The following is a 57,671-nucleotide window of genomic DNA, read 5'->3' as shown; positions in this document are numbered from 1 at the left end:
GACAGTGCGATCGACCACCGGCTGGCTGGCGTCATTGGCCAGCGTCTGGCCCAGCGCCTCGATCATCAGCACGCGGCCGTTCAGCCAGTTGGCGATGCTGGTCGCCGTGGTCGAGCCGACCGACTTCAGCTGGCCGGTGAGGGCCGACGTCGTGCGCGTTTCCTGGTCGTTGTAGATGTAAGCCGTGAAGGCCACGAAGCTCGCGATCACCAGCGCCGAAGTCGCCAGCAGGATCTTGTGGATGAACTTCAGGCTGAAGCCCGGGCGGGTCATGGGTGGAGTCTCCGTCGAATGTCGTGATCCGGCGGCGCCCCGCGCGACCGGTTATGAGCATTCAATCGGCCCAGCCGGGTTTATTTTTTCCTAATGAAAAGTGACTGGAATCCCGCTCGTGCGCCGATTCCGAGGCCAAAACAGCGGCTTTGCGCTTGAAATTGCAAAGAAATCCACAGTCGATGACAATCTTCACACAGATGCCTGCGGCGACGCGTCGCAAGCCTGTCCAGATCACTGCATCACCGCTGATTTCTGGGTGAAGGCTTGCTGGAACTTCGCAAGCTCGTCGCCGTCGGCATCGCTGACCGCGGTGAAGGCAAAGCCGCTCCGTCGCCAGCTAAGCACCGAGAATCCGTCGAGCTTCGCCAGGCGCGGCGCGCTCTCGCCATCGGCCGGGCGCATGTAGAGGCTGATCAGATGCGGGCCGGCGCCATAGACGATCGCCGGCATGGCGCGGTCGAGGGGCACATCGAGACGGCCACCGACCAGCGGGAATCCGACATCGCTCAAGTCCGCGACCAGGGGTGCGATCGTGGTCTTGCCGCTGAACCAGGGCTTCACCGTGTGCCGGCTGGACGAGGCGACGTCGATGCTGTGCCCGGCCAGGAGGGCACGTTCGTGCGCATTCACGATGCCGTGCAGCCACAGGCTCTCCTCGCTCGGCTGCTCGAGATAGAAAGTGGTGCCGCTGGAGACCATCGCCACCATCGCCGCGGCCACGGCCAGCTTCTGCCAGCTCCAGCCGCGGCGGCGGACCGGCGCCTCCTCCTCCGCGACGGTGTCGAGGCTGGACTGGATCTTCTGCTGCAGCCCGTCCCCCGCGGGCATGCGGGTGAGCTCGGCATGCAGATGGCGGCGAATGTCGCGGAACTCGGCAAGCTCGGCGCGGCATTGCGCGCAGGTCTCCAGATGCTTCTCGAAGGCGATCGCCGCGACGGTGTCGAGCTCGCCATCGAAATAGAGATGCAGCGATTCGCAGTCCATGATGTAGCCGAGAGGATCGAACACGCTCATCCGACCGCTTCCTTCAGTTGGATCTGCAGCAGCTTGCGACCGCGGGCGATCCGCGACATGACGGTGCCGATCGGAACTTCGAGCACGGCGGCGATCTCCTTATAGGAGAGCTCCTGGATCTCCCGCAGCAGGATGGCCTCGCGGAAGTCCGGCGGCAAGGCGGCGACCGCGCGATCGATCTCGCTCTTCAATTCGCGCCGCTCCGATTGCTGCTCGGGCGAGGGCACCGCTGCTTCCACATGATCGGACTCCGCTTCCGCGGGATCGCCGACCAGGGTCAGGTGGCGCGGCCGGTTCTTCAACATCCAGCTCGCGGTGGTGTTGCGCACGATCTGGAGCAGCCAGGGCCGCGCCTTCTCGCCGGAGAAACGGTCGAAATACTTGAAGGCCCGCAACACCGCCTCCTGCACGATGTCCTCGGCATCGGTGCGGTTGCCGGCCAGCCACCAGGCGAGGTTCACCGCATCGTCGAGATGCGGCAGCACCATCGCGTGGAACCTGGATTGCCGCTGCCGCGCCTGTTCTGTGTGCCGTTCGCCCAACCCAACACCTGGCGGAAATGACGCCGAGAGAAACTGATACCCCGGCGCGCGCGATTTTATTCCCGGGTGCGAATCTTCGGAATAGCCGGCAGCATCATGCGGTCTTCTGGGCGTTGCTCACCCCAGGAGGATTCCTTCCCATGTCGAACAGTGCCAAATCGGACAGGTCCGTCAGCTTGCTGGCAAGCCGGCGCGATCTGCTGCGCATCGCCGCTTTCGGCGGCATCGCTTTTGCCTCGGGCCTGCCGGGCTTTAGGGCGCGTGCCGCCGATCCGGATTTCTATTTCGTCCAGCTGAGCGATCTCCATTGGGGCTTCGCCGACCCCAAGGTCAATCCGGACAGCCGCGCCAGCCTGGAACATGCGATCTCCGCCATCAACGCGGCGCGCCCGCAGCCGGATTTCATCGTCTTCACCGGGGACCTCACGCATATGACCAAGGATCCCACCGAGCGGCGCAAGCGCATGACCGAGGTGAGGTCCATGCTCGGCAATCTCACCACGAAGCGCCATGTCTATCTTGCCGGCGAGCATGATGCCGGCGCCGATCATGGCGCGGCCTTCCAGGAAATCTTCGGCGCGCTCAACCAGAGCTTCGACCACAAAGGCTTTCATTTCGTCGCGCTCGACAATGCTTCCGACCTCAAGGGCGCGCTCGGCAAGGCGCAACTCGATTGGCTGGCGGCGGATCTGAAGGTGCAGGACGCGGAGACTCCGGTGGTCGTGCTGGCACATCGCCCGCTGTTCGACTTGAAGCGCGACTGGGACTGGTTCACGCCGGACGGCGCCGAGGCCGTCGCGCTGCTGCGGCCGTTTCGCAACGTCACCGTCTTCTATGGCCATGTGCACCAGGAAATCACCCATCCCGATGGCAACGTCCTGCATGTCTCGGCGCGCTCGGCGATGTATCCGCTGCCCGCACCCGGCGCGCAGCCGAAGAAGGCGCCGTTGCCCTGGGACCCCGCCGCCAAGGACCACGGCATCGGCTGGCGCCAGGTCGAGAGCGCCAAGCCGATCCGCTTCGACGACCATCCCACCGCCTGATTTCACGAAAGGACCTCATCATGCGCGATAGTCTTCGCCTCATTCTGATCGCCGGCGTGCTGCTGCTCGGCGTCGAGCTGCCGGTCGTCTCCTTGGCCTTCGCCGAGGATGACAGCCCGACGCCGGATAATGCCGCCGACCCGGACTACATGGCGGTGAAGGCCGAGGTCGATACCGGTGACTATCAGACGGCACTGACGCGGCTGATGGCGCTCGACCAGGAGACGCCCAACGATCCCGATATCCTCAACCTGATCGGCTTCTCGCTGCGCAAGACCGGGCACCCCGATCAGGCGCTCGGCTATTACGGCCGGGCGCTGGCGCAGCAGCCGGACCATCTCGGCGCCAATGAATATCTGGGCGAGCTCTATCTGGAACTGAAGCAGCCGGAGAAGGCGGAAGAGCGGCTCGCAGTCCTGCAGCAGGCCTGCGGCGACTGCGAGGAATACCGGGAGCTGAAGGAGAAGATTGCGCAGCAGGCGACCAACTGAATTTGCATCCGTCGCTAAATAGAAACTCGCGGATGGTCGGCCCTCGCCGACCATGACGATCATGCGAACCCGCCCCCTAAGACGGGGGCGGGTTACATAGTTTGATCGTCAGTTGGACATCACGGTAACGTCGCGGAGGTAATAGGCGCCGCCGGAGTTGATGAACAGCAGGCCGGCCATGTCGCCCTTGATCGAGGTGTCGGTCGCGGTCGCGACTTCCTTGTCGTCAAGCTTCACTGCCATCTTGCCGGCGGCGTCGCGGGTGAACAGCAGGGTATGCGGCTTGCCGTCCTCCAGATTGACGACGCTGTTCAAGCCGCCGAGCGTGGTCGCACCTTGCGCGGTCACCTTCTGGATCGCGATGCCGGGTGCGGCACCCGGCTGGTAGACCATGCGGTAAAGCGTCGAGCCCGAGGCCCCCTGATAGGCGCCGAGGTTGAGCCCGCCCTGCTTGTCCTTCGAGGTCAAGGTCACTTTGAGGCTGAAGGCATTCGGGATCTTGACCGGCGTGTAGATCGAGGCGAACTGGTTCTGCGCGGTGCCTTGCTGGTTCGAGAGCAGCGCGCCGAGCACGTTGTTGAGATTGACCTTCTGCGGCCGCACCTTGCTGACCAGCCCCTTGTTGGTGCCGCCCTGGTCGATCGCCCAGGTGCCGGCGCTGACTTTCCAGGTCGGGTTGCTGGTGAAGTCGCCGTCGCTGAAATCGTCGAAGAAGATCTTGGTGGCCGGCGCCGCGGCGCCGCCGGAGTTCTGCATCGCCTCGTATTTCGAGACCGTGGCCTTCAAATCTTCGAGAAAGTCGGGCGATGCCGCCTGCGACTGCTCGGCCGCGGCGATCTTGGTCTTCAATTCCGCGATCATGCTCTTCATCTGCTGGCCGGCGGCGCCGGCCCAGGGCTTATAGGTTTGGGTGGTGGTCGGCGCGGCGTCCTCGGCGAGGACGGCGGGCGCCGTGAACGCCATCAGGCTGGCGACGCTCGCGGCGAGCAGCAGCCGGACCTTGTGATTCTGCGAAGTTTTCATGACATCCTCCCCTCGACCAATGGAATTCCGCTAACTTGGTTGCCGCTCGAATCGCCCGGGCGTGCTTCCCTGCATACAGCGGACATTATGTGGGTTCTCATGCGTTTGCCGAAGCTGATTCTATCCTCGATCGGTGCCCAGGGCGGCCGCAAGGCCGAGGGCCCGGCCCCGGTTGCCGGGACCGATGTTCTGGTCAACGGCGCCGCCATCGAATCGCTCGGCCGCATGCTGGACTCGATCCCGGCGCCGCTCTTCGCCCTGGACCATAACCGCCAGGTGGTGGCCGCCAATGCCGCCGCCGGCAAGCTGTTCGGCGGTACCATCACCGGACGCAACCTCTTGGCCTTCCTGCGCCACCCGCCGCTGGTGGACGCGGTCGAGGCCTGCGAGGCCGGCCGGCCGGTCGAGCCGGTCGATCTGCCCGAGAACCAGGGCCGCAGCGGCCAGCGCCGGCTGGTGGCGCGGCTGCAGGCGATCCGCCCGGCGCTGGCCGGGGCTTCGGTGATGGTGCTGCTGGAGGACACCACCGCGGCCGAACGGGCGCTCACCTTGCGGCGCGACTTCGTCGCCAATGTCAGCCATGAGCTGAAGACCCCGATCGCGGCACTGCTCGGCTTCATCGAGACGCTGATGGGGCCGGCGCGGGACGACCCGCTGGCGCGGCAGCGCTTCCTCGGCATCATGCGCGGCGAGGCCGAGCGCATGAACCGGCTGGTCTCCGAGCTGCTGTCGCTCTCACGCATCGAGATGAACGAGCACCAGCCGCCTTCGGGCCGGGCCGATCTCGGCAACATCCTGAAAACGGTGCGGGACAGCCTCTCCCTCAAGGCCGAGCAGCGCCAGATCAAGATCGCCTTTCCCGGCCTGGCCGAGATGCCGACCATCCCCGGCGATTCCGACGAGCTCACCCAGGCGATCCAGAACCTGGTCGATAACGCGATCAAATACAGCCCGGAGGGCGGCGAGGTCCGGGTGCGCTTCGAGCGGATCGAGGATCCGGTCGCCTGCCGGGAAAAGCTGCAGGGCATCCGCTCGCCCAAGGCGATGATCTCGCTGAGCGTCACCGACCAGGGCGAAGGCATCGCCAAGGAGCATATCCCGCGCCTGACCGAGCGCTTCTACCGGGTCGATGCCGCCCGCTCCCGGGAGCTCGGCGGCACCGGGCTCGGCCTCGCCATCGTGAAGCATATCGTCAACCGGCACCGGGGCAGCCTGGATATCGAGTCGGAGCCCGGAAAAGGCAGCTGTTTCATGCTGTTCCTGCCCGCCGACGGCTGAGGCGCGCGCCCCGGACCGGCCCTTTGGGCTTCGTCACGGAAGCGTCATACAAGGGCAACATTCGCGTCATTGGAGGGACTTAAATTGCCGGGCGCGGACAGCTGCGTCCGAGTCCATGGTGCTTGCCTTGGGCATTCATAAAACTGTCACAAAACGGTAGTATCTATGCCGAACAAAGCTTTGGACGCCGCGACCGAGAATCCGAACATGGCCCATGACCACACGGTGAAGAGCTTCGACGTCGAGCTGCGACGCCTGGTGCAGGAGATCGCCCAGATGGGCGGCCTGGCCGAGGAGCAGCTCGCCCAGGCGATCGACGCCCTGGCGCGGCGCGATTCCGAGGCGGCGAGCAAGGTGATCGAGAGCGACCGCCGCATCGACACGATGGAGCATGAAGCAGGCAATCTCGCGGTCCGCATCCTGGCCTTGCGCCAGCCGATGGCGACCGATCTGCGCGAGGTGGTGGCCGCGATCAAGATTTCCTCGGACATCGAGCGCATCGGCGATTATGCGAAGAACATCGCCAAGCGCGCGCTGCAATTGAACCAGCTCGGCCCGTTGCGTCCGGTCTCCTCGATTCCGCGGATGGGGCGCCTGGCGCAGCAGATCGTGAAAGACGTGCTCGACGCCTATGTCGAGAAGGACGCGGCGCTGGCCGTCGCCGCCTGGCGGCGCGACGAGGAGATCGACGATCTCTACACCTCGCTGTTCCGCGAATTGCTGACCTACATGATGGAAGACCCGCGGAACATCGGGCCTTCGACCCATCTGCTCTTCATTGCCAAGAACATCGAACGCATCGGGGACCACGCCACCAACATCGCCGAGACCGTCCACTTCCTGGCGCTCGGCCGCACGATCGATGAAACCAGACCCAAGGGCGATACCACGAATGTTGCACTCGATGGCTGACCGCACCCGTCCCGCGCATAACGGACGGGAGACTGATCGCGACCCTGCCAACCGGCCGACCGTGCTGGTGGTCGAGGACGAGCCGGCGCTGCTGGCGCTGCTGCGCTACAACCTCGAAAGCGAAGGCTACCGGGTCCTCGAGGCCAAGAACGGCGAAGAGGGCCTGACCCTGATCCGCGAGACCAAGCCGGACCTGGTTTTGCTGGATTGGATGCTGCCCTTCCTGTCCGGCATCGAGGTCTGCCGGCAGATGCGGCGCCTGCCGGATTTGAAATCGATCGCGGTGATCATGCTCACCGCCAAGAGCGAGGAGGCCGACAAGCTTCGGGGCCTGGAGGTCGGCGCCGACGATTATGTGACCAAGCCGTTCAGCCCGAGCGAGCTGATGGCGCGGGTGAAAGCGGTGCTGCGCCGGGCCCGGCCGCAGCTCTCGACCGAGACCTTGGCCTACAAGGATCTCTCGATGGATCTCGCGACCCATCGGGTGAAACGGATGGAAAAGGATGTGCATCTCGGCCCGACCGAGTTCCGCCTGCTGCGCTTCCTGATGGAGAACCAGGGCCGCGTGTTCTCGCGCGAGCAGCTCCTGGACCATGTCTGGGGCCGCGACATCTATGTCGAGCCGAGGACCGTGGACGTGCATATCCGGCGCCTTCGGAAGGCGATCAACATCGAAGGCGCCGCCGACGTGATCCGCACCGTGCGCGCCGCCGGCTATTCGCTCGACGTCGAGGGCTGAGCGGCACCGGCAAGGCAATTTTCCCTATTTCACGGCGAAATTAAGGGAATTTAAAGCGAATCATCGGAACTTCTTCCTCTCAAGAACGAGAGGGGCGAAATCCCGGTGCACCCGGCGCTTTCTTCGCGACGCAATATCCTGCTGGGCGCGGCCGCTTTGGTCGCGGCGGGCGGCGTCTTCGCCTGGCGCACGCTTGCACCCAAGCCGGTGCATAGCCGGATAGTCGTCGCCGATTCCGCGGCCGTCGCCTCGGCGTTGTTCTACGTGGCCCGCGACCAGGGTTACTTCGCCGCCGAGGGCATCGCGCTCGAGACCATCAAGACCAACAGCGGCAAGGAAGCGCTGGAGCTGGTCGCCAAGGGCCAGGCCGATCTCGGCATGGTCGCCGAGGCGCCGTTCGTGCGGGCGATCGCCGCCGGCGTTCCGGCGCGGATCGTCGCCACCGTCGAGACCTCCGAGCGCAACACCGGCATCATCGTGCCGGATCAAAGCCCGATCCGGGCGCCGGCCGATCTCAAGGGCAGGCGCGTCGGCTTCTGCCCGGGCACCGCGAGCGAGTATTTTCTCAACGTCTTCCTGGCGGCGAACCTGCTGGCCGAGAGCGACCTCCAGGCGGTGCCCGTCACCCCGAAGGATGCCCATCAGGCGCTCGCCGCCGGCACGGTCGATGCGCTTTCCGGCTGGCAGGAGATCCGGGCCCATGCCGACAAGGCGCTCGGGCAGCGCACCCGCATCTTCTATGCCCAGGGAACCTATCTCGAGACCTGGAACCTGGTCGCTCTCGCCGGCTTTCTCGACGCCAATCCGCAGGCGGTCGAGGGATTCATCCGTGCGCTTCTGAAGGCGCAGAGCTTCGTCGCCGCGAATCAAGAAGCCGCGATCACCATCGCCGCGCAGGCGATCGGCATCGACCGCGCGACCATCGCCGAGATGTGGCCGGACTATGCCTTCGACCTCAGCCTCGACCAGGCGCTGATCGCCAATCTCGAAGGCCATTGGCGGATGCTGACCGAGCAGGACGCCTCGACCCCGATGCCCGACTTCATGGCGGAGCTCGCCCCCAATGCCCTGCAGGCGGCAGATGCCAGCCGCGTCACCTATCTTCGCTAGACGATCGGCCGCGCAACCATGATCTCGGGCATGATCTCCGCCATCGGCGTCAGAACCAAGCTTCGCCTGAGCATCGGCCTGCTCGGCGCGATCGTCGTGGTCAGCGCCGTCATGATCAGCTATGCGCTGCAGACGGTGAACGCGGCCCTGCGCACCTCGAAAGCGGCGGATCTCGCGATCCAGCGCGTGCTCGAGCTGAACCAGCTGACCACCGAGATCGAGTTCAACTGGGAGAAGCGGCCGATCGCCCGGTGGCTGGAGGTGCAGCGCGCGCTCAACCAGTCGATCGACGATCTCGCCGGCCTGCCGCACCAGCCCGACGAGGCGGCGCTGCAGGATCGCCTGCGCCACAACAGCGTCGACATCGCCTTGTTGTTCCAGCGCTGGACCAATTCCGGCCGGGCGGTCTCCGGTCCGGCGCAGCAGCCCGAAGTTTCGCGGTTGATCGCCAGCAGCATCATCATTCGCCTCCGCGCCATGGAAGCGATCACGCATCGGCTGGTCGATCGCAGCAACGAAGCCGTCGCCGCCCAGGTCACCCAGCTTGCGGTCCTGCTGGCGCTGTGCCTCTGCGCCATGACCGGCGCGATTGCGGCGCTGTTCCTGGTGAAGCGCCGCATCGTCTCCTCGATCGACAGCTTCGGCCGGGCGATGACCGCGGTCGGCGAGGGTCAGGAAGCCGTCCCGCTGCCGAGCCTCGGCCGGGACGAGTTCGGCCGGCTGGCGCAGACTTTTAACGCGATGCACGAGAGGCTCCGCAAGTCGCGCAGCGCATTGAGCGACGCCAACGACAAGCTGATCCGCGAAGCCGGCGAGCGACAGGCGGCCGAGGCACGCTTCCGCGCCGCGGTCGACGTCATGGAAAGCGGCTTTGCCCTGTTCGACGCCGACGACCGCCTAGTCGCCTGCAATGCCGGCTTCACCGATCCGGGAACCAGGGCGCGGTTCGGCAATCCCGAGGGCCGCAGTTTCGAGGAGATCTTCAGCGCCTTCGCCGCGGCGGAACTGACCGCCACCGAGGCGCTGGAGGATCGCGACGCCTGGCTCCAGAAGCGCTTGGCGCTGCATCGCAACCCGCCGGCGCGCCCGTTCGAGGTGCAATGGACCAATGGCCAGTGGATGCGTGTCAACGAGCGAAAGACCGCCGACGGCGGCACGGTCGGGATCTGGACCGACATCACCGACCTGAAGCGACGCGAGCATCAGCTGGGCGAGATCAACGCCAAGCTGGCGCTGGCGCATCTCGAGCTGAAGCAAGGCTCGACCATGCTGCAGGCGATCGCCGATGCGGTGCCGGTCACGGTCGCGGTGATCGACCGCGATCTCGTCTACCGGTTCTGCAACAAGCACTACCGCGCGCTCGGGCTCGACCCGGCGGCGGTGATCGGGCAGAAGGTGCAGGCAGTGGTGGATCCGGTGATCTTCGAAATGGGGCTGCCGCATGCCGAGCGCGCGCTGGCCGGCGAGAGCACGATCTTCACCTGGTCGCGCACCGGCGCCGACGGCCGCGCGCGGGTCTTCGAACAGCATTTCATCCCCGACGTGGGCATCGACGGGAAGATCAAGGGCTACTATTCGGTCGGCGTCGACGTCACCCAGCGGCACGCCCGCGAGGTGGACCTGAGCCACGCCGCGGTGACGGATCCGCTGACGGGCCTGATGAACCGGCGCGGTTTCGTCGAAGCGCTGGAGGCCGACTACCAGGGCTGGCTGGCGGAACAGTCCAGCGGCGCGATCCTCTATCTCGACATCGATCACTTCAAGCAGATCAACGACAGCCAGGGTCACGACGTCGGCGACGCGCTGCTGAAGATCTTTGCCGGCCGGCTGCGCGCCGCGGTGCGCGCATCGGACCGGCTGGCGCGCCTCGGCGGCGACGAGTTCGTCATCGTCCTGACATCCCCGGATGCGGCCGAGGTCGCGCAACGCATCGCCGCAAAGCTGCTCCAGACCCTCGAACAGCCGGTGAAACTCGGCAGCGGGACGATGAAGATCGGCACCAGCATCGGCATTGCGACCTTCGCCATGGCGGCGCCTGATGCCACAAGCATGCCGAGCCCGGACGATCTCCTGAAGGAAGCCGACCTCGCGCTCTATGCCGCCAAGCAGGCTGGGCGCAACCGCTTCGCGGTGCGAACGGTGCATGTCGGCGCCGAGGCCGCGCCGCCGCGGCGCGCGCGGTCAACCGCCCGGAGCTGACGGATCCGGCCTCTTGTCGGAATGCCCGAGCGGCTTTTCGGGCGCCACTTCATCCCGCACCCGCTGCTTCAACTCCTTGATATCCGGGAAACGCCCCGCTTCCTTGCGCGACCAGAGTAGCTTGGCCCCGTTTTCGCCCGGGCTGCGCACCTCGAAGATACCGCCGGTGCCGGGGACCAGGGTCACGCCGCCGATCTCGGTCTCGAAAGTGGTCAGGAGCTCCTGCGCCATCCAGGCCGCGCGCAGCAGCCAGCGGCATTGGGTGCAATACTCGATCTCGATGCGCGGAAGATCGGTCATTCCGCCGGCGCCTGGTCCGGCACCAGCTTCTTCTCGTTGGGATAGAGACGCGTGATCCAGACCAGGAAGACCAGGCCCGGGATCGCCATCAGCGCCGTCGCCGCCCAGAACTCGACCCAGGGCATGTGATCGGCGAGCCAGCCGCTGCCGCTCGACATCAGGGTGCGGCCATAGGCCATGAAAGAGGTGAGCAAGGCGTATTGCGTCGCCGTGAAGGCACGGTTGCAAAGATCGGAGAGATAGGCAACGAAAGCCGCCGCAGCGAGGCCGCCGGCCAGATTGTCGGCGCTGATGGCAATGCCCAGCCAGATCAGGTCATGCCCCTGCATCGCCAGCATGCTGAACAGCAGGTTGGTGACGGCCTGTAGAACGCCGCCGATCATCAGCGTCTTGAAGACTCCGATCCGCGCCACGACGGCGCCGCCGACAATGGTGCCGAGCGCGGTCGCGAGCACGCCCCAGACCTTGCTGATGGCGGCGATCTCGACGCCGGTGAAGCCAAGCTCGTTGTAGAAGGGCGTCGCCATCGTGCCGCCGAAGGCATCGCCGAATTTGTAGAACAGGATGAAGATCAGGATGATCACCCAGCCCGGCCGACGGACGAAATCCATGAATGGCTGGATCACCGATTTTTCGATCCATGCGGCATAGGTTCCGCCGGGGATGATGCGCTGTACGGTCGGCGCCGCGGCGGCGCGACGATCGGGCTCCGGCACAAACAAGGTGAAGACGGCACAAATCAGAATGGCGCCGGCAAGAACTGCGAACACCACCTGCCAGCTGACGAAATCCGAGAGCGCGACCGCGCCGGCACCGGCGAGCAGCAGGCCGATGCGATAGCCGACTTGGGTCGAGCCCGCGCCGGCGCCCTGTTCTTCCGGCTTCAGGATCTCGATGCGGTAGGCGTCGACGACGATATCCTGGCTGGCCGAGAAGAAGGCGACGGCCAGCACGACCATGGCCGTCATCTGTGGATCGATCGCCGGATCGGTGAGGCCGAGCGCGAAGATGGCGGCGGCGAGGAACAGCTGCAGCAGGAACAGCCAGCCCTTGCGCTGGCCGAGCAGCCGCGTCAGCACCGGCAGCGGCATCTGATCGATCACCGGCGACCAGAGAAACTTGAAGGTGTAGGGCGTGCCGGCAAGCGCGAAGAGACCGATCGTGGTCTTGTCGATGCCGACTTTGGAGAGCCAATAGGACAAGGTCGAGAGCGTGAGCAGCAGCGGCAGGCCGCTGGCAAAACCCATCACCAGAATGATGGACTGGCGCGGCTCCAGATAGACGGCGAGCGCCTCACCCCAGCTCTTGCGCTGAGTTGCCGTCGACTCGCTCATGGGTTCAGCTCCATCACCGGCGGATGCTGAATCATCGCGGGTGATTCGGCAATCTCAGTTCTTGGCCACTCAGTTCTTGGAGTGCGCGAAGTCCCAGTAGAGGCGGCGCGCCAGGGAGTAGATGGCGCCGATCGGCTTCTCGCGGTCTTCGACGCCGGTCACGGGCAGGACCTTGCCGTAATTGCCGGAGGAGAAGACTTCGTCGGCCTCCAGCACCTCCTCGAAGCGGAAGCTGCGCTCGGTGACCGGGACACCCGCGGCGGCGAAAAGCTTGATCAGCCGCTGCCGGGTGATGCCGTTCAAGAAGGTGCCGTGCGGCGCCGGGGTGATCGCGGCGCCGTCCTTGGCGATCCAGAGGTTGGCGGCGCTGTATTCGGCGACATTGCCCAAGGGGTCGAGCATGACCGCGTCGTCGAAGCCCCTTGAGACGGCCTCGCCCGCCGCGCGCCCAGCCTGCGCATAGAGGCAGACCGCCTTCGCATCGGTCGGCGCGCTCTCCGGCGAGGGCCGGCGGAACTTCGACAGCGTGACCCGGAAGGGCTTGGGCTCCGGCATCGGCGTCGCGGTCAGCGAGATCGCGATCCGGGTGCTGGCGGGGTCGGGCTGCATCCAGCCAGCGGTCGACCACAGGAAGGGGCGGATATAGAGCGCGGTCCCGCGCGGGAATTTTGCCACGCCGTCGAGCACGATCTCCTGGATCTCGCCGGCCGAGAGCGGCGAGGCGAGGCCCATGTTGCGCGCCGAGCGCACCGCGCGGGCGCAATGCAGGTCGAGATCCGGCGTCACGCCTTCAAAGGCGCGCGCGCCGTCGAACACGCCGCCCATCAGCCAGGTCGCATGGTCGAACGCACGCAGGATGTAGGGATCGCCCTTCACCCAGCTGCCGTCGATGAAATGCAGCGCATCGGGCACGATGGCGCTCACGATAAGCCCTCCGGAACTTCCGCCGCACCCCTGCTCCACTCCGCCGGCTGTTGGTCCGTCGGATTGTCAAACCTCGGGTGTCGCTTGGAAGTCTGACTGCGCGCAACCGCCTCCCGCTAAGTCGCAGGAGGTGGCGTCGCCGAGAGGATCAACGGTAGCGGGGCCGGAGCCGCGCGGTCAAGGCGCAGCATCGCCAAACGAAACGGCGGCCGCAAAGGGCCACCGCAACGTCAATGAAACCGTTCGCCGGGACCGAATTACTGGCTGGCCCAGAGAATGCGGGCGATCCAGCGGGTCTGCGCCGCCGGCACGTATTCGCCGGCGCCGGCGGAAGCCACCGGCTCCAGCAGCACGCCGTCCGCATCCTGGCGGCCGACGCGGCGGATCCGAACCGAACCGTCGCCGCTCTGCACCACGACACGATCGCCACGGCGGATCTCGGCGCTGGGCGAGACCACGACGACATCGCCGTCGCGATAGATCGGGTCGAGCTCGCGGCCGCTGATCTCGATCGCGAAAGCGCCGCGGTCGTTGACCGTGCCGAAGCTCATGCGGCCCCAGCTCTCGCCTTTCGGCTGGCCGTCGGTCGAGAAGCATTCGCCTTCGCCGAGGCGCTCCAGCGCGATGATCGGCAGGGCGCGCGCGGTCGGGCGCACCGCCAGGCGGCCGCCGCCGAGCGCATCGTCATAGCCGCCGGAACTGCTGCCGGCGGCGCCGGTCAGCTGCACGAAGCTCGAAAAGCTTTCGCCGGTCACCGCCAGGATCTTCGCCACCGATTCCGTGCTCGGCCAGCGCGGCCGGCCTTCCCGGGTGATCCGCTTCGACGGGTTGAAGGCGGTCGGATCGAGACCCGCGCGCCGCGCCAAGCCCGAGGCCGAGAGCCCGTGCTTGGCGGCAAGCCGGTCAATGCCGCGCCACACATCGCCATGCTGCAGCATCTGCGTGTGGATGATTGGATTGTTCACGCGCCCCTCCTCGTCATTCGGCTCGGTCGCCAACTTCGCCATCGTCATCTGCCAGTCCCCAATCGCCCTGCCCAAGAGCACCGGCTCCTTGCAGGACAGGCCCACCGGCCCACCGTGGTTGGGAGCGGCCGGTGATAATCGATAATCGGGTCTGATACAGCGCACAGGCCGCGGCAGCGGATCCGATCGACTCGCGAAGGCAGTTTAAAGATTCGGTCTTCAGGAATAAATGGCGCTACTGGGAAAAAGATGACGGTGCCAGCACAATTTGGTGCTGTTTTGGGGGATTTTGGTATTTATTGGAAGCCAGTCATTTGCAAATTGCGAAAAATCTGGTCTCCGACTGGTTACGCCGAGCGCCAAGCTTTCAGGTTCAAGTTTTCAGTCCTGTCACGCCTCGCTGTTTGCGAATCGCGGGCAGCTGATAGCTTTTGTGCAGTCCTCTTCAGCGGTCCTCTTCAGCGACGGTGGCGATGCTATATCAACGGGCTTTCCCGCTCCTCGACCGGATCGATCCGGAGCGGGCGCACCGGCTGGCGATCGCCGCCCTGAAGACCGGCCTCATCGCCGCCAATCTCCAGCCCGACCCGCCGAGCCTGGCGCAGACGCTATTCGGCATCGGCTTCCCCAATCCCGTGGGTCTTGCCGCCGGCTTCGACAAGGACGGCGAGGTCTATCGTCAAACGCTCAAACTCGGTTTCGGTTTCGTCGAGCTCGGCAGCGTCACGCCGAAACCACAGCCGGGCAACCCGCGCCCCCGGCTCTTCCGGCTGACCGCCGATCGCGCCGTGATCAACCGGATGGGCTTCAACAACCACGGCATCGCCGCGATGGCGGAGCGGCTGAAGTCCCGCAACACCGCGCAGGGCATCGTCGGCATCAATCTCGGCAAGAACAAGGACCAGACCGACGCCGCCGCAGATTATATCACGGGCACGCGGCTGCTGGGACCGCTGGCGGACTATCTTGTGATCAACGTCTCCTCGCCGAACACGCCGGGCTTGCGCGCGCTGCAGAGCCGCGACGCGCTGGCGGCGCTGATTGGAGCGGTGCTGGAAACCCGCGCGCAACTCACGCGCAGGCCGCCGCTGCTGCTGAAGATCGCGCCCGACCTCATCGATGCCGATCGCCAGGACATCGCCGAGGTGGCGCTCGCCTCCGGTCTCGACGGGCTCATCGTCAGCAACACCACGATCGCGCGGCCTGCCGGCCTCGACCCGCGCTTCGCATCGGAAGCGGGCGGCCTCTCCGGGCGTCCGCTGTTCGAGCCGGCGACCGAGATCCTGCGCGACATCTACCGCCGCACCGGGGGCAAGCTGCCGATCATCGGCGTCGGCGGCATCGCGAGCGCCGCGGACGCCTATGCCAAGATCCGCGCCGGCGCCAGCCTGGTGCAGCTCTACACCGCCCTGGTGTTCGAAGGCCCGGGCCTGGTGCGCCGGATCAAGCAGGGGCTCGCGGAACTGCTGGCGCGCGACGGCTTTGCCAACATCGCCGACGCGGTTGGCGCCGACACCCTTGGAACAGATGGGCTTTGATGGTTTAAGGTGCTGTTAACCATCATGGGTTAAGCCAGACGCCATGTCCTCGGGGCGCCATTTCCTTCTGCTGACTTTGAGCATCGTCGCGGCGGTCGCCGCGGCCTGGTTCCTGCCGCAGCAATTCCCGGCCCATGTCTCGCCGCAGATGGGCTATGTCATCGGCGGCTTCGTCTTCGTGCTCGGTGCGCTGCTGGTCCTGGCGTTGCGCCAGCGCGCGACCTTGCGCCAATGCGCCGACATCATGGGCCAGATGAACGAGACCATGGGCCTGATGATCGCCGACCAGCGCCGCGTCGAAGAGCAGATGCAGAATATCCAGGGCGCCTTGAGCTCGCTCGGCGCCGAGCCGCAGCGCGATGTCGGCGAAGTCGTCGCCGAGGTCAAAGTGCTGCAGAGCCTGATCGAGCAGCTCTACCAGCAGCGCGGCGCCACGGCGGCCGCGCCGGCGATCGTCGCGGCACCGCCGACCTTGCGCGTGGTCGACAACCCGAATGCACCGAAGCGGGTCGAGCCCGCGAAACCCGCCGCCGCAATGCCGACCAAGGACGACGGCGCCGGCAGCCTGGCGATGCCGCCGGTCGCGCAAGGCCTGGGCGAGCGGCAGATTCTCGATCTGCTGCGCGACGGCTTGCGCGAGAACCGGGTCGAGCTCGCCTTGCAGCCGATCGTCAGCCTGCCGCAACGCAAGCGCCGCTTCTTCGAATGCTATTCGAGGATCAAGGCCGCCGACGGCAAGATCCTGGTGCCCGAGCAGTATATCGAGATCGCCGAGCGCCACGGCCTGGTGACGGCGATCGACAACATGCTGCTGTTCCGCTGCATCCAGTTGCTGCGGAAATTGCGCAAGGCCAACGCGAATGTCGGCTTCTTCCTCAACATCTCGCAGCGGACCCTGGCCGACCGCGACTTCTTCCGCGAGTTCATCAACCTGATGGCGCAGAACGCCGAGCTCGCCCCGGCGATCGTCTTCGAGTTCTCGCAGAAGGCCTGGGACAGCGCCGACAACACCTTGCACCGCGATCTCGACCGGCTGGCCCAGCTCGGCTACCGCTTCAGCCTCGACAAGGTCACCAATCTCGACATCGACGTGCCCGGCCTTTCCAGCCGGCATTTCCGCTTCATCAAGGTCGAGGCGACGCGGCTGGCCCAGGCGGCCGCCAGCGGCGCCATCGGCGACGACCCCAAGGCCTTCAAGCGCATGCTCGATTCCTATGCGATCGACCTCATTGTCGACCGCATCGAATCCGAGCCGATGCTGCTCGAGCTATTGGAGCTTTCCATCGACTTCGGACAGGGCTATCTCTTTGGCGAACCCCGGATCGCCAAGCCGGACCTCGCCACTGCCGCGTCATAGTATTCAATGCCCGATCCCTTCATTCTGAACCAGCAAGAGCCGGTCACCCGCATTCTGACCGGCCTGCGCGAAATCGCCGACAGTTTCGACCTCGTGCTCATGGACCTCTGGGGCTGTGTGCATGACGGCGTGAAGCCCTATCCGGCGGCACTGGACTGCCTGGCGCGGCTCCGCGACGCCGGCAAGGCTGTCGAGATCCTGTCCAACGCGCCGCGCCGCGCGACCGAAGTCGAGGCCAAGCTGACCGAGATGGGCGTCGACCGCGCGCTCTATACCGGCGTCTACACTTCCGGCGAAGAGACCTGGAAATACCTGAAGACGCGGCCCGATGGCCTGGGGCAGCGCCTCGGCCGGCGCGTCTATGCCATCATGCCGGAGCGCGATGCCGGGCTGATCGACGGCCTGGACCTGGAGCGGGTCGATGAGGTCGGCGCGGCGAGCTTCCTGCTGGTGACCGGCGTCGAGGACGACAAGGCCCAGGCCAAGGATTTCGACCCGGTGCTGCGGCTGGGCCTGAAGCAGAGCCTGCCGATGCTCTGCGCCAATCCGGATCTCATGGTGCATCGCGGCGGCGTCGAGGAGATCTGCGCCGGTGCCATCGCCCAGCGCTATGAGAATCTCGGCGGCCGCGTGGTCTATCACGGCAAGCCGCATGTGAAGATCTACGAAACCATCTTCAAGGCAACCGGCATTGTCCGCGGCCGTGCGCTCGGCATCGGCGATTCCTACCGGACCGACATGCGCGGCGCCCAGGATGCCGGCGCCAAGGGCCTGCTGGTCGCCGGCGGCATCCACCGCCGGGAGCTGCTCTACGCCGCCAAGATCGACCCGAAGCAGCTCCGCGACCTGAACCGCGGCTTCACGACCTTCCCCGACTACGGCATCCCCCTGCTCGCCTGGTAGCGATACGGGAGTGATCTGGCCGCCCGCCGGCTGCGTATCTAAGATACCCCGTGGGGACGGGGAGGCAGAGACTTGGGCGCGAAATCGGTCACCTGGACTTGGGCTTTCGACCGGCCGCCGGCGGAGATCTGGCCGTTGCTGGCCGATACCGCGCGGGTCAACGAGGCCGCCAAGATTCCGAAACACGCGATCACCGAGATCCCGCAGCCCGACGGCAGCGTGAAATATTTCGGCCGCGTCAGGATGGGGCCGTTCGACCTCAAATGGCGCGAAAAGCCCGTGAACTGGGTGAACGAGCAGTGGTTCGAGCATTGCCGCTATTTCGAATCCGGCCCGCTGAAGTCGCTCTGCGCCGAGCTGAGGCTCGAGCCCAAGGGCGAAGGCGCGGTCGGCCACTATCGCATCACCGCGGAAGCCGCGAATCTGATCGGGCGCGTGATTCTGGCGACCGGGTTCTTCCCTTCCTCCGAGAAGACCTTCGGGCGCATCGCCCGCGAGGCCAATGCCTTCGCCAAGGGTGAGACCGCGGCGCCGTTCAGCTATGAAGCCCCCGCGCCGAAGCCGGAAGTGGCGGCGCGGGTCGCGCGGATGGTGAAGGAGATCGAGGCGTCGGCGAACGGACACGGCCTTGCGCGGAAGCTCGCCGATCATGTGCTCACCGCGCAGGAAGCCGACCTTTGGAGCATCCGGCCGCTGCAGCTCGCCCGCGCCTGGGACCGGCCGGCGCTGGAGGTGATCGAGCTCTGCCTGCAGGCGGTGCGCGCCGGCCTGCTGGAGCTCCGGTGGAATCTGCTCTGCCCGCGCTGCCGGGTCGCCAAGGCCTTTTCAGGCGGGCTCGACCGCCTGCCGGACGGCGCGCATTGCGGCTCCTGCAACATCGACTATGGCCGCGACTTCTCCAGGAACGTCGAGGCGAGCTTCCGCCCGGCCGAGGCGATCCGCGTGCTGGAGAGCGGCGAATACTGCCTCTGGGGCCCGGTCTCGACGCCGCATATCAAGCTGCAGATCGCCCTCGATCCCGGCGAGACGCGGGAGGTCAAGGCACAGCTCTCGCTCGGCCCCTATCGCCTGCGCACGCTGGAGGTCGGCCCGGAATGCGACATCGAGGCCGGCATCGAAGGCTTCCCGGCGGTGATCCTGGAAGACGATGACGTGAAGGCCGGCGCGTCGGCGCCGCGCGGGATGATCCGGCTGGAGAACCACAGCAAACGCGCGCTCACCGCGATCGTCGAGAGCCGCGCCTGGGTGGCGGAGGCGTTGACCGCCGATCGCGTGACCGCGCTGCAGGCGTTCCGCGACCTCTTCACCGAGGACGTGCTGCGGCCCGGCGACGAGGTCAGCATCGGTCGCGTGACCCTGCTCTTCTCCGATCTCAGGGGTTCGACCGCGCTCTATCAGAAGATCGGCGACGCCACCGCCTATCACCTGGTGCGCGATCACTTCGCCTTCCTGGCGCAGACCATCCGCGACCACCAGGGCGCCATCGTGAAGACGATCGGCGACGCGGTGATGGCCGCCTTCGCAAGACCCGAGGATGGACTCCAAGCCGCGGTCGCGATCCAGCGCCAGGTCGCCGCCTTCAACCGCGCGCATCCGGTGGGGGATGGAGACGCGGTCGCGATCAAGCTGGGACTCCACCAGGGCCCCTGCATCGTGGTGACCTTGAACGACCGGCTCGATTATTTCGGCTCGACCGTCAATCTCGCGGCCCGGCTGCAGGGCCAGAGCAGGGGCCATGACATCGTCTTGAGCCGGGAGATCGCCGAGGATCCTGCGGTGGCGCCGATCCTGGAGCGCCTCGCCGCCGAGGGCATGCCGGCGCAGGCCGACCAGGCCGCGCTCAAGGGCTTCGCCGAACCACTGGCTTTCCGGCGGCTGAACTTCCCCGGTTAGATTTCGCTATTTCGCGTAGCGCCGAACCGCCGCGATCAGATCGGCGGCGCCGGCCTCGCGCTGCTCCTGGCTGAGTCCCGGCTTCGACACCTGTTCGCGAACCAGCGCCTCGATCAGCTGGTCCGTCAGTCCGGCGAGCGCGCCGCGGGCACCGGCAACCTGATGCAGGATGGCCGAGCAGCCCGCCTCGCGGTAGACCGCGTTCTCGATGGCGGTAACCTGGCCGCCGATGCGGCGGATGCGGGCCAGCAACGACTCCCGGTTCCAGGGGGCCGTGATCCCCTGATTTGCCGACCGGGGCTCTTCAAAATCCAGATATTCCAACGGCGCCTCCGCATCGGGATAGGGAGAGGGGGGATGGGGTATCGCTGCGTTTTGTCGGGGTCCTGTCGGGGTTGGCCGGCGCGTGGCTGGGGATCCCGCAGGACCCGAATGCCCGAAGAATGTACATGATTTGTTCCCAAAAGTCCAGGTCGCGCAGCGCCCTGGGAGGCGGCGGGGAACGCGGCTCGATACAACTGATTAACCCTCGCCGGCCATACTGGGCGCGGCTCCGGGCGCTCGGCCGGAGCCGGGTAGAGGGAATCAGGGTCGTTTGAGCGTGACCGAAGCAGTCGGCATCGCCGGGAACAGCATGGACCGCGCCGCGAAGACGCGCGCGCTCTGCGAGCGTGCCCGCGACTCCAACGTCAACGAGAAGACGCTGCTGGCGACCGACTACCTCAACCACATCAACGAAATCGTCATGCTGTTCGACCTGGTGCCCGACGCGCCGGAATGCCTGGAGGATTGCAAGGCCTGGCAGCCGCTTTCCTACCAGGATCATTTCCGGGCGAGCCATATCGCCGACCGCGACCTCGCGATCGAGGCCTATGACTTCTCGCCGCCGGCCTACAAGGAGCCCTTCGACCAGCTGGTCGGCGAGATGAACCGGCTGGTCGCGATCAGCATCGAGAAGCTCGACGCCGCCTTGGCTGAGGGCAACGAGGACGTGACCCGCATGATCGCCGAACGCGCCTCGCGCAACCTGCAGGACCTGATCGGCCAGGCCAGCGCCGTGATCCACGGCACCGACCACGCGGTCGACCAGGCGCAGATCGACGCGCTGATGGAGTTTTGAGGCGAGCTTGATCCCGGACGCTTCCGCGCCGATCATTTGATGATGATTCGGGACGGGTGGCAAAGATGGCAATCAGCCCTAAGAAGTCCGCACAGGAAATCCTGAACCGGTTGCCGGAAGACGCTGACTGGGGCCGGATTATGTATGAGCTCTACGTCAACCAGAAGATCGAGCAGAGCCTGAAGGCCGTGGCAGAAGGGCGCGTCGTTTCCCATGAAGAGGTGAAGCGCCAGTTACTCGGCGATGAAGGTTGAATGGTCTGAACTCGCCAGATCTCTGCGCGCGCTACATTACTGCTTTGACCCTGAGACTTTCGACGGAATGATCCGCGAGCGCTTCCGGTCGCGGCACCGCGATCCGCTCCATCTCCTTCGGCTCGAACTTGGTGAGGCCGCCGGCATAGGTGCGGCCTGAACTCTGCGCCACGTTCTCGCGCAGGAAGGCGGCGAGCGCGTCCAGCACTTCATCGCGCATCGCTTCGCGCGGGTAGAGCCCGTGGGCGATGTTGATGTGGCGGGCGCCGCAGAGATTGCGCACGAAGGCCGGCGGGCGGCGCGCCATGTAGGTGCAGAGAATCGGCGCGGGCGCTTTGAGCTCCACCGCCCACCAGGCCTTGCGATGCCGCGCGATGTAGCTGCGGTCGGCGCCCTGCGCGCGGGCCCAGGCGAGGAAGCCTTCGATCGCCTCGCTCTGCACGGCGTCGAGATCGCGCGGCAGGTCGATCACCCGGCGCAGCCGCGCGGGATCGCGTAGGGTCTCGCCCGCGCGCAATTCATGCGCCTTGGTGATCGCCGGGATGAGATATTGCGGCGGCAGGCCGGCGCTGTGCGGGCCGGCGATCCACACCGCGTTGCCGCCGGTCACCTGGCCGCGGTGCACCCGGCAGATCTCGCCCAACTCGATCCAGCCCGGCGGCACGGCGCGCAGAGGACGCGCGATCCCGCTCCAGCGCGGCGTGGCGGCCAGCGTCTCGCGCGGCACGTCTTCGCCGCTGCTGAGATCCATGAGCTTCCCGACCGATGACACGCAGTCCACCCGCACGCGCTCCGGCCGCGCCCCGATCTCGAAGCCGGTGACGACACCGGTGGTGACCGCGTCGGCGAAGGGCAGCGCCTTGGGGTCGAGTTGCTGTAACAGCTTGAGACCCAGTTTCGACGCCAGCAGCTGCCGGAGCGCCGCGCCGTAATTGACGTCCAGCCATTCCGCAGCGGTGACGAAGCAGCCGAGATCGCCGGGCTTGGCCAGCGCCAAGGTCCTGAGGAAGAAGTGGAGATGCAGGCCCGCCAGCCGGCTGGCCGCGACGCCGAAGCGTCGCGCGGTCGCGGCATACCAATCCTTCCATTCGGGCGCGATGCCGTGATGGCGCAGATAAGGCGGGTTGCCGATGAAGAGGCTGCGGCCGGTGGCCGGCGGCAGATCGATCGCGCGGTAGTCGCCGACCCGCACAAGCGCGCGATCGGTCAGCCCGCGCGCGGCGAGGTTGGCGCGCAGCAACAGGGCGGCGAGCGGGTCGATCTCGATGCCGATCAGTTCGGCGTCGGGAAAGCGCGCCGCCGCCGCCAGCAGGAAGCGCCCCGACCCGGCGCCGGGATCGATGATACGGGCCGGTGCTGCGCCCGGCTGGCGCGCGCTCCAGGCCAGCATCGCCTTCACGATTTCGTGCGGCGTGTAGGTGGCGCCGAGGGCGCGCCGCGTTTTCGCCGCGCGGATCCGCGCGAAGGCCTCGCCCAAGGGATCGCCGCCGTTGGCGATTTGCGCCCGCAGCGCCGCGAGCCTTGCGCCAAGCGGTTCCGCCGCGATCTCTACCGCCAGCGCACGCTCGGCCGGCGAAAGCGCGACGCCGGGCCCGATCAGGGCCAGGGAAGCGGCGATCAATGCAGGCTCGGTGTGAGGCAAAGCGGTTCCCCATCTCGACTCGGATGCGGGTGATGGGTAAATTCCCGCCCAAGCTGTCGACCGCGATCGGGGATGTCAAGATTACGCCCTGGGGCAAAGCCCTGGGGAGGGCAAGCGGGAGAGGCTGGAACCTTCGCATCATGCCGGACATTGGCGGATCGGGTTCAGACATATGGGGAGTAACAGCATGCGTTTCGGCACCGATACGACTGTTTGGGGCACGATATCTCGGGTTCTGGTCCTGGCGGCGGTCGCCGCTCTGGCCGCGGGCTGCGAGGGCAACGGCAACAAGATGAACACCTCGGGTCCGGGCGCCAATGCCGGCGACAACACCCGCATCGCGACCATTCCCGATGCGCCGGCCGCGGACACCGCCAGCCTCACGCCGGCGAACCAGACCTTCACCATCGCCAAGAACATCTGGGACGATTATCAGCTCTATCTTTCGCGGGTGGGGCGGATCGGCAACGGCTATTACGCCATCACCACGGATGGGTTGGGCGGCGCCAGCTGGTCCTGCAGCGACGCGCTCTGCGGCGGCAGCTACAACGGCAAGGACCTGGCGATGGGCCAATGCCAGACCTCGAACCCGGGCAAGACCTGCATGATCTTCGCCAAGGACAACCATCCCCAGGTCAAATACGAAATCGCCCCATGACGCGCATCGCCACACTCGCCGCCGCCGCGCTGCTGCTCGGCAGCCCGGCTTTCGCCCAGGACGCCGCCAAGATGCAGATCACCAAGGCGGCCTGGCAGGGCTATCAGCAATACCTCTCCAACGCGACTGACCAACGCCATGGTTATTTCGCCATGTCCAAGGACGGTCAGAACTGGGGCAATTCCGGCTGCCCCAAGGGCTCCTGCCCGCCCGACGAGCAGATGAAGGCCAGCGCCATGAAGCGCTGCGAGCAGTTCAGCGCCGGCGTGCCCTGCCTGATCTTCGCCGAGGACCGCAACATCCTGGTCCCCTACGAGGTCAAGGAATACACCATGTATGGGCAATAAAGCCTTAGAGATCAGGCCTTAAGGCCGAGTTCCGCTTCCTGGACTTCCCGCGCGCGCCTCTGTTATCGTTGCCTTCTGTTGCAGCGCAGAAAACGGGAGATGGGCGCGGCAGATGCCCATTCGGACGATGCCGGACGAGACGAAGCCTACGCTTGCCGATTGGGAGAAGCTGGCAGCGACCGAGCTGAAGGGCGCCGCCGCGTCGAGCCTGGACTGGCTGACGCCGGAAGGCTTGCGGGTGAAGCCGCTCTATACCGAAGCCGACCTCGAAGGGCTGGAGCCTCTAGGCACTCTGCCCGGCCTCGCGCCTTATACCCGCGGCCCGCGCGCCACCATGTACGCCAACCGGCCCTGGACCATCCGGCAATATGCCGGCTTCTCCACGGCGGAAGATTCCAACGCCTTCTACCGCGAGAATCTGAAGCGCGGACAGATGGGCCTCTCGGTCGCCTTCGATCTCGCCACCCATCGCGGCTATGACAGCGACCACCCGCGCGTGGTCGGCGATGTCGGCAAGGCGGGCGTGGCGATCGATTCCGTCGAGGACATGAAGATCCTGTTCGACGGCATTCCCCTGGACAAGATGTCGGTCTCGATGACCATGAACGGCGCGGTGCTGCCGGTGCTGGCAAGCTTCATCGTCGCCGGCGAGGAGCAGGGCGTGCCCCTGGCCAAGCTCTCCGGCACGATCCAGAACGACATCCTCAAAGAATTCATGGTGCGGAATACCTACATCTATCCTCCCACACCCTCGATGCGCATCGTCGCCGACATCATCGAATACACGGCGAAGAACATGCCGAAGTTCAATTCGATCTCGATCTCCGGCTATCACATGCAGGAGGCCGGCGCGACCGCGGTGCAGGAGCTCGCCTTCACTTTGGCCGACGGGCTGGAATATGTGCGGGCGGCTTTGTCGAAGGGCTTGAAGGTCGACGCGTTTGCGCCGCGGCTGTCGTTCTTCTTCGCGATCGGCATGAACTTCTTCATGGAAGTGGCGAAGCTGCGCGCCGCGCGCTTCCTCTGGGCCAAGCTGATGCGCCAGTTCGACCCGAAGGACCCGCAATCCTCGGCCCTGCGCACCCATTGCCAGACTTCCGGCGTCAGCTTGACCGAGCAGGATCCCTATAACAACGTCATCCGCACCACGATCGAGGCGATGGCGGCGGTGCTGGGCGGCACGCAGTCGCTGCACACCAATTCCTTCGACGAGGCGATGGCGCTGCCCACGCCGGCCAGCGCCGCGATCGCCCGCGCGACCCAGCTGGTCATCCAGGAAGAGAGCGGCATCCCGCATGTGATCGATCCGCTCGGCGGGAGCTATTACGTCGAGCACCTGACCGCGAGCCTGGCTTCGGCGGCGGAAGAGCTGATCGCCGAGGTCGAGAAGCTGGGCGGCATGACCAAGGCGGTCGAGAGCGGCATGCCGAAGCTTAGGATCGAAGAGGCCGCGGCCCGGCGCCAGGCCCGGGTCGATCGCGGCGAGGACGTGATCGTCGGCGTCAACAAATACCAGACCGACGACCGCCACCAGATCGACATCCTGGACGTGGACAACAGCAAGGTGCGCGAGAGCCAGATCGCGCGGCTGAACCGGGTCAAGGCCGAGCGCGATGCCGGCGCGGTCACCGCCGCATTGACCGCGCTCTCCACCGCGGCCGCGGCGGGCAGCGGAAACCTGCTGGAGCTTTCGGTCGCGGCGATGCGGGCGCGGGCGACCCTGGGCGAGGTTTCCAGCGCCCTCGAGCAGGTCTACAGCCGGCACAAGGCGGAAGTCCGCTCGATCGCCGGGGTCTATGGCGCCGCCTATCGCGAGGATCCCGACTTCCAGATGATCCAGCGCAAGATCCAGGACTTCGCCCGGGACGAAGGCCGGCGGCCGCGCCTGCTGGTGGTGAAGCTCGGCCAGGACGGCCATGACCGCGGCGCCAAGATCATCGCCACCGCCTTCGCCGATATCGGCTTCGACGTCGATGTCGGCCCCTTGTTCCAGACCCCGGACGAGGCGGCGCGCCAGGCGATCGAGAATGATGTGCATGTGATCGGCGTCTCCTCCCAGGCCGCCGGCCACAAGACCCTGGTGCCGCAGCTGATCGCGGCCTTGAAGGCATCCCAGGCCGAGGACATCCTGGTCGTGGCGGGGGGCGTGATCCCGGCCCAGGATTACGACATGCTCGCCAAGGCCGGGGTCGCCGCGATCTTCGGCCCCGGCACCAATATTCCTAAGGCGGCGGCCGAAATCCTCCGCCTGATCCATCGCCGCGCCCAGGCTGCTGAATAGGGGGCTGCTGAATAGGGGGGCGCCGAATAAAGGCCGCCCGATCGGGGCAGCCGAATAGGGACCTGGACCGGGCGGATTCGCGTTAGCATCCTGCGCGTCTTGTGCGTCGACTTTCGCGGCCTGGCGCGCCAATAAGACTTGAAGAGTTTGGGAGGCATCGGGTCGAGGCTCATGAACACCAACGATCGGAATCACCGGATCGCCGCGATCGCCGCGGGCAGCGTCAGCGTCGTCTGGGTGCTGCTCTACGGCTGGTATATTTCGACCTCGCTCGGGCTCGACACGCTGACGGTGCTGCCGCCCGAGCAGGTGGCCTCGATCATCTTCGCGCTGATCCTGGTGCCGGTGCTGGCCTGGGTGCTGACCGCCTATTGGGTGCGCGGCCGCGAGATCACCCAGCAGACCGACCGGATCAACGCCGCGCTGGAGCGGCTCACCATCTCCGACAACCACGCGACCCAGCGGGTCAACGACCTGGCCGGTGCGTTGAAGCAGCAGAGCGCCGAGCTGGAGCGCGCCAGCGCCCAGGCCGCCGAGGTGATCGACAAGATCCGCGGCCAGTTCAAGGACCAGACCGCCGAGCTGCAAAGCGCCGCCAAGGCGGCCGAAGCCGAAGCCGCCGCGATCGACGTCCGGCTCGGCCAGCAGCGGCTCAACCTCGGCGATCTCGCCAAGACGGTGGCGCAGCAGAAGGACCTGCTGGTCGACGTCGCCGCCAACCAGGCCAAGGCGATCGAGAACGCCGCCGCCGATGCCGCGCGCCATGTCGCAGAAGCTTTCGCCGCCCAGCAGCCCGAGATGGAAGCGGTGGTCGACCGCATCCTGGAGCATGGCGGCGTGGTCAAGGCGGCGATCGAGCGGCAGATCGAGGGCCTGCGCAACGAGGCCCAGCAATCCGCCGCGGATTTCGAGACCGCCTCGGACGGGATCGTGAAGCGGATCGACTCCGCCGCCGATTCCCAGCGCCGGCAGGCGCAGTCGATGATGGATGCGACCGAGCGGCTTTCCGGCCTGTTCGGCAGCGCCGCCGACGAAGTCAGCGCCAAGATGGGCGAGGTCGCCGACAGCCTGACCGCGCGCTTCTCCGAGCGGATCGAAGCGGCGCAGCGCGCCTCGGTGGAGCACGAGGCCGCCCTGCAGCGCGCCGCGCGCAGCCGCCTGGACGATGCCAACAACCAGGCCGAGACGCTCCTGAAGACCCTGGAGCAGCGCCTGGCTGCGATCAGCCTCAGCCGCGGCCAGATCGCCGCCGCGGAAGCCGAGCTGCGCGAGCTCCTGGAGCGGCAGTCGAACGCGCTGGTCGACGACGCCAAGGAGACGATGGGAAATCTGCACCAGCAGATCAGCGCCGAGTTCGCCAAGATCAGCGAGGTGGTGCATTCGACCGAGGCGAAGCAGCGCGACTTCGACCAGATCCTGGCCCGCCATGTGGATTCGCTGGGCGACGCCATCACCAACAACGTGCGGGTGCTGGCCAACGCCACGGTCGCCGAGCGCGACCGGCTGGGCGAGGCGCTGCAGGCCGCCGAGGAGCGGCACAAGGCGCTGGCCAACGTCATGGGCGAGCAGCGCGACACCATGGTCGCCGCGGCCGAGGAAGCGGCGCAGAAATTCAACGCGGCGCTGAAGCGGCACCAGGAGATGACCGCGGCGAATGCGACCGCCATCGTCGCCGACATGATGCGCAAGACCGGCGACGTGCAGCGCGCGATCCGCGACCAGGGCGACGGCGTGGTGACGGCGATGCGCGGGCTCTCCAGCACCTTCATCGACAGCCTGAACCGGATCCTCGACCAGATCGGCAATGCGACCGAGCGCGCCCAGGCCGACAGCGCCGCCCTGGAACAGGCGAGCCGGGTGCAGATCGAGCGGATGAGCCATGCGGCCGAGATCGGCGCGCAGCATTTCCGCGGCCAGATGAACGAGATGATCGTCGAGGTCGAGGCGCTGACCAAGTCGGTGGCCGACCGGGTGATCGCGCATAACAACGACGTGAAGACCGTGATGCGCTCGGAATCCGACGCCTTCGGCGCCAGCGCCGAGCGCGCGGCGCAGCTGTTCGGCCGGCGCATCGCCGAGCTCGCCCGCGAGATCGAGAATGCCAGCGGCCTGGTCAAGGAGCGCACCGAGGGCCTGGAGCAGGTCGCGCATAGCCAGGGCGATCGCCTCGCCGCCGCCGCGCATGAGGCCGGGCAGCGCTTCCGCACCGAGATCGACAGCCACGAGAACCGGCTGCAGACCATCAACGACGCGGCCGCCGCCCAGGCCCGCAGTCTGGCCGAGCAGGTCGATGGCCTGGCCGGCCGCCTCGCTGCCGCCGCCGACACGGTGGGCGAGCGGTTCGGGAAAAGGCTGGAGGCCGAGCAGGAGACCTTGGCCCGCCTCTCGGAGACCACCGACCAGCGCAGCCTTGCCTTCCAGCAGGAGGCCGCCTCCCAGGCCGAGCGGCTCGGCCAGGCGAGCGAGGATCTGCTGGCGCGCTTCGCCCAGCGCGTGGCCGAGCTTAGGAGCGAGATCGACCGCCATGCCGGAAGGCTCGGCGACCAGGCCAATGCCGCCGCCGATCGGTTGCGCGAGCGGATCGACCTGCAGATCCGCTCGATGGGCGAGGTCGCGGCGGCGGTCGGCCGCCGCACCGACGAGATCGACCAGCTGATCCGCGCCGAGGCCGAGCGGATGGAGGCCGCGACCAACACCGCCGGCGACAAGTTCCGCGCCATCTTCCACGACGAAAGCGAGAAGCTCAGCGAGCGCGCGGTCGGGACCGCGCAACTCCTCAAAGAGCGGATCGAGGCCGAGATCGCCGCCCTGTCCGAGCTCTCGCGCAATGTCAGCGGCCGCGCCGACGAGACCGACCAGCTGCTGCGCGGCGAGGCCGAGCGCCTGACCGCGACCGCCGCAAGCCTCACGGACGGCTTCCGCGCCACCTTTGCCGCCGAGAGCGGCAAGCTGGACGAGCGCGCCGCCGCCGCCGCCGAGCTCTTGAAGCAGCGGATCGACGCGCAGATCAGCAACCTCGAGACCCTGGCGCAGATGGTCGGCGAGCGCTCCGGCACCACCGAGCAGACCATCAAGGCCGAGAGCGAGCGGCTGACTTCGGCGGCCGGCAATGCCAGCGATCTCTTCCAGTCGGCGATCAACCGCCAGGCCGAGCTGCTGCGCCAGCTCGCGACCGACATCACCACCACGACCGACGCGGTGGGCACGCGGACCCAGGAGATCGGCGCCGCCGCCCAGGCCCAGGCGGAGAAGCTCATCGCCACCGTCTCCGACAGCGCGCAGCGCTTCGGCGACCAGGCGCGCGAGCATGCCGCGCTGCTGGCGACGACCGGCGCCAATGCGGCGCAGAATTTCCTGGAGCGGATCCGCGGCGAGACCAACGCGATCCAGGCGACGCTCAATGCGATGCTGGAGCATGGCGAGCGGATGTCGGTGGCGCATCGCAACCAGACCACCGATCTCGCCAGCGCCACCCAGAACGCCGCCGACCGGGTCGAGGAGATGCGCTCCGCCCTGGCCGACCAGGCGCAGCAGGCGGTCAGCGCCGGCGAGGAGGCGCAGCGTCGCGCGGCCGCCGCGGGCGACATGCTGGTCGGGCGCAGCGAGGAAGCCACCCAGGCGCTGATCGCGCATCTCGGCGACCTGACCCAGCGCGTGCCGTCGCTGATGCATGCCCAGGCCGACGGCATCCGCCAGGCCAGCGAGGCCGCGGCGCAGAGCGCCACCCTGCTGCACGAGACCTTGCAGCGGCAGAACCGCGACCTCGCCGACGCGCTGGAGCAGACCAACAACGCCACCCAGCTGGTCAAGGCCGAGCTCGCCACGCAGATCGGCGAGATGACCGAGACCGCGCATAAGGTGACCGACGAGGCCCGCGCCATCGGCGCGGTGCTGCGCGGCGAGGTCGAGGGCCTCGGCCAGGTGACCGGCAATGCCTCGAGCGCCGCGGCGCAGCTGCAGGACGACATGCGCCGGCATGTGACCGAGCTCGATGCGGTCGCCCAGCGGGCACTGAACGGGGCCGAGGCCTTGCGGCAGAATGTCGAGCGCCAGGCCGAGCTGCTGCGCGCGGCCGGCCGCGAGACCGGCGAGCGCTCGGCGCAATTGGCCGAGCTCTATCACGTCCATGCCCAGCGCTTGGGCGAGGCCGCCGACGTCGCGACAGCCAGCCTCAACGCCACCGGCAAGTCGATGCAGCAGCATGCCGAGACGCTTCATTCGATGGTGAACACCGCGGCGGAAAACCAGAAGCAGCTCACCGCCGCGCTGGAAGCGCGCGTGGCGCTGGTGGACAAGGCCGGCAAGCATGGCGAGCAGGAGATCGTCGGCCTCGGCCAGGGCCTGTCCAGCATCGCCGAGCTCTTGCGCCGCACCACCACCGAGAGCGCCGCCCAGGCGGAATCGGTGATCAAGTCGTTCCGCGAGGGCGGCGAAGCCCTGGCCGAGGTCTCGCGCCGCACCGCCTTGCAGATTTCCGGCGTGAAGCTCGCCGTGGACGAGCAGCTTCGAGAACTGACCGAGATCTCGACCCAGGTCGCGTCGCTGGCGCAGACCGTGCGCAACCAGCTGCAGAGCCATGCCCAGGAAGTGGCCAGCGTCGCCGCCACCGCGCGCGCCAGCACCTCGGCCGCCCGCGAGGACACGACCGAGATGGGCAAGATCATGGAAGTGCAGCTGGCCTCGATCCAGAACGCGACCCAGGAGCTCAATCGGCAGATGAGCCTGATCACCGCCGATGTCGATCGCAAGGTGCGCGACATGACCGACGCCTCGATCCGCGCGGTGGCGCGGGCCAGCGGCATCGGCCAGGGCTTCGAGCAACAGGCCGACAAGCTGACCAAGCTGATCGAGACCGCCAACGTCAAGGCGACCGAGCTCACCGAGAAGTTCCGGGTGCAGAGCGCCGAGTTGAGCTCCGCCTCGGCCACTGCGGTGGAGCGGATCGGCCAGCTGCAGAAGACCCAGACCGTGATCAGCCGCGACGCTTTCCTGAAGGCGGCGACGCATATGATGAGCGAGCTGAACGGCATCGCGCTGGACATCCACGAGCTGCTGGACAGCGAGATCCCCGACGAGATCTGGAAGAAGTATCGCGAGGGCGACCGCTCGATCTTCGCCCGGCGCCTGTTCAAGTCGAAGGACTCCTACGTGGTCCCGGCGCTCGAGCAGCGCTACCAGCGCGATGAGCGCTTCCGCGACCTGGTGGACCGCTATGTGGCGAAGTTCGAGACCCTGCTCGGCCAGTCGCAGCAGGCGGACAACGAATCCGTGCTCTCGGCCGCCTTCATCACCGCGGATGTCGGCAAGCTCTACCTGGTCCTGGCCAAATCGCTGGGGCGTGCAGTGGAGCACTGAGCCGCCGTTGCCGGTCGTTTATTTGCGGCAGTCACCCTATATTAGGTCGTTATGCCCGGCTTCAGGCCGGGGATGACGACCGAGTAGAGGATCGATCTCCATTCCATGACCCAGGCTTCGTCCCCAGGTACCCGCGGCTCCTTGAAGAGCCTCCTTCCCTATCTCTGGCCCCAGGGCGAAGCCGAGCTGAAGACCCGGGTGGTCCTGGCCTCGGCCTCGCTGGTCGTGGCCAAGATCGCCAATGTCTATGTGCCGATCGTCTTCAAACACATGGTGGACGCGCTGGGCACGCCGGGCGCGCTGGTCGCCCTGCCGCTGGGGCTGCTGGCGGCCTATGGCCTGGCGCGGGTCATGTCCCAGGCCTTCGCCGAGTTGCGCGACGGCATCTTCGCCAAGGTGGCGCAGCGCGCGATCCGCTCGCTGGCCCTGAAGACCTTCCGCCACCTGCATGCGCTCTCCTTGAGCTTCCATCTCGAGCGCCAGACCGGCGGCCTCAACCGAGCGATCGAGCGCGGCGCCAAGGGCATCGAGTTCCTGCTCTCCTTCCTGCTCTTCAACGTGATCCCGACCCTGGTCGAGATCGCCCTGGTCGCGGTCATCCTCTGGACGCTCTACGACTGGCGCTTCGCGGCGATCACCGTGGTCACGATCGGTCTCTACATCGCCTACACGCTCCGGGTGACCGAATGGCGGATCAAGCTGCGCCGGACCATGAACGAGAGCGACCAGTCGGCCAATACCAAGGCGGTCGACAGCCTGCTGAATTTCGAGACCGTCAAATACTTCAACAACGAGGAGCATGAGGCGCGGCGCTATGACGAAGCGCTGAAGACCTATGAGACCGCCGCGGTGCGCTCGCGGGTCTCGCTCGCGGCGCTCAACATCGGCCAGGTGGTGATCATTGCCCTCGGCTCGACCGTGATCATGGGTATGGCGGCCGCCGGGGTGGTCTATGGCGAGAACGGGCGGCACCTCACCGTCGGCGACGTGGTGCTGGTCAATGCCTATCTGCTGCAGCTCTACATGCCCTTGAACTTCCTCGGCACGGTCTATCGCGAGATCCGGCAGTCGCTGATCGACATGGAGGCGATGTTCTCGCTGCTGGCGATCGGCGCCGCGATCAAGGACGCGCCCGATGCGAAGCCGCTCAGCATTCCGGCCGGCGAGGTCAGGTTCGAGGATGTCGCCTTCGGCTACGACGCGCGGCGGCCGATCCTGAAAGGCATCAGCTTCACCGTCGGCGCCGGCCAGACCATGGCGATCGTCGGCCCCTCCGGCGCCGGCAAGTCCACGATCTCGCGCCTGCTGTTCCGCTTCTATGACGTCAATGCCGGACGGATCCTGATCGACGGCCAGGATATCCGCACTGTCACCCAGACCAGCCTGCGCGCCGCCATCGGCATCGTCCCGCAGGACACGGTTCTCTTCAACGACACGGTCGAATACAATGTCGGCTACGGCCGGCCCGGCGCGACCAGGCCGGAGATCGAGAATGCGGCGCATCTGGCGCATATCCATGATTTCGTCGCCGCTTTGCCCGACGGCTACCAGACCAAGGTCGGCGAGCGCGGGCTGAAGCTCTCCGGCGGTGAGAAGCAACGGGTGGCGATCGCCCGCACCATCCTGAAATCGCCGCCGATCCTGCTGTTCGACGAGGCGACCTCGGCGCTGGATTCCCGGACCGAGCGCGAGATCCAGGCCAATCTCATGGAGATCTCGCGGCGGCGCACCACCCTCATCATCGCCCACCGGCTCTCGACCGTGATTCATGCCGACGAGATCATCGTGCTGGAGGAAGGCCGCATCGCCGAACGCGGCCGGCATGAAGAGCTGCTGGAGTTGAACGGCCGCTATGCCGCGATGTGGCGCCGTCAGCAGGAGGCGATCGACCGGCCGGAGAGTGGTCTCGATGTGGACGCCTCGCCGCCGGCGACCGCGCCGGTGCCGGCGAAGTGAGGAATCAGCCCCGATGAGCGGCGCGAAATCCCTCGCCGAGCGCGTCATTTCCGGCGATCGGCGCGCGCTGGCGCAGGCGATCACCCTGGTGGAATCGACGCGCGCCGATCATCGTTCGGAAGCCGAGGCCCTGCTGGACGCCCTGCTGCCGCAGACCGGCAAGGCGTTGCGGATCGGCATCTCCGGCGCGCCGGGCGTCGGCAAGTCCACCTTCATCGAGGCTTTCGGCCTGCACCTGATCAGCCGAGGCAAGCGGCCGGCAGTGCTGGCGGTCGATCCTTCGTCGCGGCTCTCCGGCGGCTCGATCCTCGGCGACAAGACGCGGATGGCCGAGCTCGCCAAGCACAAGGAGGCCTTCATCCGGCCGTCGCCCTCAGGCTTCGGCAGCGATGGCTTGGGCTTCGGCGGGATCGCGCGGCGCAGCCGCGAGGCGCTGCTGGTCTGCGAGGCGGCGGGCTTCGACCCGATCCTGGTCGAGACCGTCGGGGTCGGCCAGTCGGAGACCGCGGTCTCGGAGATGACCGACATGTTCCTGCTGCTGCTGCTGCCCGCGGCCGGCGACGACCTGCAGGGGATCAAGCGCGGGATCATGGAGCTGGCCGACCTGGTCATCGTCAACAAGTCGGACGGCGTGCTCGAGACCGCGGCGATGCGCACGGCGTCGGACTACGCCCATGCGTTGCGGCTGATGCAGCCGCGGCATCGTGGCTGGAGGCCGGAAGTGTTGCGCAGCTCGGCGCTCAACGGCTTCGGCATCGCCGAGATCGCGGCGAAAGCGGAAGAGTTCCGCGCCGCGCTCGACGAGACCGGCGAGCGCACGGCCCGACGCCGCGACCAGGCGGCGCTCTGGTTCAACCGCGAGCTTGGACTCTCGATAATCGAGCGGCTGACCGGGGACCCGGCGCATGCCGAGATGCTGCGCGCGGTCGAGGATAAGGTCGCGCGCGGCGTTCTCGCGCCGGCATCGGCAGCTCGTCATGTCATCACCACGCTGCTGAAAGCGCGCTGATATACCAGAGGTGCTGGCATAACCAGTTATGCGGTGCGAATGCGCTTTTCTCCTACTTTAGTTTAAGTCTTTGACAATATCTGGCTGCGATGTTTCTCCCCGGAGGACCTCGACGAGAGCGAAGGGGGCGGCCATGAGTCGCAAGATCGGAGTAGCCGGGAAGCTGGCGGCGGCAATCGCGTTGTTCGTGCTTCCGGTGGCGGTGCTGTTGTTCCTGCTCTATCGCACGCAGCAGGTGGCAATCGACTTCGCCCAGCAGGAGATCATCGGCAACGACTACATCGCCGCCTTGCGTCCGGTGCACGCAGCCCTGGTCGATCCCGCCAAGCCGGATATCGCTGCGTTGAAATCGGTCATAGCCGCCGCCGAGAACAAGTACGGCGCGGCGCTCGACTCCTCGGCCCAGGCGCAGGCCGCCGAAGCGGCCCTCGATTCCCCGACGCCGCGAGACACGACTGCCTTGCGCGCGCTGATCGCGCGGATCGGCGACAAGTCCAATCTGATCCTCGATCCCGACCTCGACAGCTTCTATGTCATGGACCTCGTGGTGGTGAAGCTGCCCGAGCTGCTGGATGGCATCGCGCAGCCGGCGGTCTTCGCCGAAGCACGGTCCGGCGGTGAGAAGCTCGAACTGAAGGACATGGCGGTGTTCCTGCAAATGACCGCCGGCGCCGCAAAGACCCTGGACGGTGCAAAGGGCTCGCTCGACCAGGCCTATGACGCCAATGCGAGCGGTGGCCGCGGCGCGCGGGACTTGAAATCGCGCGTCGATGCCGAGGCCCAGGCGATGCTGGGCGCGGTCTCCACGCTGTTCGAGGCCTTCGGCCGATCGGCGCTGGCCGGCGGCGAGAAGGCGGTTGAACCCGGCGCTTTCGACGCCGCCACCGCAGCGGCGCGCAACGAGACGCTGAAGCTGGCCGACAAGGCAGGCGCGGCGATGAACGACCTGTTCGAGCGCCGCATCGCCGCGTTTCAGACGGAGCGCGTCACCACCTTCTCGATCGCGCTCGGCCTGTTCATTGCCGTGCTGGCCTTCGTCGTGTTCCTGATCCGGTATAGCGTCGTGAAACCGGTCGGCCGCCTGACCGCGGCCATGGGCCGGCTGGCGGAGGGCGACACCACGGTCGCGATCCCCGGCGCCGAGCGCAGCGACGAGATCGGCCGCATGTCGCATGCGGTCGGCGTCTTCAAGGACAGCATGATCGAATCCGAGCGCCTGCGCGCCGAGCAGGCGCAGCTGAAGGAGGCCGCCGCCGCCGCGCGGAAGGTGGAAATGGCGCGGCTGGCCGACGAGTTCGAGTCCGCCGTCGGCGGCATCGTGAAGAACGTCGCCACCGCCGCGACCGAGCTGCGGACCCAGGCCGAGGCGATGAGCGCCACGGCAGAAGAGACCGGCAGGCAATCGACCGCAGTGGCTTCGGCCTCCAACGAGGCCAGCACCAGCGTCCAGACCGTCGCCGCCGCCGCCGAGGAACTCTCGACTTCGGTCGATGAGATCGCGCGGCAGATCACGCAATCGAACGACGTCGCCGCCAAGGCGGTGCGCGAAGCGGAGGCGACCAACAGCCAGGTCTCCGCCCTCGCCGCCGCGGCGCAGAGAATCGGCGATGTGGTGCGCCTCATCGATGAGATCGCCAGCCAGACCAACCTGCTGGCCTTGAACGCCACGATCGAGGCGGCGCGGGCCGGCGAGGCCGGCAAGGGCTTCGCCGTGGTGGCCTCCGAGGTGAAGACCCTGGCCAGCCAGACCGGCAAGGCGACCGAGGAGATCACCGGCCAGATCGCCGCCGTGCAATCCGCGACCAAGCATTCGGTGACCGCGATCAGCGCGATCGGCGCCACGATCCAGACCATCAGCACGATCTCGGGTTCGATCGCCGCCGCGGTCGAGGAACAGACCGCCGCGACCAGGGAAATCGCCCGCAACGTCGAGCAGGCGGCCCAGGGCACCAGCGAGGTGACCGAGAACATCACCGGGGTGAGCCATGCCGCGCATCAGACCGGGCAGGCCGCCCAGGCGGTGCTGAGCGCCGCCGGCGACCTCAACAGCCAGTCGGACCGGCTGCGGAGCGAACTCGCCCGTTTCGTGGAGGTGGTCCGCGCCGCTTGACAACCTGACCAGCTGATCTCGATGGGAAAGAACCAATTGGTTCTGGGATCATTATCCCAAAAGCATCGATTTTTGCGCGGTATACAGCCGGAATTTTAAGAAGGTCATAACCTTCTTCCGCAATCATCGCCCACTTGTGCACGCAATGTGCATGTGCGGGTCTTTGCGGAGAGGGGACTATGAAGACTGGCTTCGGTGTGGCGGGCAAGCTGGCGCTGGCGATCTCGCTGTTCATTGTTCCCATCGCGGTCCTGCTCTACCTGCTCTACCAATCGCAGCAGGTCGCCATCGCATTTGGAGAAAAGGAAGCCGTCGGCAACGATTACTTGAGCGCGCTCCGCCCGGTTCACGCTGCGATGGTCGATCCCGGCAAGGAAGTCGATCCCGCCGCGCTGAAGGCCGCGATCGCCAAGGCCGAAGCGGATTTCGGCGCCGAGATGATGACCGCGGACCAGGCCAAGGCCGCCATCGACTCGCTCGATGCCGACCCGCGCGACACCACTGCGATGCGGGCGCTGATCAACCAGGTCGGCAATATCTCCAACCTCATTCTCGACCCCGATCTCGACAGCTACTACGTCATGGACCTGGTGCTGCTGAAGCTGCCCGAGCTGCTGGATTCCGTGCATCGGACCGCCGCCTACGCGCAGAGCAAGGCCGGCGCCGAGAAGCTGGAGATGAAGGACATGGCGGGCTTCCTGCAGCTGATCGGCAGCCTGCAGGCGACGCTCGACGGCGCCAAGTTTTCGCTGCAGTCGGTCTATGACGGCAACGAGAAGTTCGGCAATGAGCCCAAGGATTCCAAGACCCGCCTCGACCCGCCGGGCCAGGCGATGTTCGCCGCAATCGGCAAGCTGATCGAGACCTTCAATGCCTCGACCCTGGCGGGCGGCGACACGCCGCTCACTGCCGAGGGCATCACCGCGCTGGAGACCGCCGCGCGCGAGGCCACCGTCGCCTTTGCCGACCAGTCCGCCGGCGTCATGAACGACCAGTTCGATCGCCGCATCGCGATCTTCTATATGCAGCGCTACAAATCATTCGGCATCGCGGTCGGGCTTTCGCTGCTCGCAGCGCTGGTGATCTTTTTTGCGATCCGCTTCACCGTGCTGAAGCCGATCGGCAGCCTGACCGGCACCATGGGCCGCCTGGCCGAGGACGACACCACGGTCGATGTTCCCATGCTGACCCGCAAGGACGAGCTCGGCGCCATGGCGCGCGCGGTCGGCCAGTTCAAGATCGGCATCGAGAAGCGCGTGGCGCTGGAAGCCGAGACCCGCGCCGAGCATGCGCGCCGCGAGGAATCCTTCAACGCCATGCAGTCACTGGCCCGCCGCTTCGACGGCGAGATCAAGCAGGCCTTGGGCGAGATGGTGACCCGCACCAGCACCTTGCGCCAGGCTTCCGGCGTGATGGGCAAGGCCGCGGCGACTTCGGGCGAGCGCTCCAATTCCGTGGTCGAGCTGGCCGGCGTCGCCGCCGGCAACGCGCAGTCGATCTCCGCCGCGGTCGAAGAACTCTCGGCCTCGATCGGCGAGATCGGCCGCCAGGTGCATGGCGCCGCCGAAAGCGCCGAGACCGCCGCCAAGGACGGCGCCGCCGCCGCCGAGATCGTCACCGGCCTGACCCGCACGGCAGACAGCGTCGCCGGCATCCTCAACATCATCCGCGAGATCGCCGACAACACCAACCTGCTGGCCTTGAACGCCACGATCGAGGCGGCGCGCGCCGGCGAAGCCGGCAAGGGTTTCGCCGTGGTCGCCAATGAGGTGAAGGGCCTGGCCAACCGCAGCGCCCGGGCGACCGAGGAGATCCGCGCCCAGATCCAGGCGGTGCAGGAGATTTCCGGCTCGGCCGCTTCCTCGATCTCGCAGATCGTCGGCAAGCTCGACGCGATCCACAGCGCCGCGACCGGCATCGCGGCCTCGGTGACCCAGCAGAATGCCGCCACCCATGAAATCGCCAAGAACGTGACCGAAGCCTCCCGGCGCCAGCAGGAGATGGCCGGCCTGGTCGGCGACGTGAAGAACGCCGCCGAGACCACCGGCAGCGAATCCAGCCAGGTGCTGAAGGTCGCCGGCGAGGTCGCCGAGAGCGTCGATTTCCTGAAAGCCCGGGTCGATGGCTTCCTGAAGGAAATGCTCAGCACCAGCGAAGGCCAGCACGGCGCCGGTTCGACCGGGGCGGCGCGGCAGGGGACGGCGGCCTAGGCTTCAGGGCCCGCCCTGCCGCCCGCCGGCCCGGTTTCGGCCCCTAAACCTTGACGGCAGCGCCGGAACCGCCTAAAAACCCGGCCGACCGCGTGTCGGGCCGTCGTAGAAGCTTCAGACCCTGACCGCAAGATATTGATCCAAAAGGACTAAGATTATGGCTCGTCGCTGTGGCATCACCGGCAAAGGCGTCCAGGTTGGCAACAATGTCAGCCACGCCAACAACAAGACCAAGCGCCGCTTCATGCCGAACCTGCAGGTGACCCGGCTGCTCTCCGACGCGCTGGGCCAGCAGGTGCGCCTGCGCCTGACCGTCAACGCGATCCGCACCATCGAGCATAACGGCGGCCTCGACGCCTACCTGCTCGGCACCTCGGACCTGAAGCTCCCGGCCGACGCCAAGCGCCTGAAGCGCCGGATCGAGAAGGCGGCTGCCGCGAAGGCGGCGTAAGAGGGGGCGGCGAAGGCCGCTTAAGCCTCTATTTTCCAAGAGTTAAATCCCGGCCCGGCCGCCCCGCTTGCGCGGGGCGCAAGCCTGTTGTCATGCCCGTGCGTGTTGTGAGCCCTCGGCCGCGCCGCTAGATTCCAGCGGCAAAGGCAGCGAGTGGATCACCCCCATGGAATTTAAAGCTGGGCAGACCAAGCTACCGGCCGACGCCCCGATCATCGGCGTGCCCATGTGCGTCAAGCACCTGGACAACCACAACTTCCATACCGTCGGCGAAAAATACCTGACGGCCCTGATCGAAGCGGCCGGGGCTTATCCGCTGTCCTTCCCGGCGCTTGGCGAGGCGATCCCGCCCGCGGCACTGCTCAGCCATCTCGACGGGGTGCTGTTCACCGGCAGCCCGTCCAACGTGGCTGTACACCACTATGCCGGCGCGCCGGACCGCGCGGACAGCCCGCAGGATCCCGGCCGCGACGCGATCACCCTGCCGCTGATCCGCGAAGCCCTTGCGCAGAAAGTGCCGGTGCTCTGCATCTGCCGCGGCTTCCAGGAGCTGAACGTGGCGCTCGGCGGGACCTTGCACACGCGCATCCACGAGCAGCCTGGATACAGCGATCACCGCGGCCGGCTCGACCTGCCCTTCGACGAGATGTATGGCCCCGCGCACCCGATCGAGTTCACCGCCGACGGCGTCTTCGCCAAGCTGATCGGCAAGACCACCACCACCGTGAACAGCCTGCACTGGCAGGGCATCGACCGCGTCTCCGATCGCCTCGTGGTCGAGGGCCGCGCGCCGGACGGCGTGGTCGAAGCGGTGCGCGTCAAGGATGCCGGCTTCGCGCTCGGCGCCCAGTGGCATCCGGAATTTCGCGCCACGGAAAATCCCGATTCACTGAAGCTGTTCCAGGCCTTCGGTGCCGCGGCGCGGGAACGCGCGCGGGCCCGGCGTGCGCGACAGCCTGCCGCAGCCTAATCAAATCGGCGCGCGGAAAAACCCGAGTCAAGTTTCTGTGAGCCGCGGAAATGCTGGGGAATCAGGCCCTTGCAGTTATGCGGTTTGACTCCCTCTGACATGCAAACAACTAGGCTGTGGAGGGTTGATATCGGGTGTATCAACCACATCTATCAGAACACTAGCAGTGACCGCCGGCGCAATGCCGACGGTTTACCGGAAGCGGTCTCCCCCACCGCAACCGGACTCCGACAACGGAGTATAGAACGCCCGGTCCTCCCCTGGCCGGGCGTTCGCTTTTGTAGCGAACGACCGACCAATGCTTGAACGAGGCGCGCGAAGCGCGCTGGAATGGCGCGAAGCGCTACCCGGGCGTTCGCTTTTGTGGCAATCGTTTCGCGGCGGAATCACACGAAAACTCGAAACGAATTCTTCATGCGCATCGTCAGTTGGAACATCAATTCGCTCCGCATACGGATGGAGCTGGTGCGGCGCTTGATGCAGCAGGAGCAGCCCGACGTGGTCTGCCTGCAGGAGATCAAGGTCGACGATCCTTTGTTTCCGATGGATGACGTGAAGGGGCTTGGCTTCGACCATGTCCTGCATCACGGCATGAAGGGCTATAACGGCGTCGCGATTCTTTCGAAGCTGCCCATGCAGACGCGGAGCCCTCGGAACTGGTGCCTGAAGAACGATTCGCGCCACGGCGTCGTGCTGCTGCCGGGCGATGTCGAGCTGCACAACTTCTATGTCCCGGCCGGCGGCGACATTCCCGATCCCAAGCTCAACGTGAAGTTCGCCCACAAGCTCCAGTTCCTCGACGAGATGCGCGACTGGTTCAAGACCGAGAAGCGCGCCAAGAACGCGATCATGGTCGGCGATCTCAACATCGCGCCGCTGGAGCATGACGTCTGGTCGCATAAGCAGCTCTTGAAGATCGTCAGCCACACGCCGATCGAGGTCGAGAAGCTGAACGCGGTGCAAGCCGCCGGCGACTGGGTGGATGGCGTTCGCCACTTCACGCCGGAGACCGAGAAGCTTTATTCCTGGTGGAGCTATCGAGCGCCCGACTGGCAGAAAGCCGATAAGGGCCGGAGGCTCGATCATATCTGGGTTTCGCCGGCGATGAAGAAGCGGCTGAAGGCGGCGAAGATCCTGCGCGAGTCCCGCGGCTGGACCCAGCCCAGCGACCATGTCCCGGTGATCGTCGACATCGACTGACTTCGCGTCGCACGGCGCAGTTGAGGGTGCGGATCGATCCGCCACAAATGCGCCATAACCCCGGCCTAGCTTTGCAGCGGGAAGATCCGGGCGCCTTCGCAAGCAAAGTACATGTCCTCTCGCAATCGGCAGTCTGTGGCGATCGGACTGGTCGCTTTATGCGGCCTGATGGTCGCGATGGGCGTTGTCGCCGCCTTCATTCAGCCGCCACGCCCCGATCCGATCGAGCGCGGCCTCTTCGACAGCCTCCTCTGGCCGCGCGAGCGCAACGTCTTCGCCAGGCTGCCGGTGATCGACGTCCATCTGAACGACCTCGCGATGACGCCGGACGCCGCGCGCGCCTGGGCGGTGGGCGAGCACGGAACCATCCTGGTCAGCGACGATCTCGGTCACAGCTGGACGGCACAGGCGAGCGGCACCGATGCCGATCTCTACGGCATCCAGATGCTGCCTGAAGGGAGTTGCGGCTGGATCGTGGGCGATGCCGGAACGATCCTGAAGACGGCGGACGGTGGCCGAACCTGGCAACCGCAAGCGAGCGGCACCCAGCAACGGCTGATCGATGTGACGGTGCTGGGGGATTGTCGCCGCGGCTGGATCCGCGGCCTGCACAACACCTGGCTGATGACCCGCGACGGCGCGCAATGGAATCAAACCGCGGGATATGTGCCGCCCAAGAGCGACACGGTTTCACCGGAAGAGGCGGAATCCATTCGCCGGAAGGTCATGCACGAGGCCGAGGCATCCTGGGCCGCGTCGGCCACCAAGGCCTTGCCGAGAGAGACGTTCAGCGCGCGCATTGCCGTCGCCGAGGATCTGCGGCATGGCATCCTGATCGACCTCTGGGGCCTCATTCGATTCTCCGAGGATGGCGGGGAGCACTGGCAAGCGACGGCTAACCCGCTTGCGGCAAGCCTCGCTGCGGCCGCAATCTCCGCAGATGGGCGATATGCACTGGCGGTCGGCAGCTATGGCGCCGTGATCGCCAGCAGGGATGGTGGCCGCACCTGGTTCCCGCAATCGCGCGGACACGCCGAGATCGCCGACATCGCGCTCGAGCCCGGCACCAAGGCAGGTTGGGCGATTGCCGGCGCCTATCTCCTGAAGACCAGCGATGGCGGCGGGACCTGGCTGATCCAAGCCGCTGGCCGCAGCCCGGCAACGGATTCAGAGCTGAAGACCATCCAGATCGGCGCGGACGGAAAACATCTTTGGATCGCCAGCCGCGACGACGTCTTTCGCTCGGAAGATGGCGGCATGAGCTGGCTGGGATCGGAAAGACCGCCGCCTTTCTGGGTCCACGACCTCGCCATGCTCGCAGATGGGCGCGGCTGGGCGGTCGGCGGCGAAAGCGGCGGCTGGGTGTCCGAGACGCAGGACAGCGGGCGGACCTGGACCGGCCCGGTTCACGAGACAGGGTTTCGCCTGAGGGCCGTCGCCGTGTCGCCGGATGGACGTCGGATCTTCGCGAGCGGGGCCGGTTCGGCGATCGTTTCGTCTGAGGATGGCGGTCAAAGCTGGCGAGAAACCGGCGTTGCCCTCAGCCGACTGACATCGCTTCAAGACGCCGTCTTCGACAGGCAAGGTCGGCGCGCGCTGGCGGTGGGAATGTCGGGCACGCTGCTGATCACCACGGATGGCGGCGCGAGCTCGACTATCACCAATACGCGGCCCGACGCGGCGTTGACGGATATCGCGCTCAGCGCCGACGACAGCGGCTGGATCGGCGGATCGGGCGGAGCCCTGTTCCAAATCGAGGATCTCGGAAATCGCTGGCAACAATTGCCCGCGCCGTTTCAAGCGAACGTCACGGCAGTCGCCGTGACGCCGGGCGGCTTCGGCATCGCCGGTGGTGCGGACCTGACCCTGGCCCATACCGAAGATGGCGGCCGCAGCTGGCAGGCGCCCGAATACCGGCGCGACCCGGCACCCTGGACCTATGCCTGGCTGTTGTTCTGGTCGAGCCTCGGCATCTGGTTCTGGTGGCGCCGCCGCGCCTGATTGACCGGGATCAAGACGAAACCCTTTCACAGCCGCCGGCGGCTTAATTCTCCCCCTTCGCCGCAGGCAGCGCCGTCTCGCCCCGCAAGACCAAGCGGCGGAAACCCCGGGATTTTCGCGGCCCAGGTAAACTTCCGTTAGGAATTTAAGGGCAGTCTTCCAACATGGGAGTCGCTCCAGCTCTGAGGCCATCCACCGAAGCCGATCCAACCGGCCGCGCCAAGGCGCGGGCGGCGCAGCGCATCGCGCAGCATCGCTTCTGGCGGCCGGCGATCATCGTGATCGGCCTGCTGATCTCGCTGGCGGTCGCCGGCGTGGTCCATGACATGCTGGGCGAGGAAGCCTCCGCGCAGCGCGAGATCGCGCGGCAGTCGCTGGCGGCGGGGCTGCAAAGCCATATCGAGCGCGAGCTCGAGTTCGCGCAATACTTCCGCGGCCTCTATGATTCCTCGGATTTCGTCAGCGCCGACGAGTTCCGGCGCTTCGCGACGCTCGACCCCGATATCCGCAAGAAGAGCTGGTGGGTGAAGATCGGCTGGGCGCCGCGCGTGAGCGCGGCCGGTGCCGAGGATCGTTTCCCGCTGACCTATGTCGAGCCGATGCCGGGCGGTGAGACGGTGGGCGCGGATGTCGCCGCCGATGCCGACGACCGTGCCTTGATGACGCGCGCGGCCGCGCTCGGCCAGATGATGGTGGCGCCGCCGCGGCCGATGACCATCGCCGGCCACCGCAGCATGTCGATCCGCGCCTTCGTGCCGGTCTTCAAGGGCCTGCCCTCCCAGAACCAGGCCCCGCTCGACGGCTACCTGGTCGCCACCATCTCGCTCGAAGGCTTCTTCAACCAGTTCCTCAGCGACGCCTTCGTCGATACCTCGCTCTCGGTGCGGATCTATGACGGCAACACCCTGGTCTTCGCCAGCGGCACGGCTTATGAGACGGTCGCGCCCACCAAGCTCAAGGTCGCCGACCGCGAGTGGCTGCTCGAGGTCGACGGCCAGCCGCAGCCGATCCAGTCCGGACTCTGGCTGCCGGCGCTGATCTTCGCGATCGGTCTGGCGCTGACCATCCTGCTCTATCTGCGCCTGCTGCGCGCCGATACCGAATACCAGCGCATCGCCGAGGAAGTGGGCATGGCGACCGCCGAGCTCGCCGATGCCAACCACCGCCTGGCCGAGCGTTCCACCGACCTGCAGCAGGTCGCCGACGATCTCCGGCGCACCTCGCAGGAGGCGCAATTCGCCAACGCGGCGAAGACCGTGTTCCTGGCCAACATGAGCCACGAGCTCAGGACGCCCCTGAACGCGGTGATCGGCTTCTCCGAGATGATCGCCAGCCGCGCGCTCGGCGAGAACTCGCAGCGCTATTTCGAATATGCCACCGATATCCAGTCCAGCGGCCGCTACCTGCTCTCGATCATCGAGGACCTGCTCGACATGTCCCGGATCGAGCTCGGGCAGATGCAGCTGAAGGAGGAACCAACATCGCTCGCCGACGTCGCCGGCGACGTGGTGAAGTTCCTCACCCTGCGCGCCCGGGACAAGCGGATCGAGATCCGCCAGGAAGGCCTCGACCGACTGCCGATGGTGACGGTCGACCCCAAGGCGATGCGGCAGGCGCTGATCAACCTGCTGACCAACGCCGTCAAGTTCTCGCCGCACGGCGCGGAAGTGCTGATCCATGGCGAACTCGAGACGACGGGCGTCGCGCTGTCGGTGATCGACCGCGGGCTCGGCATCAAGGAAGAGGACCTGCCGCGGATCTTCGAGCCGTTCTGGCAGAACGAAGCCTATCGCCGCCAGACCCGGGAGGGAATCGGCCTCGGCCTGGCCATCACCCACCGCCTGGTCCAGGCCCATGACGGCACGATCGAGGTGCTGAGCCGAGAAGGGAACGGCACCACCGTCACCATCCACCTCCCCGCCAGCCGCATCATCCGCAGCGCGCCGAAGCTCTCGGTGGTCGGCGGCGGCGCCTGACGGCTAGGCCCGCCACACCACCGGGAACCAGTCCTCCCTGAGGCGTTCCCCGCTCTTCTGACCGATGCCGGGGAATGGAGGCGAGGTGCGGCCGGGCCGCTCCAGGAAAGTGACGTCGTCGCCGACATAGCGGGCGGAGAAGGCCCGGCGGCGGTTCATGCCGGCGTTGCCCGGCGCTCCGTGCACGCAGTGGAAATCGAAGACGATCGCGTCGCCCGGCTCCAGCGCCGAGAACAGGATGCGCGGGTCGTCGTCGCCGATCGCCGGCATGTCCATGAAGTCTTCGTCGGAAGCATAGAAGTCCTCGTTCGAGGCCCAGCGCTTCGGGCGCACCAGCTTCGGCCAGAGATGCGAGGTCTTGACCGCGCGCAAGGTGTTGGCTTCGGTGACGGGATCCAAGGGGATCCAGTAGCTCGCGGTCTGGCGGCCGGTGACGCAGTAGTAGGGCATGTCCTGGTGCCAGGGTGTCGGCTTGGCGGTGCCCGGCTCCTTCACCAGGATATGCTCATGGAAGATCTGCACCGAACCCGCGCCCATGATGCGCCCGGCGATTTCCGCGGCCGGTGAGTTCAGGATGAAATCCTTGAACTCGGGGATCCGCTGCCAGTTGCAGTAATCCTCGAAGAAGCGGCCGCGCTCGCCGCCGCCGACATTCTCGATCGCGAAGGGGCCGGGTGCCGCGAGGTTGCGCTCGAAGCCGGCGCGCAGGGTCTCCACCCAATCCGTGAAGGCGCCGCGCACGACCACGACGCCGTCCCGGGCATAGGCCGCCTTGAGGTCGGCAAGTGTGGGCGCGGAGAGCGGGGCTGGCGGCATCAGAGTCCTCGGTAATCAATCGGCGCCAACCTAGGCGGGCCGAGCCGGCCATGGCAAGGCCGGCATGACCGGCCTATGATACCGCCACTGCCGGTTGTCTCGGGGAGAGCAGGCCATGGCGACAGAAGAAGCCATCGACACGGCGGAGATGCTGGAGAAGGAGCGGCGGGCGGTCGAAGCCCTGCGCGAGAAGGAGACCGACGGGCCCTGGCTCGGCCTGGCGCTGTCCGGCGGCGGAATCCGGTCCGCCTCCTTCGCCATGGGGGTGATGCAGGGGCTGCATGCCCGCGGCGTCATGAAGAATTTCGACTATCTCTCGACCGTATCGGGCGGCGGCTATATCGGCTCTTCGCTCAGCTATTTCCTGGTCGAGCACGGGCGGCGCAACCCGAAGAACCAGGATTTCTGGTTTCCGTTCGGCGCGCGGGGCCAGAGCGGCGCCCGCGGCGACCGCACCCTGACGCCGCTCTGGAACGTCCGGCATCCGGACGTCGCCAGCAATCTCGCGGTGCAGATCGTCAGCTTCATCCGGCAGCATGCGCATTACCTGACGCCGACGCCCAGGCTCGGCATCTTCGCGCTGGTCGCCAACGCGCTGCGCGCGGTGCTGTTCTCGCTCGGTATCTATTTCGCGCTCATGGTCATCGTCATGGCCCTGGCCTTCGGCACCGGCCTCGTCATCCGGCTGCCCGCGCTTGGCCGGGTCAACCTGTTCGTGGTGCTGGGGCTGCTCGCCTTCATCGCCTCGGCGTTCGCCACCGTCGCCTATTCGGTGTTCAGCTTCCTAGACAGATATATCAATGGCCATGACAGCGAGACCGGCGAGCCGATCCGGCGCTTCTACCGCCGTGTCTCCATTCCGCTCACGGTGGCGCTCGGCTGGCTGCTGCAGGTGCAGATCGCCTGCGTCGCGCTGGGCTCGCTGCCCTTCACCTATGGCTGGGCTGAGCGGCATGGCGGCGGCGACCTCTACGGCGCGATCTCGGTCGCCATCGCCTATCTCGGCACCTGGCGGGAGAAACACGCGACGATCATCGGCAAGCTGAAGGAATCGCCGGTCTGGAAGAGTGTGTGGCCCTATCTCTACGCCGTGCTCGCGGTCTACGGCATCCTGTTCCTGGCCTATGGGACGGCGCAGTATCTGGGCGACCCCTTCGGCGCGAACTGGATCTGGTTTGCGGTGCTGGTGATCCTGACGCTGCTGTTCGCGCTGCTGACCAACCTCAACCTGGTCTCGCAGCACCGGATGTACCGGGACCGGCTGATGGAAGCCCTCTGCCCGGATCCCAAGAGCGTCGAGAAGGGAATCTGGCATCCGGCGAAGATCGCCGACGCGCTGCAGCTCAGCGTGCTCGCCGGCGGCGTCAACAGCGGCAAGAAGAAAAAAGAAGATCCGGCGATCCGCATCGTCGGGCCCTATCACCTGATCAACACCGCGCTGATCATTCCGGATTCCGAGAAGCCGAAATACAGCGGCCGCGGCGCCGACAGCTTCGTGCTGTCACCGCGCTTCTGCGGCAGCGACGCCACGCATTGGCTGAAGACCGAGCAGTATATGGACGACCAGATGGTGCTGCCGACCGCGATGGCGATCTCCGGCGCCGCGCTCAACGCCCATTCCGGGCCGGACGGCAAGGGCATGCTTAGGACGCCGCTGATCTCCTTCCTGGTGACCCTGTTCGGGGCCCAGCTCGGCTACTGGGCACCCAATCCCGGCAAGCCCCAACAGCTGCAGCAGACCGCGAACTACCTCAGGCCGGGGCTCTCGGGGCTGCTCGGCTACCGCATGGACGAGCATGGCGGATTCCTGCAGCTCTCCGACGGCGGGCATTTCGAAAATCTCGGACTCTATGAGCTCGTCCGGCGGAAGATGGACCTGATCCTGGTCAGCGACGGCGGCCAGGACGGCGACTTCACCTTCGCCGATCTCGGCAACGCGATCGAGCGGGTGCGGGTCGATTTCGGCGTCAACATCCGCTTCGACGACGAGTGCTACACGCTGGAGGGCGTGCTGCCCAAGCCGCGCGAGGCGAAGAGCGAAACCTGGCGCATCAAGTTCGGGCTGGCCAAGCGCGGCTTCGCCTTGGCCTCGATCTGGTATCCGGACCGGCAGAGCTGCGGCGTGCTCATCTATGTGAAGGCGACGATGGTCGATGGGCTGCCGAGCGACCTCTATGCCTACAAGGCGCAGAACCCGGAATATCCCGACCAGACCACGCTCGACCAGTTCTTCGACGAAGACCAGTTCGAGGCCTATCGCGAGCTCGGCTACAACCTGGTGAAGCAGATGTTCGCGGAATTCGCCGAGGAGGCGACCGCGGCGCCCGAGAGCCTGCTCGCCACCGCCGTCACCTTCCTGGCGCCGGACTGAGCCGTCAGGTCTTCGCCGCCACCGCGTCGCGGAGCTGCTCGTTCATATGCTCCAGGCGCTGCGCCAGCACGCGCATCACCTCGAGCGAGATCGAGGGGAAGTCGGCGACCATGCGGTAGAAGAGATCCTTGGTGATCTTCAGGGTGGTCAAGGATTCGGTCGCCTGGATCGTCGCGGTGCGCGGCACATCGCAGAGAATGCCGATCTCGCCGACGAAGGCGTCCTTGCCGACCTCGGCCACCTTCAACGGACCGTTCGGCGTCTCCACCAGCACATCGGCCTTGCCGCCCAAGACGATATAGGCGGCGTCGGCCTGGTCGCCCTGGTGGAACAGCGCCTCCCCCGGCATGTATTGCGCACGCTCGGCTGCAAACGCCAAGAGTTTCAGCTTCGCGGGTTCGACCTTGGCGAACAGCGGGATCCGCTTTAAGGCCTCGACATCGTCCTGAATACCCATCCGTCCCTCACTCGCTCAGACTTGAACCAGCTTGGCGCAAGCCAACCTGGCGTAAAACCTACCCTTGTTATTCCGCCGCAGCGGCGACCGTGCCGACCAGCTCGCGGAAGCGGCTGCCGTCGCGATCGAGCTCGCGGACTTCGCCCTGCTCTATGACCCGGCCTTCTTTCATGATGATGACACGGTCGAACAATCTGGCCAGCGCGACATTGTCGGTGATCAACACCATCGCGCCGCCTTCCATGATCTTGTTCACGCGCTCGGCGAGACGACGCTGCGTGGAATCGTCGAACACCGCCAGGCTGTTGTTCAGGATCAGGAGCCGCGGCCGCTTCACCAGCGCTCTAACGAGCGAGGCGCGCTGGCGTTGCGCGGTCGAGAGCCGTTTCCCGCCTGGCCCGACATTGTAGTCCAGGCCGACCTCGATCACCCGCGGCCGGAGCTTCATGCCGTCCAGCACCTCGGCGATGACCCGGCCGATCTTCTGCGCGGCCTGCGCCTGGCCATAGACCAGGCGGCCGAACAGGATGTTGTCCTGCACCGAGGCCTGGCTGTTGTAGGCCTCCGGATCGTAGAACTCGATCGACTTCTTGAGATTCTCCGGCAGGTTCTGGGCCAGCGCGTGGCGCCCCTGCAGCAGCTTCTCTTCCATCTCGGTGTCGATCAGGTCGAGGCGATGGCGCGCCTCGATATAGGGGAAGGTCAGGCGCACGAAGCGGAAGCGGTCTTCGCGCTGGATCTGCTCGGTCGAGAGCCGCCCGGTCCGCTGGATCAGCTCGCGGTACATCGGCAGATCGTCGAAGGAGATGAAGGCGTATTGCTCGAAGAACGGATGGCCGGGCGGCAGGTCGGCGAAGATTTCGACCATGGTCTCGGCGATCTTGCGGCCCATGCCGACCAGGTCGTTGCCGAGGCCCAGGTCCCGCAAGGTGGTGCGCAGGTATTCGTTGTTGGCGAGGTTCTCGGGTGCGAAGTCCGGGCCGACCGCGGTGCCGAACAGCAGGTTCTCGGCCACCGTCATATTCTTGTTGTAACGCGCGGGATCGAAGGGATCGACCAGCGCCGCCACGTCGGGGCGCTGCAGCCGTTCGCGGAGACTCCGCCGCGCTTCCAGGAACTCGGCGGCGATGTCCGCGTCGCGCACCGGGTCGAGCCGCCCGCGCAGGCCGAACTGATAGACGTCCTCGTCGAACTCCACCGCCTTCAGCAGGGTCACGACCCGGCTGTAGAGCTCGGGGACGTCGGCGACGCCGGCGCCCGCCAGATCGAGCCAGTTGTCGCCGGGATCGAGCCAGGGATTGCCGGCGCGCTTGGCCTCGCGCATGCGGCGCTCGAAATGCCGCAGGCTCTCGCCCTCGTAGCGCGCCGGCTCGACCGGTCGATGCTTCAGGCCGTAACTCAGGTTCTCGCGCAACGAGAGCGGGAAGAAGTAGCTCTCCTCGCCGACATAGGCGAAGCGCCGGCCGGTCACCGATTCCGGGAGCTGCGTCAGGTCGTGCTCGCCGTATTTCAGCTGGCCGGCGACCGGCAGCGCCAGGCGTCCCAGCAGCAGGCCGAGCTGCTCCTTGCCGCTGGCGCCGGTGCCGATTACCGCGACATGGGCATCGGGCCCGATCTCGAGGCTCACATCCTCGACCAGGCGGGCGCCGGATTCGTCGGTGAAGGCGAGGTTGCTGGCGGCGAGGGTCCCGGCATCCACATCCTGCATCGCGTCGATCGCCTGCAGCTCCGGCGGCAGCATGCCGTCGGGATTGAACTGCTCCATCACCTGGTCGTACTTGATCTGCACGTCCTGGCGCTGCTGGTCCCAGTCGATCAGCTGCTTGATCGGGTCGGGCAGGTCCTTGTAGGCGTTGATCGCGGCCAGCAGCGAACCGGTGTCGAATTTGCCGTTCAGGGCGAGATAGCCGCCGATCAGATAGAACAGGAACGGCGTGGTCGCGGCCAGCATGTTGTTCAGGTACTTGACGAAGAACTTGCGCTTGTAGAGCTCGAAGCGGATCAGGAAGATCGTGCCGAGGCGGTCGATGATATCGGCGCGCTCGTAGTTCGATGTGTCATTGGTGTGAATTTCAATGGCCCCGTCCACGCTCTCGGCGATGCGGCCGGCCAGCGCCCGCGCGGTGATCTGCCTCTGCCGGGCCAGCAGCCGCACCTTGACCCGGAGCTTCGGGATCACCGCCATCTGCACCGCGAGGATCGCGAAGGTGAGCGCGCCCAGATAGAAGTTCTGCAGGAAGATGAAGTAGAGCGCGGTCAGCGCCTGGCCGGCCAGCATCGCCGGCTGAATGAAGGCATCGCCGATGAAGCCGCCCAAAGGCTCCACCTCGTCCTTGATCATGGTGGCGATCTCGGCCTGCTTCACCTTGCGGAAATGGCCGAGCGGAAACTTGAGGATCCGGTCATAGAGCTCGAATCGAAGCCGGCGCAGCATGCGCTCGCCCAGGCGCCCCTTCTCGGTGTTGACCCACTGCTTCATCCAGCCGTTGAGGACGACGAAGAACAGATAGGCAAAGCAGAGCGCGAACAGATACTGCATCTGGTCGAGCATCAAGCCGCTGAACAGCGTGAGCTTCGGGACGCCGATCGACTCGTAAGGCCCGAAGCTGATCTCCATGAAGGGAATGGTGTTCACCTTCCCCTCCGGCTTCATCATCTCCGGATGGATCGCCGGGCCGTAGGAATAGTTGAGATGGGTCGGGATCTCGACGCTGGTTTCCTTGAAGGCTTCGCCGCGGATGCCGTCGTTGACGATGCGCTTCGGAAGATCGAGCGAGACGAAGTAGAACACCTGCAGGAGCAGGACGATCGCAAGGATGTAGACCTGGTCGCGCCAGGAATGGCGCCAGATGTATTTGAAGAGATTGCGTTCCATCGCCCGATCCAAGATCGCGGATACGGCCGTCCCCCCGGCTGGGCCGCGACCCTCAGGACAATAGGGCGGGCGGCGTCCAGCCGCAAGCGATAGGACCCCGTTCGGGGCGATTTTACCCGGTCATTCCCTAAGGCGATCAAGGATTTATGCCGCGGGCCTTGCCTCGAAACTTTGGCTTTCGCCGCGGAAACCCGCTGTGCAATACTCCGCCGCGCGCTAATCGCAGACTTGGTTATCCGGGACGCGGCAGTCGGGGGATGGACGCGTGACAGGAACAAGCCCAGTGGGAACGAGCCCAATGGAAAAGCGGGACGCCCGCGTTCTCATCTACAGCCACGACACCTTCGGCCTCGGCCATTTGCGCCGTTGCCGCACCATCGCGCATTCGCTGGTCGATCTGGAGAAGGACCTCTCGGTCATCATTCTCACCGGGTCGCCGATCATTGGCAGCTTCAACTTCCGGGCCCGCGTGGACTTCATCCGGATCCCCGGGGTGATCAAGCTGCGCTCCGGCGACTATACCCCGCTCTCGCTGCTGATCGATATCGAGGAGACGCTGGAGCTGCGCGCCTCGATCATCCGCCACACCGCCGAGATCTTCGATCCCGACATCTTCATCGTGGACAAGGAGCCGCTGGGGCTGCGCGGTGAGGTGCATGACACCCTGGTCATGCTGAAGGAGCGCGGCACGCGCCTGGTCCTGGGGCTGCGCGACATCATGGACGAGCCCGCCGCCCTGGTCCCCGAATGGGAACGCAAGAAGGTGGTCCCGGCGCTGCGCGATCTCTACGACCAGATCTGGGTCTATGGCCTGCCGCAGATCTGCGATCCGCTGGAAGGTATCGAGCTGCCGAAGTCGGTGCGGCGCAAGATGATCTACACCGGCTATCTGCACCGCACCCTACCGCAAGGTCCGGCGACCAGCGCGCCGCTCACCAAGATCGAGGCGCCCTATCTGCTGGTCACCACCGGTGGCGGCGGTGACGGCGAAGACGTGGTCGACTGGGTGCTGCGCGCCTATGAGAACGACCTCAACCAGCCGCATCCGGCGCTGCTCGTGCTCGGGCCGTTCATGCATTCCGACCGGCAAGCCGAGTTCCTGCAGCGGGCGGCCAAGCTCGACAATGTCGAGGCGATCACCTTCGACGCGCAGATGGAGCATCTGATGGCGCGGGCGATCGGCGTGGTCGCCATGGGCGGCTACAACACCTTCTGCGAGATCCTCTCCTTCGACAAGCGCGCGCTGATCATCCCGCGCACGAGGCCGCGCATGGAGCAGTATCTGCGCGCGACGAGGGCCAAGGAATACGGCCTCGTCTCCATGCTCGAGGACGACGGCACCCGCGACTGGAAGTCGATGGCGACCGCCTTGCGCCAACTGCCGCAACAGGCGCTGCCGAGCCAGGTGGTGGTGCCGGGGTTGATGGACGGGCTCGCCAACATCAACCGGCTGGTCGACCAGACCATCGACGCGGCGCCGGTCCGTACCCCCCGTCCGCGCCTCAGGCTCGCCAGCCGCCGCGCGCGCTGAGCTAAATTGACCGACGAGATCGTCTTCGTCCTGAAGGGCTATCCGCGCCTTTCCGAGACCTTCATCGCCCAGGAGATCCGGGCGCTGGAGCAGCGCGGGATCAAGATCAAGATCGTCTCGCTGCGCTTTCCGACCGACCAGCATGTCCATCCGGTGCACCGCGAGATCCAGGCGCCGGTCGCCTATCTGCCGGAATATCTCTACCAGGAGCCGCTCAGAGTGTTGCGCGGCTGGTGGCGGGCGCGGCGGTTGCCGGGATATGCAGCAGCGTTCCGGCAATGGATCGCGGACCTGAAGCGCGACTTCACCACCAACCGCGCCCGACGCTTCGGCCAGGCCTGTGTGCTGGCGGCGGAGCTCGGCGATCCATCAGGCTGGCCGAAGCGGCTGCACGCGCATTTCATCCACACCCCGGCCTCGGTCGCCTATTACACGCATCGGATGACCGGAATCCCGTGGAGCACCTCGGCGCATGCGAAGGACATCTGGATCACGCCGGACTGGGAGAAGCGCGAGAAGCTGGCCTCGATGGACTGGCTGGTGACCTGCACCGAGACCGGGCACCGCGCGCTCGCCGCCTTGGCGCCTAGGCCGGAGACGACGGCGCTGGTCTATCACGGCCTGGATTTCACGCGTTTCCCGGAGCCGCCGGCGCGCGCGGCAAAGGTGCAAGCTCCGTTCACCCTGCTTTCGGTCGGTCGGCTGGTGCCGAAGAAGGGCTATGCCGGGCTGATCGAAGCATTGGGCCAGCTGCCGAAGGATCTCGACTGGCACTTCCGTCATATCGGCGGCGGGCCGCTCAAGGATGAACTGCAGGCCCAAGCGCAACGGCTCGGCATCGCGGAACGCGTGACCTGGCTCGGCGCCAAGCCGCAGGAGACGGTGCTGGAGGAATATCGCGGCGCCGATCTCTTCGTCCTGAACAGCCGGATTGCCGAGGACGGCGACCGCGACGGCCTGCCCAACGTGCTGATGGAGGCGCAGAGCCAGCGCCTGGCGGTCATCGCCACCAACCTCGCCGGCATCCCGGAGCTGGTGATCGACGGCGAGACCGGCGTGCTGGTGCCTGCGGATGATTCGGCGGCGCTCGCGCTGGCGATGGCGCGATTGCTGCAGGACGCGCGCTTGCGGGAGCGGCTGGCAGCAGCCGGGTATCAGCGGGTGCGCACGACCTTCGCGATGGATCGCGGCATCGCCGATCTCGAGCGGCGCTTCAAATAGCTTACTGCGGCGGCGCGCCCAGCAGTTCCAGCACGGTGCCCAAGGCGGCGCGGAGATCGTCGCGGGTGCGGGCGGCGGCGATGTTGATCCGGACCGCGTTGGGTGGCTCGTCGCGGCCGATCGAGAAGGGGTCGGCGCGCATCACCATGACGCCGCGCTCGGCGCAGGCCTGAGCGAAGTCGCGGTCGCGCCAGGATTCCGGCAGGGTCAGCCAGGCATGCGGCGAGGCCGGGTGGTTGCGCAAGGCGTAGCCCGCCAGCATCGCCGAGGTGAGCGCCTGGCGCTCGAACAGTTCCTGCTTCTGCGATTCGATAATGGTCTCGACCGCGCCGGCTTCGAGCAGCATGGTCGCGGTCAGCGCCGACAGCGGACAGATGTTCCAGCAATCGACCCGGAAGGCGGCGACCACGTCGGCGGCGAGGGCCCGCGGGGTGAGCGCGAAGCCGATCCGCAGGCCCGGCGCCACGCATTTCGAGAGGCCGGCGATATGCACGGTGAGCTCCGGCTCCAGGACGGCGAAGGCCGGCGCCCGTTCCTCGACCAGCGGCGCATAGACGTCGTCCTCAAGAATGAGGACGTTGTGCCGCCGCGCGATGGTGGCGAGCGCGCGCCGACGCGCTTCCGGCATGCTGATGGCGGCCGGGTTGTGCAGGCTCGGCATCACGAAGACCAGGCGCGGCTGCCAGCGGAGGCAGGCTTCGTCGAAAGCATCGGGCCGCATGCCGTGCTCGTCCATCGGCAGGCCGCGCAGGATCAAGCCGCGCGCGCGGCAGATGGCGACCAGGCCCATATAGGTGACCTCGTCGGCGATCACCACGTCGCCCGGCCGCGAGACGCTGGCGAGCACGCAGGCGAGCGCATGCTGCGCGCCCATGCCGACGAAGAGCGACGAGGCATCGGCGCCCGGCACGGTGCTCTTCATCCAGAGCGCCGCCGCCTCGCGCAACCAGATCGGTCCTTCGGCCGGCTGGTAGTCCTTCAGGCTGGCGTAGCGCCGGTCGCGGGCGAGGCGCGGCATCACATCGGCCAGCGCGTCGAGATAACCCGCGGTCGCCGGGCGGTTGACCGAGAGATCGGTCACGCCGCGCTCGTCGGAGGGATTGGATTGGAAGCGGCCCGCGCCGTTGCGGAAGTCGAGGATCACCGTGCCGCGCCCCGGCCGCGTCTCGACCAGGCCGCGCCGCTTCAGCGTGTGGAAGGCACGGGTGATGGTGGTGACGTTGACCTTGAACTCGGTGGCGAGGTCGCGGTGATTCGGCAGCCGGTCGCCGGGCTCGAGCTCGCCGCGCGCAATGCGCGCCGCGATCGAATCCGCGATGCGCCGATAGATCGGCGGCTCCGCTATCGGCTCGCCGAGCCCGGACCGAAATGAAATTCCCAGTTCTTCCATTCAACCTCGCCCCTGAATTCGCAAGTTGTATGGCCGGATATTTGGACGGTGCGCCGAATCGGGTCTCTGTGATTTGCGGCGACGCACTGTCCGCCTGTCTCGACAAATCGCACCATTTCTTCGATTGGTTCGCGTTTGCGAGACAGGAGTTTCATTAAGCGTTGACTCCATTGAAACTGTAACATAGCGTTGAGTCAATTGTGTGGTCAGACAATGTCGAAAGACAATGATCATGCCGACCGACCGGCTGAATTAAATCGCCGCGGTTGCCTATAAAGTTTTGACAGGTTGAGGCCCGGGCTTCCGGGGAGTGACATTGCAGCAGATCGCCCGCCTTCGCTGTGCATTGGGGCGTCCGGAACGGATCTTCGATCCGCGCCGCGGGCGGCCGCATTTGCATCGGCGATAGCGGGGCATGAGGAGGCACGCATCGAACAATGACCGAGGTCAGGACGAGTGGCGGTAAAGAGGATTACGTTCAGTTCGTCGGCGTGCAGAAGACTTATGACGGCGAAACGCTGGTCGTCAAAAACCTCGATCTCAACATCCGCGCCGGCGAGTTCCTGACCCTGCTGGGTCCTTCGGGCTCGGGCAAGACCACCACCCTGATGATGCTGGCCGGGTTCGAAGTGCCGACCCATGGCCGCATTTTCCTGGACGGGACGCCGATCGACAACGTGCCGCCGCATAAGCGGAACATCGGCATGGTGTTCCAGAACTACGCCCTCTTCCCGCATATGACGGTCGAAGAGAACCTCGCCTTCCCCTTGAACGTCCGGAAGATCGGCAAGGCGGAAGTCGAGACCCGGATCAAGCGCGCGCTCGGCATGGTGCAGCTCTCGCATCTCGGCAAGCGGCGCCCGGGCCAGCTCTCCGGCGGCCAGCAGCAGCGCGTGGCGCTGGCCAGGGCCTTGGTGTTCGAGCCCAAGCTGGTGCTGATGGACGAGCCATTGGGCGCGCTCGACAAGCAGCTGCGCGAGCAGATGCAGCTCGAGATCAAGCATATCCACCGCAATCTCGGCGTCACCGTGGTCTATGTGACCCACGACCAGTCGGAAGCGCTGACCATGTCGGACCGGGTCGCGGTCTTCAACGACGGCGTGATCCAGCAGCTGGCTCGGCCCGACGATCTCTACGAGCGGCCGCAGAATTCCTTCGTGGCGCAGTTCATCGGCGAGAATAACCGCCTCAAGGGCAAGGTGGTCGCGATGAACGGCACCGGCTGCCAGGTCGAGATCGAGGGCGGCGGCAAGATCGAAGCCGTGCCGGTCAAGGTCGAGGGCGTCGGCGCCCCGACCACGCTTTCGCTGCGGCCGGAGCGGGTGCGGCTCAATCCCGCCAACGGCCATTGCGCCAACGTGTTCCAGGCCAAGGTCGAGGAGCTGATCTATCTCGGCGACTTCACCCGGGTGCGCGCCACGGTCTGCGGCAACAGCGAGTTCATCATCAAGGTGCCGAACGCCGACGGCGCGCCGGACTTGAGCCCCGGCGCCTCGATTTCGGTGGGCTGGAAGAAAGAGGATTGCCGCGCGCTTGACGCGGCCCAGTAGCTTGATTGAGTTAGTCGCTTCTAGAGGGCGTACACAAGCAACCGCCGGAACCAATCCGGCATAACAGGGAGAGAGGGAA

General features: G+C 66.4%; 45 protein-coding genes (2 of these 45 cut by a window edge). 31 read left to right on the top strand and 14 right to left on the bottom strand.

Going from position 1 to position 57,671, the window contains the following annotated elements:
• The 3 genes from ACH2CY_RS03125 to ACH2CY_RS03115 form a co-directional block, all read right to left on the bottom strand.
• A protein-coding gene (locus ACH2CY_RS03125; protein ID WP_395015825.1) for a methyl-accepting chemotaxis protein crosses the window boundary here: on the bottom strand, nt 1-273 show its beginning. The gene continues 1,749 nt to the left of window position 1, outside the view; the window shows 273 of its 2,022 coding nt (coding positions 1-273); it begins with the start codon at nt 271-273; the stop codon falls past the left edge of the window.
• Between the two features lie 234 nt (nt 274-507).
• Nucleotides 508-1,290, bottom strand: coding sequence for an anti-sigma factor family protein (locus ACH2CY_RS03120; protein ID WP_395015823.1), 783 nt, complete (start codon nt 1,288-1,290; stop codon nt 508-510).
• Nucleotides 1,287-1,832, bottom strand: a complete 546-nt coding sequence (locus tag ACH2CY_RS03115) for a sigma-70 family RNA polymerase sigma factor (protein ID WP_395015821.1) — start codon at nt 1,830-1,832, stop codon at nt 1,287-1,289. Before ACH2CY_RS03115 ends, ACH2CY_RS03120 begins: the two co-directional genes overlap by 4 nt.
• 140 nt (nt 1,833-1,972) lie before the next feature.
• Here ACH2CY_RS03115 and ACH2CY_RS03110 point away from each other — a divergent pair, with 140 nt between their 5' ends.
• Together ACH2CY_RS03110 and ACH2CY_RS03105 are read left to right on the top strand one after the other, a co-directional pair.
• Nucleotides 1,973-2,875, top strand: coding sequence for a metallophosphoesterase family protein (locus tag ACH2CY_RS03110; RefSeq protein WP_395015819.1), 903 nt, complete (start codon nt 1,973-1,975; stop codon nt 2,873-2,875).
• Between the two features lie 20 nt (nt 2,876-2,895).
• Nucleotides 2,896-3,366 (top strand): tetratricopeptide repeat protein, encoded by a 471-nt coding sequence (locus tag ACH2CY_RS03105; RefSeq protein ID WP_395015816.1) that lies wholly within the window; start codon nt 2,896-2,898, stop codon nt 3,364-3,366.
• A gap of 108 nt (nt 3,367-3,474) precedes the next feature.
• Here the strand turns inward: ACH2CY_RS03105 and ACH2CY_RS03100 are convergent, their stop codons facing one another.
• Complete coding sequence (locus ACH2CY_RS03100) at nt 3,475-4,389, bottom strand: hypothetical protein (RefSeq protein WP_395015814.1); 915 nt, start codon at nt 4,387-4,389, stop codon at nt 3,475-3,477.
• A 99-nt stretch (nt 4,390-4,488) separates the two neighbouring features.
• Here ACH2CY_RS03100 and ACH2CY_RS03095 point away from each other — a divergent pair, with 99 nt between their 5' ends.
• The 5 genes from ACH2CY_RS03095 (at nt 4,489) to ACH2CY_RS03075 (ending at nt 10,627) form a co-directional block, all read left to right on the top strand.
• Nucleotides 4,489-5,667, top strand: a complete 1,179-nt coding sequence (locus ACH2CY_RS03095) for an ATP-binding protein (protein WP_395015813.1) — start codon at nt 4,489-4,491, stop codon at nt 5,665-5,667.
• A 207-nt stretch (nt 5,668-5,874) separates the two neighbouring features.
• Complete coding sequence (gene phoU, locus ACH2CY_RS03090; RefSeq protein ID WP_395015894.1) at nt 5,875-6,579, top strand: phosphate signaling complex protein PhoU; 705 nt, start codon at nt 5,875-5,877, stop codon at nt 6,577-6,579.
• Nucleotides 6,572-7,318 carry a phosphate regulon transcriptional regulator PhoB gene (gene phoB, locus ACH2CY_RS03085; RefSeq protein WP_395015811.1) on the top strand — a complete coding sequence of 249 codons (747 nt, stop codon included), beginning with the start codon at nt 6,572-6,574 and terminating at the stop codon, nt 7,316-7,318. The genes phoU and phoB overlap by 8 nt, the downstream gene beginning before the upstream one ends.
• A 105-nt stretch (nt 7,319-7,423) precedes the next feature.
• The gene (locus ACH2CY_RS03080) at nt 7,424-8,428 is read left to right on the top strand and encodes an ABC transporter substrate-binding protein (protein WP_395015809.1); all 1,005 of its coding nucleotides are present in this window, start codon (nt 7,424-7,426) and stop codon (nt 8,426-8,428) included.
• Nucleotides 8,429-8,458: 30 nt separating this feature from the next.
• Nucleotides 8,459-10,627 (top strand): diguanylate cyclase domain-containing protein, encoded by a 2,169-nt coding sequence (locus tag ACH2CY_RS03075; protein ID WP_395015806.1) that lies wholly within the window; start codon nt 8,459-8,461, stop codon nt 10,625-10,627.
• Here ACH2CY_RS03075 and ACH2CY_RS03070 read toward each other — a convergent pair.
• The 4 genes from ACH2CY_RS03070 to ACH2CY_RS03055 all read right to left on the bottom strand — a co-directional run bounded on the left by ACH2CY_RS03070 (nt 10,610) and on the right by ACH2CY_RS03055 (nt 14,192).
• Nucleotides 10,610-10,927, bottom strand: coding sequence for a SelT/SelW/SelH family protein (locus ACH2CY_RS03070; RefSeq protein ID WP_395015804.1), 318 nt, complete (start codon nt 10,925-10,927; stop codon nt 10,610-10,612). The genes ACH2CY_RS03075 and ACH2CY_RS03070 overlap by 18 nt on opposite strands.
• Complete coding sequence (locus tag ACH2CY_RS03065) at nt 10,924-12,261, bottom strand: AmpG family muropeptide MFS transporter (RefSeq protein WP_395015803.1); 1,338 nt, start codon at nt 12,259-12,261, stop codon at nt 10,924-10,926. The genes ACH2CY_RS03070 and ACH2CY_RS03065 overlap by 4 nt, the downstream gene beginning before the upstream one ends.
• Nucleotides 12,262-12,330: 69 nt before the next feature.
• Complete coding sequence (locus tag ACH2CY_RS03060) at nt 12,331-13,185, bottom strand: branched-chain amino acid aminotransferase (RefSeq protein WP_395015802.1); 855 nt, start codon at nt 13,183-13,185, stop codon at nt 12,331-12,333.
• Nucleotides 13,186-13,442: 257 nt separating this feature from the next.
• Nucleotides 13,443-14,192, bottom strand: a complete 750-nt coding sequence (locus ACH2CY_RS03055) for a helix-turn-helix transcriptional regulator (protein WP_395015799.1) — start codon at nt 14,190-14,192, stop codon at nt 13,443-13,445.
• Between the two features lie 425 nt (nt 14,193-14,617).
• Here ACH2CY_RS03055 and ACH2CY_RS03050 point away from each other — a divergent pair, with 425 nt between their 5' ends.
• The 4 genes from ACH2CY_RS03050 (at nt 14,618) to ACH2CY_RS03035 (ending at nt 19,841) form a co-directional block, all read left to right on the top strand.
• Nucleotides 14,618-15,688 carry a quinone-dependent dihydroorotate dehydrogenase gene (locus ACH2CY_RS03050; protein ID WP_395015797.1) on the top strand — a complete coding sequence of 357 codons (1,071 nt, stop codon included), beginning with the start codon at nt 14,618-14,620 and terminating at the stop codon, nt 15,686-15,688.
• Between the two features lie 43 nt (nt 15,689-15,731).
• Nucleotides 15,732-17,045, top strand: a complete 1,314-nt coding sequence (locus ACH2CY_RS03045) for an EAL domain-containing protein (protein ID WP_395015795.1) — start codon at nt 15,732-15,734, stop codon at nt 17,043-17,045.
• 6 nt (nt 17,046-17,051) lie between these two features.
• Nucleotides 17,052-17,948 (top strand): TIGR01459 family HAD-type hydrolase, encoded by an 897-nt coding sequence (locus tag ACH2CY_RS03040; protein WP_395015793.1) that lies wholly within the window; start codon nt 17,052-17,054, stop codon nt 17,946-17,948.
• A 72-nt stretch (nt 17,949-18,020) separates the two neighbouring features.
• Nucleotides 18,021-19,841: an adenylate/guanylate cyclase domain-containing protein gene (locus ACH2CY_RS03035; protein ID WP_395015791.1), complete on the top strand. Its 1,821-nt coding sequence runs from the start codon at nt 18,021-18,023 to the stop codon at nt 19,839-19,841.
• A gap of 6 nt (nt 19,842-19,847) precedes the next feature.
• On the opposite strand, the gene ACH2CY_RS03030 is transcribed toward ACH2CY_RS03035, so the two are convergent.
• On the bottom strand, nt 19,848-20,165 hold the full coding sequence (locus ACH2CY_RS03030; RefSeq protein ID WP_395015789.1) for a metal/formaldehyde-sensitive transcriptional repressor: 318 nt from the start codon (nt 20,163-20,165) through the stop codon (nt 19,848-19,850).
• Between the two features lie 277 nt (nt 20,166-20,442).
• Between ACH2CY_RS03030 and ACH2CY_RS03025 the strand changes: the two genes are divergently transcribed.
• Both ACH2CY_RS03025 and ACH2CY_RS03020 read left to right on the top strand, forming a co-directional pair.
• Nucleotides 20,443-20,961: a hypothetical protein gene (locus ACH2CY_RS03025; protein ID WP_395015787.1), complete on the top strand. Its 519-nt coding sequence runs from the start codon at nt 20,443-20,445 to the stop codon at nt 20,959-20,961.
• Nucleotides 20,962-21,017: 56 nt separating this feature from the next.
• A complete protein-coding gene (locus ACH2CY_RS03020) occupies nt 21,018-21,215 on the top strand; it encodes a hypothetical protein (RefSeq protein WP_395015786.1) in 198 nt (65 codons plus the stop codon).
• A 31-nt stretch (nt 21,216-21,246) separates the two neighbouring features.
• On the opposite strand, the gene ACH2CY_RS03015 is transcribed toward ACH2CY_RS03020, so the two are convergent.
• Nucleotides 21,247-22,836 (bottom strand): Eco57I restriction-modification methylase domain-containing protein, encoded by a 1,590-nt coding sequence (locus tag ACH2CY_RS03015; RefSeq protein ID WP_395015783.1) that lies wholly within the window; start codon nt 22,834-22,836, stop codon nt 21,247-21,249.
• Between the two features lie 208 nt (nt 22,837-23,044).
• On the opposite strand from ACH2CY_RS03015, the gene ACH2CY_RS03010 reads away from it, so the two are divergent.
• From ACH2CY_RS03010 to ACH2CY_RS02950, 13 genes are all read left to right on the top strand, one after another.
• Nucleotides 23,045-23,515 (top strand): hypothetical protein, encoded by a 471-nt coding sequence (locus ACH2CY_RS03010; protein ID WP_395015781.1) that lies wholly within the window; start codon nt 23,045-23,047, stop codon nt 23,513-23,515.
• On the top strand, nt 23,512-23,862 hold the full coding sequence (locus ACH2CY_RS03005; protein WP_395015780.1) for a hypothetical protein: 351 nt from the start codon (nt 23,512-23,514) through the stop codon (nt 23,860-23,862). Before ACH2CY_RS03010 ends, ACH2CY_RS03005 begins: the two co-directional genes overlap by 4 nt.
• Nucleotides 23,863-23,989: 127 nt before the next feature.
• The gene (scpA, locus tag ACH2CY_RS03000) at nt 23,990-26,143 is read left to right on the top strand and encodes a methylmalonyl-CoA mutase (protein ID WP_395015892.1); all 2,154 of its coding nucleotides are present in this window, start codon (nt 23,990-23,992) and stop codon (nt 26,141-26,143) included.
• A 171-nt stretch (nt 26,144-26,314) separates the two neighbouring features.
• The gene (locus tag ACH2CY_RS02995; protein WP_395015778.1) at nt 26,315-31,498 is read left to right on the top strand and encodes a hypothetical protein; all 5,184 of its coding nucleotides are present in this window, start codon (nt 26,315-26,317) and stop codon (nt 31,496-31,498) included.
• Nucleotides 31,499-31,603: 105 nt separating this feature from the next.
• A complete protein-coding gene (locus ACH2CY_RS02990; protein ID WP_395015776.1) occupies nt 31,604-33,454 on the top strand; it encodes an ABCB family ABC transporter ATP-binding protein/permease in 1,851 nt (616 codons plus the stop codon).
• 13 nt (nt 33,455-33,467) lie between these two features.
• Nucleotides 33,468-34,463 carry a methylmalonyl Co-A mutase-associated GTPase MeaB gene (meaB, locus tag ACH2CY_RS02985; protein WP_395015775.1) on the top strand — a complete coding sequence of 332 codons (996 nt, stop codon included), beginning with the start codon at nt 33,468-33,470 and terminating at the stop codon, nt 34,461-34,463.
• A gap of 133 nt (nt 34,464-34,596) precedes the next feature.
• On the top strand, nt 34,597-36,573 hold the full coding sequence (locus ACH2CY_RS02980; RefSeq protein ID WP_395015772.1) for a methyl-accepting chemotaxis protein: 1,977 nt from the start codon (nt 34,597-34,599) through the stop codon (nt 36,571-36,573).
• 179 nt (nt 36,574-36,752) lie between these two features.
• Nucleotides 36,753-38,783: a methyl-accepting chemotaxis protein gene (locus tag ACH2CY_RS02975; protein WP_395015770.1), complete on the top strand. Its 2,031-nt coding sequence runs from the start codon at nt 36,753-36,755 to the stop codon at nt 38,781-38,783.
• Nucleotides 38,784-38,940: 157 nt separating this feature from the next.
• Nucleotides 38,941-39,234, top strand: a complete 294-nt coding sequence (gene rpmB / locus ACH2CY_RS02970; RefSeq protein WP_395015767.1) for a 50S ribosomal protein L28 — start codon at nt 38,941-38,943, stop codon at nt 39,232-39,234.
• Nucleotides 39,235-39,400: 166 nt separating this feature from the next.
• The gene (locus ACH2CY_RS02965; protein WP_395015765.1) at nt 39,401-40,204 is read left to right on the top strand and encodes a gamma-glutamyl-gamma-aminobutyrate hydrolase family protein; all 804 of its coding nucleotides are present in this window, start codon (nt 39,401-39,403) and stop codon (nt 40,202-40,204) included.
• 414 nt (nt 40,205-40,618) lie between these two features.
• Nucleotides 40,619-41,404 carry an exodeoxyribonuclease III gene (xth, locus tag ACH2CY_RS02960; RefSeq protein WP_395015763.1) on the top strand — a complete coding sequence of 262 codons (786 nt, stop codon included), beginning with the start codon at nt 40,619-40,621 and terminating at the stop codon, nt 41,402-41,404.
• 135 nt (nt 41,405-41,539) lie between these two features.
• A complete protein-coding gene (locus tag ACH2CY_RS02955; RefSeq protein ID WP_395015762.1) occupies nt 41,540-43,405 on the top strand; it encodes a WD40/YVTN/BNR-like repeat-containing protein in 1,866 nt (621 codons plus the stop codon).
• A 164-nt stretch (nt 43,406-43,569) separates the two neighbouring features.
• Entirely contained in the window at nt 43,570-45,381 is a 1,812-nt protein-coding gene (locus ACH2CY_RS02950) for an ATP-binding protein (RefSeq protein ID WP_395015759.1), read from the top strand.
• A gap of 3 nt (nt 45,382-45,384) precedes the next feature.
• On the opposite strand, the gene ACH2CY_RS02945 is transcribed toward ACH2CY_RS02950, so the two are convergent.
• Nucleotides 45,385-46,197 (bottom strand): phytanoyl-CoA dioxygenase family protein, encoded by an 813-nt coding sequence (locus ACH2CY_RS02945; RefSeq protein WP_395015756.1) that lies wholly within the window; start codon nt 46,195-46,197, stop codon nt 45,385-45,387.
• Between the two features lie 115 nt (nt 46,198-46,312).
• Here ACH2CY_RS02945 and ACH2CY_RS02940 point away from each other — a divergent pair, with 115 nt between their 5' ends.
• On the top strand, nt 46,313-48,568 hold the full coding sequence (locus tag ACH2CY_RS02940) for a patatin-like phospholipase family protein (RefSeq protein WP_395015753.1): 2,256 nt from the start codon (nt 46,313-46,315) through the stop codon (nt 48,566-48,568).
• A gap of 4 nt (nt 48,569-48,572) precedes the next feature.
• On the opposite strand, the gene ACH2CY_RS02935 is transcribed toward ACH2CY_RS02940, so the two are convergent.
• Both ACH2CY_RS02935 and ACH2CY_RS02930 read right to left on the bottom strand, forming a co-directional pair.
• A complete protein-coding gene (locus tag ACH2CY_RS02935; RefSeq protein WP_395015750.1) occupies nt 48,573-49,025 on the bottom strand; it encodes a cyclic nucleotide-binding domain-containing protein in 453 nt (150 codons plus the stop codon).
• A 67-nt stretch (nt 49,026-49,092) separates the two neighbouring features.
• Nucleotides 49,093-51,900, bottom strand: coding sequence for an ABC transporter transmembrane domain-containing protein (locus tag ACH2CY_RS02930; RefSeq protein WP_395015747.1), 2,808 nt, complete (start codon nt 51,898-51,900; stop codon nt 49,093-49,095).
• Between the two features lie 298 nt (nt 51,901-52,198).
• Here ACH2CY_RS02930 and ACH2CY_RS02925 point away from each other — a divergent pair, with 298 nt between their 5' ends.
• Both ACH2CY_RS02925 and ACH2CY_RS02920 read left to right on the top strand, forming a co-directional pair.
• Nucleotides 52,199-53,431: a glycosyltransferase family protein gene (locus tag ACH2CY_RS02925; RefSeq protein ID WP_395015746.1), complete on the top strand. Its 1,233-nt coding sequence runs from the start codon at nt 52,199-52,201 to the stop codon at nt 53,429-53,431.
• 6 nt (nt 53,432-53,437) lie between these two features.
• On the top strand, nt 53,438-54,652 hold the full coding sequence (locus ACH2CY_RS02920; RefSeq protein ID WP_395015743.1) for a glycosyltransferase: 1,215 nt from the start codon (nt 53,438-53,440) through the stop codon (nt 54,650-54,652).
• A 1-nt stretch (nt 54,653) separates the two neighbouring features.
• Here the strand turns inward: ACH2CY_RS02920 and ACH2CY_RS02915 are convergent, their stop codons facing one another.
• Nucleotides 54,654-56,042, bottom strand: a complete 1,389-nt coding sequence (locus tag ACH2CY_RS02915; RefSeq protein ID WP_395015741.1) for a PLP-dependent aminotransferase family protein — start codon at nt 56,040-56,042, stop codon at nt 54,654-54,656.
• Nucleotides 56,043-56,479: 437 nt separating this feature from the next.
• Between ACH2CY_RS02915 and ACH2CY_RS02910 the strand changes: the two genes are divergently transcribed.
• On the top strand, nt 56,480-57,592 hold the full coding sequence (locus ACH2CY_RS02910) for an ABC transporter ATP-binding protein (protein ID WP_395015738.1): 1,113 nt from the start codon (nt 56,480-56,482) through the stop codon (nt 57,590-57,592).
• 78 nt (nt 57,593-57,670) lie between these two features.
• A protein-coding gene (locus tag ACH2CY_RS02905; protein WP_395015737.1) for an ABC transporter substrate-binding protein crosses the window boundary here: on the top strand, nt 57,671 shows a 1-nt sliver of it. The gene runs 1,061 nt beyond the window's last position; only 1 of the gene's 1,062 nt is visible here; only part of the start codon is in view: it crosses the right edge, with 1 base visible at nt 57,671; its stop codon lies beyond the right edge, outside the window.

The organism is Dongia sp. (genome assembly GCF_041905885.1).
Classification (GTDB): domain Bacteria; phylum Pseudomonadota; class Alphaproteobacteria; order Dongiales; family Dongiaceae; genus Dongia.
This window is presented reverse-complemented; position numbering and strand designations above follow the sequence as displayed.

Coding starts and splice junctions, on each gene's coding strand:
- ACH2CY_RS03105 (WP_395015816.1), top strand. CDS start 2,896: ATGCGCGATAGTCTTCGCCTCATTCTGATCGCCGGCGTGCTGCTGCTC.
- ACH2CY_RS03010 (WP_395015781.1), top strand. CDS start 23,045: ATGCGTTTCGGCACCGATACGACTGTTTGGGGCACGATATCTCGGGTT.
- ACH2CY_RS02945 (WP_395015756.1), bottom strand. CDS start 46,197: ATGCCGCCAGCCCCGCTCTCCGCGCCCACACTTGCCGACCTCAAGGCG.
- ACH2CY_RS03040 (WP_395015793.1), top strand. CDS start 17,052: ATGCCCGATCCCTTCATTCTGAACCAGCAAGAGCCGGTCACCCGCATT.
- meaB (WP_395015775.1), top strand. CDS start 33,468: ATGAGCGGCGCGAAATCCCTCGCCGAGCGCGTCATTTCCGGCGATCGG.
- scpA (WP_395015892.1), top strand. CDS start 23,990: ATGCCGGACGAGACGAAGCCTACGCTTGCCGATTGGGAGAAGCTGGCA.
- ACH2CY_RS03065 (WP_395015803.1), bottom strand. CDS start 12,261: ATGAGCGAGTCGACGGCAACTCAGCGCAAGAGCTGGGGTGAGGCGCTC.
- ACH2CY_RS02990 (WP_395015776.1), top strand. CDS start 31,604: ATGACCCAGGCTTCGTCCCCAGGTACCCGCGGCTCCTTGAAGAGCCTC.
- ACH2CY_RS02940 (WP_395015753.1), top strand. CDS start 46,313: ATGGCGACAGAAGAAGCCATCGACACGGCGGAGATGCTGGAGAAGGAG.
- xth (WP_395015763.1), top strand. CDS start 40,619: ATGCGCATCGTCAGTTGGAACATCAATTCGCTCCGCATACGGATGGAG.
- ACH2CY_RS02950 (WP_395015759.1), top strand. CDS start 43,570: ATGGGAGTCGCTCCAGCTCTGAGGCCATCCACCGAAGCCGATCCAACC.
- ACH2CY_RS03055 (WP_395015799.1), bottom strand. CDS start 14,192: ATGGCGAAGTTGGCGACCGAGCCGAATGACGAGGAGGGGCGCGTGAAC.
- rpmB (WP_395015767.1), top strand. CDS start 38,941: ATGGCTCGTCGCTGTGGCATCACCGGCAAAGGCGTCCAGGTTGGCAAC.
- ACH2CY_RS03075 (WP_395015806.1), top strand. CDS start 8,459: ATGATCTCCGCCATCGGCGTCAGAACCAAGCTTCGCCTGAGCATCGGC.
- ACH2CY_RS03110 (WP_395015819.1), top strand. CDS start 1,973: ATGTCGAACAGTGCCAAATCGGACAGGTCCGTCAGCTTGCTGGCAAGC.
- ACH2CY_RS02925 (WP_395015746.1), top strand. CDS start 52,199: ATGGAAAAGCGGGACGCCCGCGTTCTCATCTACAGCCACGACACCTTC.
- phoU (WP_395015894.1), top strand. CDS start 5,875: ATGGCCCATGACCACACGGTGAAGAGCTTCGACGTCGAGCTGCGACGC.
- ACH2CY_RS03120 (WP_395015823.1), bottom strand. CDS start 1,290: ATGAGCGTGTTCGATCCTCTCGGCTACATCATGGACTGCGAATCGCTG.
- ACH2CY_RS02980 (WP_395015772.1), top strand. CDS start 34,597: ATGAGTCGCAAGATCGGAGTAGCCGGGAAGCTGGCGGCGGCAATCGCG.
- ACH2CY_RS03070 (WP_395015804.1), bottom strand. CDS start 10,927: ATGACCGATCTTCCGCGCATCGAGATCGAGTATTGCACCCAATGCCGC.
- ACH2CY_RS02910 (WP_395015738.1), top strand. CDS start 56,480: ATGACCGAGGTCAGGACGAGTGGCGGTAAAGAGGATTACGTTCAGTTC.
- ACH2CY_RS03100 (WP_395015814.1), bottom strand. CDS start 4,389: ATGAAAACTTCGCAGAATCACAAGGTCCGGCTGCTGCTCGCCGCGAGC.
- phoB (WP_395015811.1), top strand. CDS start 6,572: ATGGCTGACCGCACCCGTCCCGCGCATAACGGACGGGAGACTGATCGC.
- ACH2CY_RS02995 (WP_395015778.1), top strand. CDS start 26,315: ATGAACACCAACGATCGGAATCACCGGATCGCCGCGATCGCCGCGGGC.
- ACH2CY_RS02915 (WP_395015741.1), bottom strand. CDS start 56,042: ATGGAAGAACTGGGAATTTCATTTCGGTCCGGGCTCGGCGAGCCGATA.
- ACH2CY_RS03005 (WP_395015780.1), top strand. CDS start 23,512: ATGACGCGCATCGCCACACTCGCCGCCGCCGCGCTGCTGCTCGGCAGC.
- ACH2CY_RS02935 (WP_395015750.1), bottom strand. CDS start 49,025: ATGGGTATTCAGGACGATGTCGAGGCCTTAAAGCGGATCCCGCTGTTC.
- ACH2CY_RS02930 (WP_395015747.1), bottom strand. CDS start 51,900: ATGGAACGCAATCTCTTCAAATACATCTGGCGCCATTCCTGGCGCGAC.
- ACH2CY_RS03095 (WP_395015813.1), top strand. CDS start 4,489: ATGCGTTTGCCGAAGCTGATTCTATCCTCGATCGGTGCCCAGGGCGGC.
- ACH2CY_RS02975 (WP_395015770.1), top strand. CDS start 36,753: ATGAAGACTGGCTTCGGTGTGGCGGGCAAGCTGGCGCTGGCGATCTCG.
- ACH2CY_RS02965 (WP_395015765.1), top strand. CDS start 39,401: ATGGAATTTAAAGCTGGGCAGACCAAGCTACCGGCCGACGCCCCGATC.
- ACH2CY_RS03045 (WP_395015795.1), top strand. CDS start 15,732: ATGTCCTCGGGGCGCCATTTCCTTCTGCTGACTTTGAGCATCGTCGCG.